Below are 50,339 nucleotides of genomic sequence, written 5' to 3'. Positions count from 1 at the left end.
CCGAGGACTTCGCCGAGGTCGCGGACGTCATCGCCGAGACGCTCAAGCCGACCTACGACGCGGACGCCCTCAAGGCCCGGGTCAAGGCCCTGGCCGACAGGCACCCGCTGTACCCCGGCCTCTAGAACCTGATCGACAACCGCCCCAGGGGTGTGCCGTGACCTGCTCGGCACGCCTCGTCAGCCCCACGGAGTATGGCGTGGCAATCAGCGTCTTCGACCTGTTCTCCATCGGCATCGGCCCGTCCAGCTCGCACACCGTCGGCCCGATGCGGGCGGCCGTGCTGTTCGCCACCCGGCTGAAGCGGGACGGCCTGCTCGCCCAGACCACGGCGGTGCGGGCGGAGTTGTTCGGTTCCCTCGGGGCCACCGGGCACGGCCACGGCACCCCGAAGGCCGTGCTGCTCGGCCTGGAGGGCAACGAGCCGCAGACGGTCGACGTCGCCCAGGCCGACCTGGACGTCGAGCGGATTCGCAGCACCGGGCGCATCCGCCTTCTCGGCGCCGAGATCGGCGCGGCCCACGAGATCGACTTCGACGTCTCGACCCAGCTGATCCTGCACCGGCGGCGCTCGCTGCCGTACCACGCCAACGGCATGACGCTCTTCGCGTACGACGCCGACGGTGTCCCGCTGCTGGAGAAGACGTACTACTCGGTCGGCGGCGGCTTCGTGGTCGACGAGGACGCCGTCGGGGCAGACCGGATCAAGCTCGACGACACCGTGCTGCCCCACCCGTTCCGCACGGGTGACGAGTTGCTGATGCTCGCCCGGGAGACAGGTCTGTCGATCTCCGCCCTGATGCTGGAGAACGAGAAGGCATGGCGCACCGAGGAGGAGATCCGCGCGGGTCTGCTGGAGATCTGGCGGGTCATGGAAGCCTGTGTCGCCCGTGGCCTGGGCCGCGAGGGCATTCTCCCCGGCGGCCTGAAGGTCCGTCGGCGGGCCGCCGCGGCGGCCCGGGCGCTGCGCAGCGAGGGCGACCCCGCGGGCCGTGCGATGGAGTGGGTGACCCTCTACGCGATGGCGGTGAACGAGGAGAACGCCGCGGGCGGCCGGATCGTCACCGCCCCGACGAACGGCGCGGCCGGCATCATCCCCGCCGTACTGCACTACTACCTGACCTTCGTGCCGGGCGCCGACGACGAAGGCATCGTCCGCTTCCTGCTCGCGGCCGGCGCCATCGGCATGCTCTTCAAGGAGAACGCGTCCATCTCCGGCGCCGAGGTCGGCTGCCAGGGCGAGGTCGGCTCGGCCTGCTCGATGGCCGCCGGTGGCCTCGCCGAGGTGCTCGGCGGCTCTCCCGAGCAGGTCGAGAACGCCGCCGAGATCGGCATGGAGCACAACCTCGGCCTGACCTGCGACCCGGTCGGCGGCCTGGTCCAGATCCCGTGCATCGAGCGCAACGGCATGGCCGCGGTCAAGGCCGTGACCGCCGCCCGCATGGCCCTTCGGGGCGACGGCCGCCACCACGTCTCGCTCGACAAGGTCATCAAGACCATGAAGGAGACCGGCGCCGACATGAAGGTCAAGTACAAGGAGACCGCACGCGGCGGCCTCGCGGTCAACGTCATCGAGTGCTGAGCGGGCGGGCGGTGAGTCCTCCACCGACAGAACCAGGAGTGAGCCCATGGGACGGGTGACCGAGCGACGGCGTGTGGTCCGGGTGCGGGACGGGGCGGTGAGCACGCGGCCGGACACGCTGGTCGCGGAGGAGCCCCTGGAGATCCGGCTGAACGGCAGGCCACTGGCGATCACCATGCGCACACCCGGAGACGACTTCGCACTCGCCGCGGGCTTCCTGGTGAGCGAGGGCGTCGTGGGCCGGGCCACGGACGTGGCGAACATCGTGTACTGCGCGGGCGCCACGGAGGACGGCTCGAACACGTACAACGTGGTCGACGTGCGGCTCGCCCCCGGCGTGCCCGTGCCCGACATCACGCTGGAACGGAACGTGTACACCACGTCGTCGTGCGGCCTGTGCGGGAAGGCGAGCCTGGACGCCGTACGGACCACCGCGTGGTGGCCGATCGCCGACACACCCCCGGTCCGGGTCGCCCCCGAACTGCTGGCGATCCTGCCCGACCGACTGCGGGCCGCGCAGCGGGTGTTCGACCGGACCGGTGGCCTGCATGCCGCCGCGCTGTTCTCACCCGAGGGCGAACTGCTGGACCTGCGGGAGGACGTGGGCCGGCACAACGCCGTCGACAAGCTGATCGGCCGCGCGCTGCGGTCCGGCGAACTGCCGCTGTCCCGCACCGTTCTGCTGGTGTCCGGGCGGGCGTCGTTCGAACTGGCGCAGAAGGCGGTCATGGCAGGCATCCCGGTGCTGGCCGCGGTCTCCGCACCGTCGTCCCTCGCGGTGGACCTGGCGGCGGAGACCGGGCTCACCCTCGTCGGCTTCCTGCGCGGCGGCTCCATGAACGTGTACGCGGGCGAGCGGCGCCTCGGCCTGGAGGCCGGGGCCACGGCCGGAGCGCCGGCGAGGTGAGCCGCCACGTGACCCGTCTCCAAGGGCCCCGCCGTGTCGCGATGCTCAGCGTGCACACCTCACCGCTGCACCAGCCCGGCACCGGCGACGCGGGCGGGATGAACGTCTACATCGTCGAGCTCGCCAGGCGACTCGCCGCCACCGGCATCGAAGTGGACATCTTCACGCGGGCGACCTCCGCCGCGCTCCCACCGGTCGTCGAACTCGCCCCCGGCGTCCTGGTACGGCACGTGGACGCCGGGCCCTACGAGGGCCTGGCCAAGGAGGAACTCCCCGCCCACCTGTGCGCCTTCACCCACGGCATGACCCAGGCCTGGGCCGGCCACCGCCCCGGCCACTACGACCTGGTCCACTCCCACTACTGGCTCTCCGGTCACGTCGGCCGCCTGGCCGCCCAGCGCTGGGGCGTCCCGCTCGTCCACACCATGCACACCATGGCCAAGGTCAAGAACGCCTCCCTCGCCGCGGGCGACACCCCCGAGCCCACCGCCCGCGTCATCGGCGAGACACAAGTCGTACGGGCCGCCGACCGGTTGATAGCGAACACCGAGAAGGAAAGCGAGGAACTGCTCCTGCACTACGACGCCGACGCCGGCCGGGTCGCCGTCGTCCACCCCGGCGTCAACCTGGACCGCTTCCGCCTCGACGTCTCCGGTGTCGAGGCCGGCCGGGCCGCGGCCCGGTCCCGCCTCGGACTGCCGCAGGACGCGCTCATACCGCTGTTCGTGGGCCGCATACAGCCGTTGAAGGCGCCGGACGTCCTGCTGCGCGCGGTGGCGCGGCTGTTGGAGCGGCGGCCGCGGCTGCGTGAGCGGATCGTGGTGCCGGTCGTGGGCGGGCCCAGCGGCAGCGGCCTGGCCAGGCCGGAAGGGCTCCAGAAGCTGGCGGCCTGCCTCGGCATCTCCGACGTGGTGCTGTTCCGGCCGCCGGTCGAACAGGACCAGCTCGCCGACTGGTACCGGGCGGCGACCGTCCTGGTCATGCCCTCCTACAGCGAGTCCTTCGGCCTGGTGGCCGTCGAGGCGCAGGCCTGCGGCACCCCGGTGATCGCCGCCGAAGTCGGCGGTCTGGCCGTGGCGGTGCGGGACGGGGTGAGCGGCGCTCTCGTACCAGGGCACGATCCGGTGGACTACGCGGACGCCCTGTCCGGCTTCGCCGACGACCCCGGACGCTCGACCCGGATGGGCGAGGCAGCCGCCCGGCACGCCCGCTCCTTCGGCTGGGAGACGGCCGCGGCGACGACCGCGCGCGTGTACGCCGACGCCCTGCACGAGCGCAGGCTCCGCAACCTGCCCGGGCGCCCTGACATTTGTCATGTCGAGGGCCGGACGATCGTTTCTACCGGCGACCCGGTGGCGGCCGCGAAGCTGGGTGCATGACGACGAACACGGGGACCACCACCAGGGGAAGTGCCACCGACAGAAGCCGGCTGCTGCGGAACTTCGCGCCGCTGCTCATCGATGTCGCGGTGCCCCTCGGGGCGTACTACCTCCTGAGGAACGCGTTCGGGACGAGCACGGTGATGGCGCTCGGCCTGAGCAGTGTCGTGCCGGCGGTGCGGACCGGGTGGGGTGTGGTGAGGTCACGCGAGGTCAACGGGCTCGCCACCCTCATCCTCTTCGTGAACGTCGTGTCACTGCTGCTCGGCTTCGTGGCCGGTGACCCGCGGTTGATGGTTGCCAAGGACAGCGCGGTCAGCAGCACGATCGGGATCGGGATCATCGTGTCCGTGGTGCTCGGCAAGCCGATGATGACCGCCGGTATGAAGCCCTGGGTGGTGAAGGGGGACCCGGGCCGGGAGGCCGCCTGGGCGCGACTGCACGCCGGTTCGGCACGGTTTCGGCGGGCCGAGCGGATGTTCTCGCTGGTGTGGGGTGTCGTCCTGCTCACGGAGTGCGTGGTGCGGGTCGTGGGGGCGTACACGCTGCCGGTCGACACCATGGTGTGGCTCGGCAACGTGATCATGGTCGTCGCCATGGGTCTGGGCTTCCTGGTCGGCGGCGCGCTGGGCGCCGGTCCGATGGCGGCGATGGTCATCGCGGAGGCCAAGTCGGAGGCGGAGGTGACGTCGGACGCGGCGGCTGCTCGGGGCGTCAGCGCCGGGGTGTGAGTGTGGGGCCTCGCTGCTGACGGGAGGTCAGGCGCCTGGTTCCCCCGGTTGCGCCGCCAGCGGTTGCTCGGCCCAGATGGTCTTGCGGTTGCGGCCGTAGCGGGTGCCCCAGCGCTCGGACAGCTGGGCCACCAGGAACAGGCCGCGCCCGCCCTCGTCGGTGCCGCGGGCCTGGCGCAGGTGGGGGGAGGTGCTGCTGGTGTCGGAGACCTCGCAGATGAGTCGGCCGTCCCGGATCAGTCGTAGCAGGACGGGGCCGCCCGCGTACCGGTAGGCGTTCGTGACCAGTTCGCTCACGATCAGTTCGGTGGTGAAGGCGAACTCGTCCAACCCCCACTCGGCCAGCCGTTCCCGTACGAGTGTCCGGGCCCGGCCGGCCGCTGTGGGCTCGGCCGACAGCTGCCAGGTGGCCACGTTCTCCGCCGCCAGCACCCGGGTCCGGCCCAGCAGCAGCGTGACGTCGTCGACGGCCCGGTCGGGCAGCATCGCGTCCTCCACCGCCTTGCAGGTCTGCTCCAGTGAGTGGGAGGGGCCGGTCAGCGTGGAGCGCAGGAGAGTCAGGCCCTGGTCGATGTCGCGGTGGTCGGCCAGCAGGAGGCCGTCGCTGTACAGGGCGATCAGACTGTCCTCGTCCAGTTCGAGCTCGGCCGTCTCGAACGGCAGCCCGCCCACGCCGAGCGGTGGTCCGGCGGGGACGTCGACCGGGCGGACCCGGCCGTCCGGGCGCAGCACGGTCGGCGGCGGGTGGCCCGCCCGAGCCATGGCACAGTGCCGCGAGACCGGATCGTAGATCGCGTACAGACAGGTCGCGCCCACGATCTGGGGGGTGTTGCCGCTGGCCTGACGCTGTTCGGTGGCCAACTCGTCCACCAGGTCGTCCAGCCGGGCGAGAACCTCGTCGGGGGCCAGGTCCAGGTGGGCCAGGGTCCGCACGGCGGCACGCAGCCTGCCCATGGTCGCCGAGGCGTGCATGCCGTGGCCGACGACGTCCCCGACGACCAGCGCGACGCGCAGCCCCGACAGCGGGATGACGTCGAACCAGTCGCCGCCGACCCCGGTGGAGGCATGCGCGGGCAGGTAGCGATACGCCGTCTCGACCGCCGGATGCTCGGGCACCTCACTCGGCAACAGGCTGCGCTGGAGTGCCTCGGCGGCGTTGTGCTGCTGGGTGTAGCGACGGGCGTTGTCGATACAGACCGCGGCCCGCGCCGCGAACTCCTCCGCCAGGGTGAGGTCGTCCTCCTCGAACGGCTCCGACCGCTGCGAGCGCCACAGGCAGACCAGGCCGAGGACGACACCGCGCGCGGCCAGCGGCACCGCCATCAGGGAGTGGACCCCGATCGCGAGGGCCTTCTCGGCCCGTTCCGGCTCGGTCGAGAACCAGCCGCGGGTGTCCTCCAGGAAGGGGTCGAGGATCGGACGCCGCTCGACCAGGCAGCGGGACGGCGCGGTCTCGTCGGGGAAGAAGAACAGATGGCCCTCGGGATGCATCACCGTCAGCGCCTCGGGCCGGATGCTGCGCACCGCCATCCTGCGCAAGGGGCCCCTGGCGCCGGGGGCCGGCTCCTCTCCGCGCGGCACGGGTTCCAGCAGGTCCACCGAGAGGGCGTCGGCGAGCGCGGGAACCGCCGCCTCGGCCAGCTCGCGGGCCGTCCTGGCCACGTCCAGGGTGCTCCCGATCCGGGCGCCGGCCTCGTTCAGCAGCGCGAGCCGCCGACGGGCCCGATGGCGGTCGGTGACGTCCTCGATGATCTCGGTGACGCCCAGCACCCTGCCGGACCGGTCCTGCATGCGGAAGGCGGACACGGAAACGATCAGTTCCTTGGCGGGGTCCCGCAGCAACCGGCAGGTCTGCTCGGCGAAGATCAGGGGCCGGCCCGTCTCCAGCACCCCGCGGAGCCGGTCCTCGATCAGCTCCGTGTCGGGGCCGAGCAGGAAATCGGCCGTGCGCAGCCCGCGGTACGCCTCCGTCGGCAGCCCGCCGAACCGTGCGATCGCCCGGTTCACGCGCAGGATCCGCAGGTCCGGACCGAGCACCGTGACGCCGACCGGGGACCGGAGGAAGAAGCCGTCCAGCACCGCCCGGTCGATGTCCCACTGGATGATGTCCTCGGCGAGCGAGCCCACGAGGAGCCACTCGACGGTCGAGTCCAGCCGCCGCACCCGCCGGGCCCTGAACCCCACGTACACGCGGTGGCCCGCCCGGTGCCGGACCGGCAGCAGCCCGAACCAGCCGCCGTCCCGCAGACACGCGGCGGTCGCCTCGTCGATCAGGCCCTGGTCCCGTGGCTCGACGAGGGTCTCGCGCACAGGCCGGCCCAGCACCTCGTCGGGTCCGTGCCCGAGGAGCGCGGTGGCCTGGTCGCTCCAGGCGACGATCCTTCCGCCCTCGTCCAGAACGGCGGACGCGGACTGGTGGACCGAGAACGGGTCCTCCGGGCTCTCGCTGAGCGTCTTCGGGGATGTGTTGCGCATCGCCCACCCATCTCGCGCTGTCGGCGGGGCCCGTGGTGCGGTGCCCCGGGGCGCTCGTACCCTTCCGATCGCCGGGCTGTGCAGCGGCTCACCCCCAGTATCGGCCGTGCGGGCACGGTGCGCTTCGTCGTCGCGCACGGGACGCTCCGCCGGAGGCGACCGACGGCCCGGCGTCCGGGCTCACCGGGGCAGTGTCCGGGCGAGGAGCACCGCCACGTCGTCGTCCGCGACGTCGGGCATGACATGGGCCAGCAGGTCGTCGCAGATCCGGTCCAGCGGACGACCGGGGTGCCGCAGCGCTTGGGCCAGACGGCGCATGCCCTGGTCGAGGTCCGTGCCCCGGGTCTCGATCAGACCGTCGGTGTAGGTCACGAACAGGCTGTGCGGCGGCAGGACCACCCGCTGGACCTCGCAGTCCTGCCGGCCCACGCCCAGGGGCGGGCCGGCGGGTCCGTCCAGAAAGGCGACCGTTCCGCGCTCGTCGGCGACCACCGGGGGCGGGTGGCCCGCCCTGGCGATCAGGCAGTGGCCGGTGGCCGGATCATGTACGGCGTACAGGCAGGTGGCCATCTCGTTGTCGCCCAGGTCCGCCACGGCGGCGTCCAGGGCGCGCAGCACCTCGTCGGGTGCGGTGCCCCGGCGCGCCAGGGTCCGTACCGCGGTGCGCAGCTGCCCCATGACCGCCGCCGCGTGGATGCCGTGCCCCATCACGTCCCCGATCACCAGGGCGGTCCGGTCGCCCGACAGGGCGATGGCATCGAACCAGTCGCCGCCGACCTCGTGATCGCCCGCCGGCAGATATCGCCCGGTGAGCTCCAGTCCGCTGACGGTGGGCAGGAGGGGGTTCATCAGGCTGCGCTGGAGGGTGAGCGCGGCGTCGCGTTCCCGGCTGTACATGCGCGCGTTGTCGATGTTGAGTGCCGCCCGCGCGACCAGCTCGTCGATCAGCAGCGTGTCCTGGTCGTCGAAGGGCTCCCGCTCGCGGGTCCGGGTGACCACCACCGCGCCGAGCACGGTGCCGCGGGCCACCAGCGGCACCAGACGCGCCGAGCCCACACGGTCGTACAGGAACTCGCGCAGCCGGTCGGTGCCGCGGGCGGGGATCAGCCGGCCGATGTCGCTCAGGTAGAGGTTCAAGGGCCGCCCCGCGGTGATGACCTGCTCGTACACCGAGCCGGGCGGCACCTGAAGGGTCATGCCGACCGCGAGATGGTCGGCGGGCGCGGCCGGATCGGTGAAGGTCACCGCGGCGCGGCGGACCACCCCGTGCGCGGACGCGGCGGTCTCGTCCGGGGCCATCGCCTCCTCCAGCAACTGCACGTCGGCGGAGTCGGCCAGCCGGGGCACCAGGACGCGGACCACCTCCCGCGCCGTCTGCGTCAGATCCAGGGTGGAACCCATCTGGGTGCCCGCCTCCGCCAGCAGCGCGAGACGCTCCCGCGCCCGCTCCGCCTCCAGATGGGCCCGCTGCCCCTCCGTGACGTCGATCAGCGAAGCGATCACGCCCACCCGCTGGCCGGCCCCGCCGAGCAAGGGGGCGTAGGAGCAGGACCACGTCCGGGTCCGTTGCGGGTCCGACGCGCCGGAGGTGTAGCGGAAGTCGACCACCGGCTCACCCCGGTCCAGGACCTGCCGCATCACCGACTCCAGCGCGCCGGCGCCGGGGGCGACCTCGGTCACGCGTCTGCCGACGTGTTCGGCCACGGGGACGCCGTCGATCCGGGACAGAGCGTCGTTGACCCGCAGGAAGCGCAGGTCGGGGCCGAGCATGGCCAGGCCGATCGGGGACTGGGTGAACAGGCCCTCCAGCGCGGCCAGCGCATCCCGCATCTGCTCCACCGCGGAGGTCTCCGCGGCGATGGCCAGCACACCCGTCCGCCCCCGCGCATCCGCGACCGGACAGATCCACATCTCCATCTCGACCAGGGTCCCGTCGCGGTGCCGGACCGGCAGCCGTGCCACCACCGCGGCACCCGACCGAACCGTCCGGGTGAGCCGGTCGGCCAGCTCCCGGTTCCCCTCGGGCACGAGGACGCGGTCGGCCTCCTGGCCCACCATCTCCTCCGACGTGTGACCGAGCAGGTCCTGCGCGGCGAGCGACCACTGCACCAGGCGCCCGTCCGCGTCGATCACCCACAGCGCGAGCGGGAGCAGTTCCTGGAAGACCCCCGCATGCCCGACCGCGGAAGCGCCCCGATCCGGCGTTTCGCCGGTCGCGTCGGGGGCACGTGCACCGCGGTGACTCGCGCTGGTCATAAGGGCACCTCGCTTCGCCACCCTTGACCACGGAAGGCTCAAGGACAGCCTAGGCCGCAAGTGGCCCGGCTCACATGGCGTGAAAGAGGCACCGCCGACACCATTGGGTGATCCGTCACCGGCAGGCTGAAGGGATCAAGGATGTTCCGCAAGGTGCTGGTAGCCAACCGCGGCGAGATCGCGATTCGTGCGTTCCGCGCAGGCTACGAGTTGGGGGCGCGCACCGTCGCCGTCTTCCCGCACGAGGACCGCAACTCCCTGCACCGGCTGAAAGCCGACGAGGCCTACGAGATCGGCCGGCCCGGCCACCCGGTGCGGGCCTACCTCTCCGTGGAGGAGATCGTCCGCGCGGCGCGCCGCGCGGGAGCCGACGCCGTCTACCCCGGTTACGGGTTCCTGTCCGAGAACCCCGATCTGGCCCGGGCGTGCGAAGAGGCGGGCATCACGTTCGTCGGACCGAGTGCGGACATCCTGGAGCTGACCGGGAACAAGGCGCGTGCGGTGGCCGCGGCCCGCGCGGCCGGCGTGCCGGTGCTGGGTTCCTCGCAGCCGTCCAACGACGTGGACGCACTCGTCGCCGCCGCCGAGGAGATCGGCTTCCCCGTCTTCGTCAAGGCGGTCGCGGGCGGCGGCGGGCGCGGTATGCGCCGCGTGGAGGAGCCCGCCCAGCTGCGGGAGTCCATCGAGGCGGCATCCCGTGAGGCGGCGTCCGCGTTCGGCGACCCCACGGTCTTCCTGGAGAAGGCCGTCGTCGAGCCCCGCCACATCGAGGTGCAGATCCTCGCCGACGGGCAGGGCAACGTCATCCACCTGTTCGAGCGGGACTGCTCGGTGCAGCGCCGCCACCAGAAGGTGATCGAACTCGCCCCCGCCCCGAATCTCGACCCCGCCCTGCGCGACCGCATCTGCGCCGACGCCGTGCGGTTCGCCCAGCAGATCGGCTACCGCAACGCCGGCACCGTGGAGTTCCTGCTCGACCGCGAGGGCAACCACGTCTTCATCGAGATGAACCCGCGCATCCAGGTCGAGCACACGGTGACCGAAGAGGTCACCGACGTCGACCTGGTGCAGTCGCAGCTGCGCATCGCCGCCGGCGAGACCCTCGCCGACCTGGGCCTCGCCCAGGAGACCGTCACGCTGCGCGGCGCCGCCCTCCAGTGCCGGATCACCACCGAGGACCCGGCCAACGGCTTCCGCCCGGACACCGGCCGGATCAGCGCCTACCGCTCGCCGGGCGGCTCCGGCATCCGTCTCGACGGCGGCACCACCCACGCCGGGACGGAGATCAGCGCCCACTTCGACTCGATGCTGGTGAAACTCACCTGCCGTGGCCGGGACTTCACCACCGCGGTGGGCCGCGCCCGGCGTGCCGTCGCCGAGTTCCGCATCCGCGGCGTGGCCACCAACATCCCCTTCCTCCAGGCCGTGTTGGACGACGTCGACTTCCAGGCCGGCCGGGTCACCACGTCGTTCATCGAGCAGCGCCCGCACCTGCTCACCGCCCGCCACTCGGCCGACCGCGGCACCAAGCTGCTCACCTACCTCGCCGACGTCACCGTCAACAAGCCGCACGGCGAACGGCCCGACCTCATCGACCCGTTGACCAAGCTGCCCGCGCTGCCGGCCGGTGAGCCGCCGGCCGGATCCCGGCAGCGGCTCGCCGAGCTCGGCCCGGAGGGCTTCGCGAGCTGGCTGCGCGCGTCGCCGACCATAGGCGTCACCGACACCACCTTCCGCGACGCCCACCAGTCCCTGCTCGCCACGCGCGTGCGTACCAAGGACATGCTCGCCGTCGCCCCGGTCGTGGCACGCACCCTGCCCCAGCTGCTGTCCCTGGAGTGCTGGGGCGGCGCCACCTACGACGTCGCCCTGCGCTTCCTCGCCGAGGACCCGTGGGAGCGCCTGGCCGCCCTGCGCGAGGCCGCCCCGAACCTCTGCCTCCAGATGCTGCTGCGCGGCCGCAACACCGTGGGCTACACGCCGTATCCCACCGAGGTGACCGACGCGTTCGTGCAGGAGGCGGCGGCCACCGGCATCGACATCTTCCGCATCTTCGACGCCCTCAACGACGTCGAGCAGATGCGCCCGGCCATCGAGGCCGTACGGGAGACCGGGACGGCCGTCGCGGAGGTCGCCCTGTGCTACACCTCCGACCTGTCCGACCCGGCGGAGAAGCTGTACACGCTGGACTACTATCTGCGGCTGGCCGAGCAGATCGTCGACGCGGGCGCCCACGTCCTGGCCGTCAAGGACATGGCCGGGCTGCTGCGGGCACCGGCCGCGGCGAAGCTGGTGTCGGCCCTGCGCCGGGAGTTCGACCTGCCGGTGCACATCCACACCCACGACACCGCGGGCGGCCAGCTCGCCACCTACCTCGCCGCGATCCAGGCCGGCGCGGACGCGGTGGACGGCGCGGTGGCGTCCATGGCCGGTACGACCTCGCAGCCGTCGCTGTCCGCGATCGTGGCCGCCACCGACCACTCCGAGCGGCCCACGGGCCTCGACCTCCAGGCCGTCGGCGACCTGGAGCCGTACTGGGAGAGCGTGCGCAAGGTCTACGCCCCCTTCGAGGCGGGTCTGGCCTCGCCGACCGGCCGCGTCTACCACCACGAGATCCCCGGCGGGCAGCTCTCCAACCTGCGCACCCAGGCGGTCGCGCTGGGCCTGGGCGACCGCTTCGAGGACATCGAGGCGATGTATGCCGCCGCGGACCGGATGCTCGGCCGTCTGGTGAAGGTCACCCCGTCCTCCAAGGTGGTCGGAGACCTGGCACTGCACCTGGTGGGGGCCGGCGTGTCCCCGCAGGACTTCGAGGCGGGGCCGGACCGGTTCGACATCCCCGACTCCGTCATCGGCTTCCTGCGCGGCGAGCTGGGCACCCCGCCCGGCGGCTGGCCCGAGCCGTTCCGCAGCAAGGCGTTGCGGGGCCGCGCCGAGGCCAAGCCGGTGCGGGAACTGACCGCCGACGACCGTGAGGGGCTGGCGAAGGACCGGCGCGAGACGCTCAACCGGCTGCTGTTCCCGGCGCCGACGCGTGAGTTCGAGACTCACCGTGACACCTACGGCGACACCAGCGTGCTGGACAGCAAGGACTTCTTCTACGGGCTGCGCCCGGGCAAGGAGTACGCCGTCGACCTCGAACGCGGTGTGCGGCTGCTGATCGAGCTCCAGGCCGTCGGCGAGGCGGACGAGCGCGGCATGCGCACCGTGATGTCGTCCCTGAACGGCCAGTTGCGGCCGATCCAGGTCCGCGACCGGGCGGCGGCCTCGGACGTCCCGGTGACGGAGAAGGCCGACCGGGCCAACCCCGGACATGTCGCGGCGCCGTTCGCCGGCGTGGTGACCCTCACGGTCGCCGAGGGCGACGAGGTGGAGGCCGGTGCCACGGTGGCCACCATCGAGGCGATGAAGATGGAGGCATCGATCACCGCCGCGAAGTCCGGCAGGGTGGCCCGGCTGGCCATCAACCCCATCCAGCAGGTCGAGGGCGGCGATCTTCTGGTCGAACTCGCCTGATCCGACTGCCTGTTACGGCGTCACCGCATGCCGACTCGCCCCGCGCTGGGAGCACCCGCGCGGGGCGAGACGGTTCCGGTCGGGAGGCTGGGCAGCAGGGGTCAGGCGCAGAGCACCCGGGTCTCCGGCGTGAAGACCGGGCCGCCGCTGGTGTTCGTCGCGTCGCTGAACTCGGCGTAGAAGTACGAGTAGAAGCCGATGTTGCCGTTGCAGCCCGAGTCGGCGGCGACCTGGAGGGTCAGTGTGACGGTCCGGCTCTGTCCGGGCGGGACGGTGGCTCCGTAGTTCGCGCCGAGGTTGCTCGGGCCGGTCCCGGCGCAGGGGGTGCTGCCGCTGGCCGTGGCGAGGGTGCAGCCCGTGAAGCTGTACTTCAGGTCGGGGCGCTGGGTGGTGAGCCAGGTGGGCTCGATCGTCTGGTGGGTGAACAGGACGTCGTACGTCTTGTTGTTGGTCAGCGTCATGGAGAGCTGCACCGTGCCGCCGGGTTTCGTGGTGGCGGTGTCGGTGGCGAACGTGAGGCCGGCCGGCGCGGGGTCCGCGGCGCTCGCGCTGGGGGCCAGCCCGAAGACAGCGAGGAGCAGACCGAGGACGGTGGCGAGACCCATGCGTCTCGTACGTGGTGATCGCATGGCCCGGGAGGTTAGGCAGGCGACGCGCACGCCGTCTGCCTCACGAAGGGGGTCCGGGCCGACGCTCGGCCGAATGTGTGCCGGATGTGATGGCACTGTGGCGACCGTGTGAAGTGGTCGGCGGCGCGGCATCCGCGCAGGCACGGGGAGGGCAGGGGCAGCCGGTGGGAGCCGCGCGGTACTCGTCGCCCGCGAGGTGCCGTGTGCCGATATTGGCGTGATCTCGGATGTGCTGGGAGTGAGGGTGCGTCAACGGGTGCGGATGTTCTCGGGCATTCGTCGGTTTCCGGCCTCGGCGGAGGTCAGCCGGGCTTCTCGTCGAGGTTCTTCTCGCTCCAGATGCCTCGTACGTGCCCGATGTGGCGGCGCATGAGGGCCTCCGCGCCGTCCGCGTCGCCGGCCTCGATGAGGTCCAGCAGTTCGGCGTGCTCGTGGGAGGAGTCGAACAGCGCGTCACCGTCGGGGAGTTTGCGCAGCCCGTAGATGCGGGAGCTGGTGCGCAGGGACCTCACCGTCTCCAGCAGGCGGGGATTGCCGGCCAGTTCCAGCAGAGCGAGATGGAACTGCATGTCGATGGTGACGTGCGCGATGAAGTCCCGGCGCGCCGCCGCCTTTTCGATGCCCGCCGCGAGGGGCCGCAACTGCTTGATGGCCTTCGCGGGCACACCCTGCTCGGTGATCCGGCGGATGGTGGGCGGCTCGATCAGTGCCCGGAGTTCGGTGATGTCGTCGAGCTCCTCCGGCGAGAGCGCGGTGACCCGGAAGCCCTTGTTGCGGACGACTTCGACGAGGCCCTCCTTGGCGAGGTCGAGCAGTGCCTCGCGCACGGGGGTGGGGGAGACGCCGAACTGCTCGGCGAGGCTCGGGGCGGAGTAGACGACGCCCGGTCTCATCTCACCTGCGATGACAGCTCCGCGGAGGGTCTCGGTGATCTCCTGGCGGAGGTTGCGGCGCCCACGGAACGAAGGCAGCTTCACGGTCGTGCCGTCGTCCGCGCGCATGGCTGGGGTCCTCACTGTCGGCGGCGAGATCGTTCCACGCTCGGCTTCGACATGAGCGGTGGCTCGTCCCATGCTAACCGGCCAGCGTTATGTGATGTATCGCATGTTTCCGCGCACACCGACGGCACACCTGATGGCGGCACTTGTACGGGACGTGTACGGGACGCCTGGGACGGTCACAGCTCGAACCCTTCCGGGAAGGGGTCATCCGGGTCGTACATGTACTGGGCGGTGCCGGTGATCCAGGCACGCCCGGTGACGGTGGGGATGACCGCCCGGTGGCCGGCGACCTCGGTTTCCTCGGTGAGTTCGCCGATGAAGTGGGTGCCGATGAACGACTCGTTGTGGAACTCGGTGTTCAGCGGCAGCAGTCCGCGGGCGTGCAGCTGGGCCATGCGGGCGCTGGTGCCCGTGCCGCAGGGGGAGCGGTCGAACCAGCCCGGGTGGATGACCATGGCATGCCGGGAGTGGGCCGCGGTGGATCCGGGGGCGGCGAGGTAGACGTGGTGCACACCGTTGATCTCGGGATTGCCGGGATGCACGGGCCGGTCCTGTTCGTTGATGGCCGCCATGACGGCCAGCCCCGCGTCCATGATCCGGTTCTTGTCGGCCCGCTCGAAGGGGATCCCGAGGTCGTCCAGTTCGACGATGGCGTAGAAGTTGCCGCCGAAGGCCATGTCGTAGGCGACCTCGCCCCAGGGGGCGACCTTGACGGTCCGGTCCAGCGCGAGCGCGAACGAGGGGACGTTGCGCAGGGTGACCGCCTTCGCCGAGCCGTCCTCGACGCGGACGTCGACGACGACGAGTCCGGCGGGGGTGTCCAGGCGGATCGTCGTGACCGGCTCCCGGACCTCGACCATGCCGGTCTCCACCAGGACGGTGGCGACGCCGATGGTGCCGTGCCCGCACATGGGCAGGCAACCGGAGACCTCGATGTACAGGACGCCGAAATCCGCGTCCGGGCGGGTGGGCGGCTGGAGGATCGCTCCGCTCATCGCCGAGTGGCCGCGCGGCTCGTTCATCAGCAGCCGGCGGATGTGGTCGAGGTGGTCGATGAAGTACCGGCGCCGGTCGAACATGGTGGCTCCGGGGACGACCCCGACGCCCCCGGTGACGACCCGGGTCGGCATCCCCTCGGTGTGGGAGTCGACGGCGTGGAAGACCCGGTTGCTGCGCATGGTCAGGCGAGCCCTTCCGCGATGGCCTTCTCGGTCGCGGTGCGTACGAGCGCCTCGTGCTCCGGGGTGAGCGGCAAACGGGGCTGGCGGCAGGGGCCGCCGTAGCGGCCGACGAGGTCCATGCTGACCTTGATGGCCTGCACGAACTCGGTCCGTGAGTCCCAGCGCAGCAGCGGGTGCAGGATGCGGTAGAGGGGGAGTGCGGTGGCGAGGTCGCCCTTGGTGGCGGCTTCCCACAGCTCGGCGCAGGCGCGCGGCAGGGCGTTCGGGTAGCCGGAGATCCAGCCCGGTGACCCGGCGATCGCCATCTCCAGGGCCAGGTCGTCGGTGCCGGCCAGGACGTCCAGGCCCGGGGCGAGTTCGGAGATCCGGTAGTAGCGGCGGATGTCGCCGGAGAACTCCTTGACCGCGACGATCAGGCCCTCCTCGAACAGCTCGGCGAGCAGCTCGGGGACGAGGTCGACCTTCGTGTCGTGCGGGTTGTTGTAGGCGACGACCGGAACGCCGGCCTTCGCGACCTCCCGGTAGTGCGCGATGACCGCGCGGTGGTCGGCGCGGTAGGAGTTCGGCGGGAGCAGCATCACGGCGGGGGCGCCTGCCTCGCCGGCCTGTTCGGCCCAGCGGCGGGCCTCGTCCGCGCCGTAGGCGGCCACCCCCGGCATCACGGTGAACCCTTCGGGGGCGGCGGCCACGGCGGTGGTGACCACCTTGGCTCGCTCCTCGGCGGTGAGGTTCTGGTACTCGCCGAGGGAGCCGTTCGGCGTCACACCGTCACAGCCGTTGGCGGCGAGCCAGGAGACGTGGTCGGCGTAGATGTCGAAGTCGATGGCCAGGCCGCCGTTCGATGCCTCGCGCAGGGGGAGTGCGGTGGCGACGAGCATGCCGTGCCAGGGCTTCGCCTGGGTCATGGGTCCTCCACGTGTCGGTGATCCCACCATCAGGGCCAGTGCAATATTACATTACATAGATGCTGTGGTCCCTGTCACCGGTGACGTGGGCGGGCGTGGGCAAACCCCGTGCGCTCAGCTGCCGTTGTCGTCGGCTCCGGCGGCGAGGGCGCCCAGGGTGACGGGCTGTGCGACGGGGCGTGCGGCCATGCCGCGCAGATCGTCGGCCGTGGGCTGCCGGTGGTTGGCGCGGGCGACGAGGCAGGTGGTGGCGTAGCCGCAGACCCGGCCCTGGCACAGGCCCATGCCGGGACGGGCGTAGAGCTTGACCGCGCGCGGGTCGGTCGCCCCGAGATCGTCGACCGCCTCACGGATGGCGCCCGCGCTGACCTCCTCGCAGCGGCAGACCGTGGTGTCCTTCTCCAGCCAGGTCTGCCAGCCGTCCGGCACCGGATACGCCTGGTGCATCGCCGCGGCGAAGGCCCGCTGGGCGGCACGCTGCCGCACCAGCCGGGCCAGGCGCCCGCGGTCGACGGACGGGCCGTTGCTCGCGTACGCGGCGTGCAGCCCTGCCAACTCGCCTTCGATCAGGGAGAGTTGGGCGCCGCCGACACCGCAGGCCTCACCGGCGACGTAGACGCCGTCGACCGTGCTTCGCTGCCGGGAGTCGACGCGGGCGATGAGGCTGCCGTCGGCGTCCAGCATCATCTCGCAGCCGAGTTGCAGGGGGATCTCCGTCTGCGGGGTGAAGCCGTAGCCGACCGCGACGGTGTCGCAGTCGATCTCGCGGGTGCCGCCGGCCACGATCCGCCATTGGTCGTCCAGCCGGGCGACGGTGACCCCGGTGACGGTGTCGGTGCCGTGGGCGGCGATGACGGCGGTGCGGGTGCGGTAGGGGACGCGGTGCTTGAGGAGGGTGCGCAAGTACCCGGCACCCTCCGCCAGTTTGGGCAGATTGCGCAGGGCGGCCACCGGGTGTCTGCCGAAGGCGGTGGGCAGTCCGGCTTCGAAGACGCCTACGACCGTGGCGCCGGCCCCGACCAGGCCGGCGGCCACCGGTAGCAGGAAGGGCCCGGTGCCCGCGACGGCGATCCGCTTCCCGGCCAGTACGCCCTGCCCCTTGAGGAGGGCCTGGACGGCTCCGGCGGTGAACACACCCGGGATCGTCCAGCCGGGGAAGGGCAGTTGGCGGTCGTATGCGCCCGTGGCGACGATCACCGTACGGCTGCGGAGGGCGCGGGGGATGCCGTCGCGGGAGGTGTGACCGGTGTGGGTGGTGTGGGTGGTGAAGCCTTCGTCGGTGCGTTCGACATGCCAGATCGAGTGGCCCGCACGGTGGTCGAGCAGAGGGTGGGCCGCCAACTCCTGCCGCAGGCGCCGGAATTGGCTCCAGCCGTGGTGGAGGGCGCCGTCGTCGCCGTCGCGGTGACGCCAGTACTGTCCGCCCGGTCGTGGTCCGGCGTCGATCAACACGGTACGGCTGCCCTGCGCCGCTGCGGCGACGGCCGCTGACAGGCCGGCCGGTCCGCCGCCGAGGACGGCGATGTCGTACAGCGCGGCCGGCCGCTCAGCACGCGAGGTCGTCATGGCCCGCTCCTTCCTGGGTGGAGACCGTGTCGCCGGGCCGGGCCTCGACGAGGCAGGCGCGATGGTTGGGGCGTCCGTTGACGGTCACCAGGCAGTCGAAGCACACGCCGATGCCGCAGAACACACCACGCGGGCGGCCTTCGGTGCGGGTGTGCCGCCAGGAGCGCCGCCCGGAGGCGATGAGGGCGGCGGCGACGCTCTGCCCGGACCGCGCGGGCACAGGCTCGCCGTCGAAGGTGAAGGTGAAGCCGGGCGGAGGAGTGGTCAAGGGGTCGCCTCCTCGAAGCGGTCCGGTCGGAACGGCGTCAGGTCCAGATCGGGTTTCTCGCCGGACAGATGCTGGGCCAGCAGATGGCCGGTGGCGCCGGCGAGCCCGATCCCGGCTCCTTCGTGGCCGCAGGCGTGCAGCAGGCCGGGTGCGCGCGGGTCCGGGCCGATGACCGGCAGATGGTCCGGACAGTAGGGGCGGAATCCCAGGTAAGTGCGCAGCAGGGAGACATCGGCGAGGAACGGGAACACGCCGATGGCCTGGGCCGCCAGCTTGCGCAGCACCGGCAGGGAGATGCTGCGGTCGAAGCCGACCCTCTCGCGGCTGGCGCCGATCAGGACGGTGCCGGCCCGGGTCCCCTCGACCACGACCGAGGTCTCCAGTCCCGCGTCGCTGCTGGCGACGTTGGCCACGTACTCCGCGGTGTAGACCTTGTGCCGCACCACGCGCGGGAGCGGTTCGGTCACCAGGATGAAGCCCTTGCGCGGCAGGACCGGCACCGGGGCACCGGCGAGTTCGGACAGCTGTCCGGCCCAGGTGCCCGCGGCGTTGATCACCCACTGCGCGTACAGGACCGGGGTGTCGGCGGAGTCGGTCCGCACGCCCGTGACCGCGCCCTGTCCGTCGCGCACGAAGCCGGTGACACCGGTGCCGGGATGGACCGTCGCCCCCAGCATCCGGGCCCGGCGCAGCAGTTGGGCGGTGGCCAGCACCGGCTGGACCTGCGCGTCCTGGGCGTAGAACGCTCCGCCGACGGCCTGCCGGGTCACGTTGGGTTCCAGCTCGAAGAGTTCGTCCGGGCCGATGTCGACCGCGTCGACGCCTGTCGTCCGCTGGCCCGCGGTCAGGTGCCGCAGACCGTCGGCCGAGTCCGGCGAGCCGGCGACGACGACGCCGCCCTTCGCCTCGTACTCGATCGTGCTCCTGACCAGCTCCTCGCCGATCCGCCGCCACAGCCGGGAGGACAGCAGGGCCAGGTCGAGCTCGGGGCCGGGTTCCTTGTCGGAGACCAGGATGTTGCCTTCGCAGGCGCTGGTGGTGCCACTGCCGATGGCGCCCCGTTCGACCACGGAGACCCGTAGTCCGGCGGTCGCGCAGTAGTACGCGCACGCCGCACCCACGATGCCTGCGCCGATGACCAGGACATCGGGGCGGGGGGATGGATGAGTCACATCGGCATCATGTCATATAGCACTGGTGCCGCCTCTGCTCCCGCATCGAAGCGCGGCTCACGTCGTGTTTCGGCGTCGTGAGAGGACTACGCGGGGCAGCCGAGGATCACAGGGGCCCAGGTCCTGGACGCGCGGCGAGGTAACGGTCGAATGCCTCGCGGGCATCGGGGACGAACGCCTCATGCCGAACCAGCTCGACGAGTTCGGACCCCGTCAACCAGTCATGCCAGGCGATCTCTTCGGGGTCGGGCTTGACGGGCTCGGCGACGACAACCTCGTGCAGGCCGAGCCAGTACGGGCTGATCGCGCCCGCGCACCTGAACTTGAGCACAAGCCTCGGAAGACCTCGGACGCCCAGCTCCTCCGCCAACTCCCGTGCGGCGGCCTCTTCGTAGGACTCGCCGACCGCTACGGCGCCTCCGAGCATCCAGTTGAACCGGCCGGGGAAACGTGAGGCGTGGTCGGGGCGGCGATGCACGAGGGTCCGTCCGGCGGTGTCGCGGCACACGATCGTCGCGACCCGATGCAGCCACCCGTGGCGAATCGCCTCGCTCCTGCTGACGACGGCCATGACCTCGTCGTGCTCGTCGACCCGTTCGACAAGTTCCCCCGCCCCAGGCGCACTCATCCCGTGAAGTACAACTCCTCCATCGTGGACGTGGCGAACTCGGTGTGACGCACGCGGAAGGCCGTGGTCTGGATCCGCTCGATGCCCCAGGGGTCGGCCTCGCCCAGGGCCAGTGCGGCGAAGTCGGCCCATTCGATGTCGGCCGGGTCCTCCTCGTCCAGGCCGAGGTCTTCCAGAGCCTCGGCGGGGATACCGAGGGCGGAGGCGATGGCGCCCGGGTCGCCGGTCACCTCGAAGGGCTCGTCCCCGGGCCAGCCGGCGGCGTGGAACATGGCACCGTCGGGCAGCCAGACGATGTCCTCGGTGTGGGCCGCCCCGCAGTGGAAACCGACGCGGCCGACGATGCGGGCGTCCGGGTAGCGCTCGCGCAGCCCGCGGGCCTCGGACAGGAGGGGGAGGTCGTTGCCGCTGTCGGCCAGTGCGGGGTCGCTGATGCCGAGCACATGCCCCCACACGGCGGTCTGGACGATCTCCAGGTCGGTTCGCGCGTACAGGTAGGGAACGGAGTCGTGGACCGACCGGGGTCCGATCTCCTCCAGGACCTCCTCCACCGTGTTGAGTGTCGCGGCGAGCTCCGCGGCCCGTGCGGGGTCGTTGGCCGGCAGCGTGCGCGCGTCCACATCGAACGGCGGGAGGAGGACAGTGATGTTGCAGTGACCCATGGAGCCGCGCACCAACCGGTCGGGCGGGAGGGTCCAGTAGCTGTTGTCGGACATGTGGATCAACGTAGCGGCGCCGAAACCTCGGATGTGGCCGGGTGCGGGTGCACTCCACAGGACGCCCGCATCACCTCCCCGGGAAGCCCGGGAGCGCGAACGGCCCCCGGGCACCAGCCCCTCGGATCACAGACCGTCGCGCACCATGGCGGCGACGATCCGGACGTGGCGGTCGGCCGCCGTGTTCGAGAACTCGTTGTCGTAGTTCAGGCCGTACGGCCAGAAGTGGCCGCCGCCGGTGGAGATTTTGGCGCTCGTCCCGTCGAACTGCCTGACCAGCGACGTGGCCTGCGCACCGGTCCAGGTGCCGCTGCCGCCGAGGCGCGACCAGCCCGAGCTCGTCCCCACGCCGATGGTGTGGGCGATCTCGTGCAGAGCGGTCCTCTCGTTCATGTAGCCGCGGTTGCCGAAGCGGATGGTCCCGTTGATGTTGCCGTCGGCGGTGGGCACGCCCGGGTCGTACCGGACGGTGATGGTCTTGCCCAGGTCGCTGAGGTTGTTGTAGCGGGCCACCGCGGCGTTCATGGCCCTGGTGATGAGGTCGTAGGCCGTGCGCTGGTCCTCGGTGGGGTTGCTCGCACGTTCGAGGGTCCAGGTGATGGTGGCCGCCGCGGACACCTCGCTCTGGGCGGCCGACGCCGCCTGCGGGGTGGCCTGCGCGATGCCCGGGCCCGCCAGCAGCGCGGCTGCCAGCGCGGCCACGATCGCCTTGTTGCGCCAGGGTATGGGCGTGCGTGGAGCAGACATCAGGGTTCGTCGTGAACTCATGGAGAGGTCCTCCTGTGTGGGGGGAGAGAGAACCGTCGCGTGTTCCTTTTTTGGGGGGCGACGGAAAGTTCAGGTGCCGTTCTTCCCGACTGCGACTGCGACTGCGACTGCGACTCCGGCTGCGGCTCGGATCTTGTTCGAACGTGCGAAAAGAGGCGACTGGCACGGGTGTTGGGCAGGTATGGGGAAAGCGCTTTCCCGAGCTTCCCGGAGATTAATGACCCGCCTTGGGCATGTCAATGAAGTCGCCGAAACGTCATGTGAGGGCCCACCCCGGGGCCCGGCTGAGGGCCCAAGTCGCCCACTATCTTGACGAGTTCATTACCGTCCCTCAGCATTCCCTGAGCGCGATCCATTCTGTTCGGTTCTGTTCAGCCGTGTTGTGGAAGGGAGTGCCGTGCCCCATCGGCATCGCATGGTCCGGGCTCTGGCGTCAGCGGTTCCCCTGGCGCTCGGCGCGAGCCTCATGGCCGCGCCCATGGCGGGCGCCGCCGACACGGCCGACGCGGCGGACCCGGTACCGCGGAGCGCGGTCACCGTCCGGATCGACCCCTCCTACCAGCAGCAGGAGTTCGAGGGATGGGGCACGAGCCTCGTCTGGTTCGCCAACGCCACCGGCGGCTATCCCGAGCCCATCCGAAGACAGCTGGTGGACATGCTCTTCGGGGCCGACGGCCTCGGTCTCAACATCGCCCGGTACAACATCGGCGGCGGCAACGCCCCCGACGTCCGCAAGGACTACATGAAGGCGGGCGCCACCATGGAGGGCTTCTGGAAGGCCCCCGCGGGGACCACCCGGCAGGACATGGACTGGTGGGATCCGAACAACCCGGACCACTGGAACTGGGGCGCGGACGCCGGTCAACGCTGGTGGGTGGACCAGATCAAGGACAAGGTCGACCGCTGGGAGGCGTTCAGCAACTCGCCGCCCTGGTTCCAGACCGTCAGCGGTTATGTCTCCGGCGGCTTCGACGCGAGCGCCGACCAGATCCGCGCGGACCGCGTCGACGACTTCGCCACCTACCTGGCGCGGGTGACCGAGCGCATGGAGCAGGAGCACGGCATCGAGTTCGACACGATCGACCCGCTGAACGAGCCCAACACGCCCTACTGGGGCACCCAGCTCGGCGCGGACGGACAGCCCACGGGCGGGCGCCAGGAAGGCGCGCACGCGGGCCCCGAACTCCAGCAGAAGGTGATCCTCGCGCTGGACAAGGCGCTCGACGGGGCACGCACCGACGCCAGGATCTCCGCGATGGACGAGACCAACCCCGGCATCTTCACCCAGAACTGGAACGCCTACGGCACCCCCGCGCGCGCCGCCGTCGACCAGCTCAACGTGCACACCTACGGCACCGGCCAGCGCACCAGCGCCCGGGACATCGCCAAGGGTGCGGACAAGAAGCTGTGGATGAGCGAGGTCGAGGGCACCTGGGGCACCGGCACCGACTTCACCGGCATGGAACCGGGACTCGGCATCGCCACCCGGATGGTCGACGACATGCGTGAACTGGAGCCCTCCGCCTGGGTGTTCTGGCAGCCGGTCGAGGACGCCATCCCGCAGGCCGCGGCCGGCAAGAACTGGGGCAGCATCCATGTGCCGTTCAACTGCACGGCCGAGGACACCCTGGAGACCTGCCCGATCCGGACCAACACCAAGTTCCACACCATCCGGAACTTCACCCACTACATCCGCCCAGGCGACCACTTCGTGAAGGTCGACGACCCGTCCAGCGTCGCCGCCGTGAAGCGGAGCGGCCGTACGGCGACCGTGGTGCACGTGAACAGCGGGACCTCCGCGCGCTCGGTGAACCTCGATCTCTCCCGCTTCGGCAAGGTCACGTCGCGGGCCACCGTCACTCCCGTGGTCACGAGCGGCGACGGCGCCCTGGTGCGCGGCGCGCCGGTCCGGGTGACCGACCGGTCCGCCACGCTCTCCGTCCCGGCCAAGTCGGTCACGACCTTCCTGGTCGAGGGGGTCGGTGGCGTGGCACGGGACGCGGCCCTCGTCCAGCCCGGGCATGTCTACCGGCTCCAGGGGACGCAGAGCGGCAAATCGTTGGAGCCGTCGGACGACGGCAGCGGCGTCGTCATCCGAACGACCGGCACCGGCACCGACAGCGCTCAACAGCTCTGGAACATACGGAAGTTGACGCGCGGTACCGACAGCCGCGAGCGCTACGCCCTCACTCACGCCAAGACCGGCAAGCGGCTCGCCGTACGTGACGACCAAGCCGTCCTGGAGGAGCCGGAGGGCGATCGCGGGCAGGTCCCCGAAGCCGCGCAATGGGTCATGTCGACGATCGGCGACGGCACATGGACGTTCGTCAACGCCGCCACCGGCCGCCTCGTCGACGTCACCGGCCAGTCGACCGCGGACGGCGCCAAGGTGTCCACGTACACCCCGACCTCGGCCGCGAACCAGCGCTGGACCGTGACCGACGAGACCGTGCTGCGCACCGAACCGGCCGAGACGTTCACCGTCCCCGGCCTGCGGCCCGAGCTGCCCGCCACGGTGGCACCGGTGTTCCGGGACGGCACGCGGGGTGCTCTGCCCGTGGTGTGGAACCTGCCACCGGACCGGAAGTGGCGCGAACCGGGCACGGTACGGGTCAGGGGCGAGGCGACCGACCCCCTCGGGCGGAGGATCCCCGCGCGGGCGGTCGTCACCGTGGACACGACCTGAAGGTGCAGGTGCGCGTGTCCGACAGCGCCCCGTGGGTCGACGCGAGCGACCCGGTGGCGGTCGGGACCGAGGGCACCCCGGTGGTCGACGTCCCGTTGGAGGCGGGACCGGCGTCCGGGGTGCGCGTCGTCATGACCGCGCGTCAGGGCGGCTACCTCACCATGAGCGAGATCGAGGTCCACGCCGAGGCGCCGGGCGCCTCCGCGGACGCGGCCGCCCAGTCCATCGAGGTGTCCGGAAAGCCGATCCCGTCCTTCGATCCGGACACCACCACCTACCGGGTCGTCACCGACAGCCCGAGCCGGGGCCGGATCACGGCGACGGCACGCGATCCCTACGCCACCGTCGCCGTCGACCGTCTCGACGAGGACGGCGGGAAGGTGGTGGCCGTCGTCTCGGTGACCAGTGAGGACGGGTCCAGGACGCGGACGTACCGGATCCATCTCGTACGACGCTGAGGTCGCCGTGACGGGTCACGCGCCCTCGTCCGTGCGCGTGTCATCCGTGCGCGTGTCATGCAGCGCGTACAGCCCGCTGACTCGCGCACCGCGCAGGCGCTTTGCCTCGATCGCCTTCATCCCGCAGTGCAGGGCGGCCGTGCTGTGGCGGTACGCGTCTTCGATGGGGGCGTAGTAGGTGAGTGCGAAGTACGCGAAGGGGGCCGGGCGTTCGGGGGCGATACCGACGGCGCGCAGCCAAGTGGTGCTGCCCTGGTGGTAGTAGAGACAGAAGCCGGTCATGAGCGGACCGTCGTAGGCGGCGACCACGCGCGCCTGTTCGCCCATGGCCTCGGCCTGACGTTTCAGCAGGCTCGTCATCGCGTCGGTGTCGTCTCCGTGGCCGTGGGACTCCTGAAGGGCCGCGAGGAGGCGTCCGGCGTCCTCGTAGACGTCGCCGAGGCGTTGGTGGCGCAGGTCGAGTCCGGCTGCTTCGAAGGCGGCGCGCTCGTGACGTATCGCCACGCGGCGCTTGGACGGCAGGGAGGCCAGATAGTCGTCGAAACCGGCTCCCGGCAGCGGGATCGTCGCGTCGTCCTCCATGCGGTGCGGGGGCGCGCCGTACAGCGGCGCCAGCCGTCGCGTCGCGGACTCGGTCAGATACGGCCACCAGTGCGTGGTCCTGTGCCGCCCGGCGTGCTCACGAGCAGCCTCACGGAGCAGGGCCAGGCAGTGGGCGTCGACGTCGGCGGTGAGGTCCGGGTCGGTCAAGGGTGTGTTGTGGTAGCCGCGTCGGGCACCCGCGATCACACGAGGCCTCTCGGTGCCGGGCGGCAGGTGCACGGGGTCGTAGTAGGCGTTGGGTTCGTGGTGCACGAAGTACAGGGGTGCGGCCGCGACGAGGGTGCCCTCGCTGTCCCGGACCAGCGCGTACGAGGCCCTGGCCGTGGGGTCGCTCTCCTCGCCGGCGAGCCAGCGGTGCGACAGGTACACACCGGCGTGCCGGGCGATCCGGTCCCAGTCCGCCACGGGCACGGCGTGCACGCTGCTGACGATCTCGGTCTTCATGTGTCCTTCCTTCCGCCCCGCGGGGCAGGGGACTTGAGGGCCGGGAGCGCGGTGAGGGCCAGGAGACACGCCGCGCCCTGCACGGTCCAGGGCAGCAGCACACCGGCTTCGAGGAGGCCGGTGAACAGGGCGGGGGCGGCGATGTTGCCCGCGGACCAGGAGAGTTGGTACAGACTCTGCCTGCTGCCGCGCGTGGCACCGGGCGTGAGCGTGACGGACAGCTCGCTGACGGCCGGCGAGTAGAAGATCTCGGCCAGACTGAAGAGAACGATCGCGGTGACCAGGGCGGGCCATGCGGCGATGCCGGCCCCGGGCACGGCGGGCGCGGCGAACGCGAGCATGGCACACACCAGCAGGACATGGCCCAGGGCCATCGTGCGCCGAGGCTGCCCGGGGGCGGCGTGTGCCGTCAAGGGGCTGGTGAGGGTGGCGACCATCGCGGTGTTCACGACCAGCAGGATGCTCGCGGACCAGGCGGGCAGCCCGAGCGTCTCGGTGGCGTACACGGCGATGAGCACCGACAGCATGGCCTGGGACAGGACGAAGGGGATGTTGCACGTCACCAGGAGCAGGTAGCGGCGCGTGTCCCCGGCGTCGGACCTCTCGCGGACCGCTTGATCATCGCTTGCCGTCCTCGGGGGTGTGGGAGCGGCGCCGGCGCCGGCCGCGTCAGACGGAGGGCTCGTCGGCACACGGGCGAAGCAGAACGCCGCCAGCAGATACAGCGGTGCCGCCGTGGCGACGAGCCACGTCAGGGCGTGCGTGCCGAACAGGGCGAGCACGCCGGCCGCCAGCAGTGCCCCGACGCCGATGCCGATGTTGCGCAGGCTGCCGGTGAACGCGAACCAGCCGCGGGTCTCCGCGGCCGGAGCGGCGTGCAGGATCAGCGTGCGCTGCGCCGTGTAGTAGGCGTTGACGCCGGACTGCACCAGAAGGTGGGCGCCGGCGATCTGCCAGGGCCGGTCGGCGAGGAGGAAGGAGAGGAAGCCGACGGCGCTGACGATGTTGGCGACGACGGTGAGGCGTCCGGGCCCGTGCCGGTCCATGAGCCGACCGGCGACGAAGACGACGGGCAGGGCGGCCAGTTGGCCCGCGGTGACGGCTGCTCCGACCGCGGCGAGGGGCAGATCGCGCGAGGTCGTGAAGTACAGCAGGCCGAGCGGCAGGAGCATGCCGTTGCCGAGGGAGTCGATGAGGTTGCCGGCGATGAACCGGCCGTGTCCGCGGGTGGCCGGAATTCCGAGCACGCGACGCAACCGGGGCGCGTGGGGCCTGCGGGGCGTGGCGGTGTCGGTCATGTGGTGAGCAGGGCTCGGATCTTGTCCAGGATCTCCTGACGCGGCCAGGCCGCTGTCCGGTGCAGCTCCTCCAGTTGCTTGACGGTCTGCTGCTCGTCGCCCTCGGCGAGGGTGAAAACGACGATGTCGCCGTGGCTCGTGTCGTCGATGACCAACTCGTGTGCGGTGACCAGGTTCAGACGGTCCGTCAGCTCATTTCGTAGCGCCGCCGACAGGCGTTCGGCGGAGAGGAACTCGATGGCCCATCCCGTACGCCGCACGGGCGCCGGTGCGTAGTCGCCGCGCGCCATGGCGGCCAGGGCGTCGAAGGTGTTGGTGCCGGAGGCGGCGCAGGACAGCGTGGTGGCGCCGCCGATCCGCGGGTTGATCTCCAGGATGACGTACCGCGAACCGGTGTAGATCATGTCGACGTTGACGGAGCCCTGGACGCCGAGTTCCTCGCAGAGGGCGATCAGCTTGGCCGCGACGGGTGCGAAGTCGGTGTCGGCCTGCGCTCCGGGGCCGCACCAGCGCAGGTCGGCGAAGGTGAAGACGGGCTCGGTGCCCGCCGTACCCGTCCAGCACACGGGCAGTACGCGGTACTTGCCGGGCTCGCCCACGATGTCGACCGAGCACAGGGCGCCGGAGACGCACTCCTCGATCACCGCCGACACCTCGGGCGGATCGGCGAGGTAGGCGTCCAGGGCCCCGGCGTCGGGCAGCGCCCTGATCCCCATGCTGGTGGAGTCCCACAAGGGCTTGGACAGGAGCGGATAGCCGATGCCGGCGGCGGATGCGCGCAGGGCGTCCGCGTACGCGGGAAACGCCACGCCCCGGCCGGCGAGCAGATCGGAGTCGGCCTTCACGCCGCGTGGGGTGTCCAGGCCCGCGCGGACGAGGAGTCGCTTGGTCTCCCACTTGTCGCACAGGGCCAGGGCCGACGGCAGCGGGGTCATGACCGTGGGGATGCCCCGGGCGTCGAGGAGTTCCTTGACGGTGGCGTCCCGTAGCGCGTTCTCGCAGGGCAGGGAGATGGAGACGGCGGCGTCGGCGCCCCACTGAGCGACCTCCCGGGCGAGTTCGGCGGGGGTGACGGCGGCATCGAGCCGGCGGCGCTCGCCGGGGAAGTCGCCGTCGTCCGCGGTGCCGTGCGTGTGGAACAGACAGCTGTCGATGCCGAGCCGGGCCAGGTCGCGGACGCAACGCTGGATGTACGGATCGGCGCGCCGGATCTCCACGGACCGCAGAAAGGCGATCTTCTGCACGGGATTCCGCGTGGCGCCCGTCTGCGTGGGGTGCTGTGCGAGGCTGGGCATGGGGATCAACTCACTTTCACTCGGGAGTCGGCGATCACCTGGCCGGCGAGTCGGCGGGCCTCGTCGACGGACGCGGCGTGTGCCATGACATGCCCGACCCGGCCGGAACTGTCGGCTGGTTCGGGCACCCGCTCTCCGGGACGGATGTCGATCCGGCTGTGCGTTCCGGGCACCTCGGGGATGACGACCTCCTCCACCACCCCGGCCCGGTCGGGCAGCAGGAAGCGGAGCGCGGCCGCCGCGTCGCGGGTCGGGGCGATGTGCGGTGGCTGCCCGGTCACGACCCGCAGATAGGCGGCCGCTTCGCTCACGCCGGTCGCGGCTTCGACGATCTCGCAGATGTTGTCCCCGGGCAGGCGGGCCCCGGTCTCGATGACGATCGGCGCCCCGCCCGGAGGGATCTTCACCTCGGTGTGGGCGATGCCGTTGCGCACCCCGACGGCCAGCGCGGCACGCGCCGCGGTGTCCTGGACGGCCCGCACCGTGCCCGGATCGAGCCCGGCCGGGCAGGAGTGCCCGGTCTCCACCCGGTATCTGCCCGCCGTGGTGTCCTTGCGGACGACGGGCAGCGGGTAGGGCACGCCGTCGTGCACGACCGTGTCGGCGGAGAACTCCTCGCCGGCCACATAGCTCTGCAGGAGCACCCGGGAGTCCAGCGGCAGACCGTGCGGCTCGGCGCGGGTGAACCGCCCGGCGGCGGCCACCGCGGCGTCGAGTCCGTCCGGGCCCGCCACCACGCTCACCCCCCAGGAGCCGCCCTGCTCGGCGGGCTTGACGACCAGCGGCCACCCCAGCCGCCCGGACGCGGCGACGTCATGGGCCTCTTCAGCGGTGGCGACCACCAGCTCGGCGGGGGTCGGTACGCCCGCCGCACGGAACGCCTCCGCCATGGCGATCTTGTTGCGGGCGGCCTTGGCGCGCAGCGGGTCGTTGCCCGGCAGCCCGAGGCGTGCGGCGAGCAGAGCCGCCAGCGGGGTCAGCAACTCCCAGCAGACCGCCACACCCGCGATGCGATGCGCCAGACAGTACGCCTCCATGTCGTCCAACGCGCGTGCGGTGTCGGCCAGTTCGGTCAGACAGACCCCGGCGAGATGGCGGGTCAGCCAGGGCTCGTAGCCGGCGTGCACCCGCTCGTCGGTGGCCGCGTGCAGGCGTACGCCCAGCCGGGCCGCGGCCTTCACGAGGAAGGGGCCCGCGTTGCCCATGGGCTCGATCACCATCACGCCGGTCAGGTCCGGCTCGTCGCTGCTGTCCACGTGCCCCAGTGGATCGGTCGCGACGGTGCACCGTCCATCGGGCTGTTCTCTGAAAACAACTCGCTGATGACAGCGCCGAGTTGTCCGAAGCCACAACGATGACACCCCGTTGGCGTGGGGGAGTTGGTGCACAACACCGATAGCTTCAACAAAATGTTGCGTGTTCGGATCGGGGGGCACGGTCAACCGAACGGCATGGTGCGAAGGAGTCATCCATCGTGAACAGCCCGCACGACCAGCTCGCCGAGTACATCCGACAGGGCGTCATCCCGCCGTACCAGTACTCGTATCCGCCCCGCTCCACCTACCGCCCGCTGGAGGAGGGCGCCTGGGACGTCCACGACGTATGGGCGAAGGACCTGGCCAACTACCAGGTGCCCGAACTCAACCTGTATCTGCACGTCCCGTTCTGCCGCTACAAATGCGGGTTCTGCAATCTCTACACCGTCATATCCACCGACGAGGACCTGTACGACGCCTACACCGACGCGCTCTGTACGCAGCTCCGCGACCACGCGGAGATCATCCAGGCGCGCCGGCTGCGCACCGTCTACATCGGCGGAGGCACCCCCGCGCTGCTGTCGACCCGTCACTTCGAGCAGATCTTCGGCACTCTCGGCGAGATCTACCCCAACTGGCGTTCCACCGTGGAGGAAGTGGCCCTGGAGGCCACCCCGGACTCCATCGTCGCCGACCCGGACGGCTTCGGGCGGCTGCTCGACCTGGGCCTGACCCGCGCCAACATCGGCATCCAGTCACTGGTCCCGCGGGAGATCCGCGAAGCGGGCCGGGGCCAGGCGGGCGAGGACGTCATCCGCCGGGCCGTCGAGATCGTCCACGACCGCGGACTGCCGGACCTGTCCACGGACCTGATCATGGGGTTCGCCGGGCAGACGCCCGAGACCTGGCAGCACTCGGTGGACGAGCTGGCCAAGCTCGCGCCGACGACGATCTCCACCTACTTCCTCACCGTACGGCCGGACGCGTGGTTCTCCAGGACGGGCGCGTACCAGTACATGTGGAAGCCGGAACTGTACGAGCGCTACGACTACGCCCGTGAGGTGTTCACCGCCCACGGCTACGTACAGGAGGGCTCCGTCCGCTACAAGAAGCCCGGCCGCGGCGGCTACGTCCAGAAGGTCCTCACCTTCCACGGCGTACCCCTGCTCGGCCTCGGTGTCGGCGCCCGCTCCTACACCTCCGTCCTCGACTACATGACCGGCAGCGTCAAGCCGTCCCTGACCGAGGTCGCCGCATACATCGACAACGCCAGGGCCCACCGCCTGCAGCCCACGACGGGGTTCGCCCTCACCCCGGAGGAGATCGTCCGCAAGAGGCTCGTACTCGACAGCTTCGACCTCGACCTGTCCGAACTCGACCGCTTCGGCCTGGACGCGATCGCCCCGGAGGTGGCCGAGATCCTCGACGCCGCCCAGGCCAACGGCCTGGTCCACCGCGTCGGCCCGCGCCGCGTCCAGCTCACGCCCAAGGGCTTCAAGTACCGCGACATCCTCTCCTGGATGTTCTACTCCGACCACGTCAAGGGACTCGACCGCGCGTACTACGAGGGTCTCCACGAAGCCAACGCGCGGGCGCGCAGGAACATGGGCACGCCGGTGCGCATCACGGGGATCGGCACCGGCCGGGAGACCGCGTGAGCGACCTGTTCATCGCCGCGGGCGGCGGCGGGGACCCCGTGGGCACCGCGATCACCGCGGCGACCGTGGGCCGCGTCCTCACCGGCACACCTCTCGGCGAGACCACGATCGCCACGTACGCCTGGGAACGCCTCGAAGTCGACCCCACCCCCGGCCCTCTGGGATGCGTCCATTTCACCGGTCTCGCACTCCAGGCAGGCATACCGGTCATCACACCCATCACGCAGCCGATCGCGCCCGCCGGCTCCACGCTGCCCGACCTGGCCGCGGACCTCACGGCACGCCTGGTCCTGCTCGACCCATGGCAGGGGCTCGCCGCGATGGCCGACCAGCTCCGACGCCTCGTGGACGCCGGACACGACCACGTCCGCATCGTCGACGTCGGCGGAGACATCCTCACGCACGGCGACGAGGACACCCTGTGCAGCCCGCTGGTGGACGCGCTGGTCCTGGCCGCATGCCGGCTCGCCGGAGTGCCTGCCACCGTGTACGTCGCCGGTCCGGGAACCGACGGGGAGATCCCCCAGGCCGACGTCCTGGACCGCCTCGACGGCGAGGCTCTCACCCCCCTCGGGCAGGACGTGGCCGCGATCCGAACGGCCCTGTCCTGGCACCCCTCGGAGGCGTCCGCCCTGTTCGCGGCGGCCGTCGACGGCGTACGCGGACCGGTCCGCACGGTGAACCACCGCATCCTGCTCACGGACGCGTCCGCCCGCATCCACTCCACCGGCCTGGACGAGGCCGTCGCCCACAACACGGTCGCGGCGCACCTGCTCGCCGCGCCGCCGCCGACACTGGAAGCCGCCGCCGACCTGTCGGCCAAACTCACCGGGCTCCACGAGCTCGACCGGGAACGCGTCGGAGCAAGGGAGCCGTCACCGTCGGCCAGGGCCGCCCTGCCCTGGACCGAACAGGCCGCGCGAGAGGTCATCCGAGCGGCGGCACAGGGCGCACCGTACGTCACACTCCGGTTCGCCGCCCGTGCTCTCGGGCTGACATGGCGTCAAATACCGTCTCTGCGCGGGCTGTTGGGTGCCGAGGGGGCGGTGCTTGCCCTGGTCTGACCATGCGCCTAGGGGACGGTTGCCGCGAACCCATACCAAAGCAGTCGAAGCATCCGTACTGCGGCAATCTCCCTTTGAAGTATGACGAGAGGGGACGTGCGGGTACGAGCGTTCAGCCCAACCGACGCTCGGAAGCCGTCCGTCCCCCTCGATGTGACTTTCCCCATTGCGCCGTCCGACCGGCCCCGTGAGTCTCTCGTGGAACACGTGTCCGAAGAACTGTTATCCCGGGCCCGCCGATCGATCTCCCAGGTATCGGACAGCACCGTTCGGCGTCGAGGACAGGGAAGTTTTTGATGAGTACAGAGCGCACGAGGGAGTCGGCGGCACTGGTGATCGCTGCCAGAGGCGGCGATCCGGAGGCTCAGGACGCCCTGGTCAGCGCGTACCTCCCGCTGGTCTACAACGTCGTGGGGCGGGCCCTGAACGGCTCGGTCGACGTCGACGACGTCGTGCAGGACACGATGCTCCGTGCCCTGGACGCGCTGGGCGCTCTGCGCACTCCCGAGAGCTTTCGCTCGTGGCTCGTGGCGATCGCGATGAACCAGGTCCGGGCGCACTGGCACGACCGGCAGTCCGCCCCGGGTGCCGTCGAGGAGGCCGAGGAGCTCGCGGATCCGGGCGCCGACTTCGTGGACCTGACCATGGTGCAGCTCCAGCTGTCCGGCCAGCGCAGGGAGACCGCACGCGCCACGCGCTGGCTGGAGCCGGACGACCGGGGCCTGTTGTCGCTCTGGTGGCTGGAGTGCGCCGGTGAGCTGACCCGGACCGAGGTGGCCGAGGCCCTGGAGTTGTCGCCGCAGCACACGGCGGTCCGGGTGCAGCGGATGAAGGCACAGCTGGAGGCGGCCCGGGTCGTGGTGCGGGCGCTCGACGCACGGCCGCGATGCGGTGAACTGCAGGGCGCGCTGGCCTCCTGGGACGGCCGGCCCTCGGCACTGTGGCGCAAGCGAATAGCCCGACATGCCCGTGGTTGCGGTCATTGCTCCGGGTTGTGGAGCGGGTTGATGCCCGCCGAGGGGCTGCTGGCCGGTCTGGCGCTGGTCGCCGCGACGCCCGCCCTGCTGGACAGCGTCCTCTCCGCCTCCGGCGGGATGGCCCTGGCCGGCTCGGCGTCCCGGCCGGCGCCGTCCGCAGGCCGCGGCACATCGGGCCCCGGATCCGGTCACCATGGCGGGCGCGGCCGCGCGGCCTCCCGCAGCGAGGCCCGCCGACGCCGACGCAACCGGCGCCGAGCCGTCGGCGGTGCCGTCGTGGCGGCCTGTGTGGCGGGCGGCGGCCTCTGGTACCTCGACACGGAGCCCGGGACCGGCACCGAGGAGGCGGCTGCCTCGCGGACCGCCGGCGCTCCCGCCGTGGACCTCGCGGAACCCAGCCCCGTCAAGACATCCCCGTCGCCTTCGAAGTCACCGTCGCCGTCCGCGTCGCCCTCGAAGAAGGCGACGCCCTCCAAGTCCCCACGCCCGACCAAGAAGAGCGTGCCGGCTCCCCGGCCGCCCACGCGGCCCACGCGGACCGCGTCCAGCACCCCGCAGACCCAGGCGGCCCCGACGGGCGACGTCGCGCAGGTGGTCGCGCTGGTGAACAAGGAACGGTCGGCCGCCGGATGCGGCCCGGTCTCGGAGGACCCGCTGCTCAACAAGGCCGCCCTGGGCCACTCCGAGGACATGGACGCCCGCGACTTCTTCGACCACACCAACCCCGACGGCGCCGACCCCGGGCAACGCATCACCGCCGCGGGCTACACCTGGTCCACGTACGGGGAGAACATCGCCATGGGCCAGCAGACGCCGGAGGCGGTGATGGAGTCCTGGATGAACAGCCCGGGCCATCGCGCCAACATCCTCAACTGCTCGTTCAAGGACATCGGCGTGGGCGTCCACAAGGCTTCCGGCGGCCCTTGGTGGACCCAGAACTTCGGCACGAAGCAGTGAGACGGACCGCCCGGCGCCGGCGGCCGCGGGACTCGTCGACGAAGGACTGGACGGCGCCGCCCTCTACCTCAGCTGTGTCGTCTCCAGCAGGGCCCGGGCCATCAACCGTGCGGGCCGCTCGGTGTGTTCGGCGACGCGGCGGAAGGTCTCCTGGGCGGGGCGGGCCGGCCAGTCGGGGGGAAGGTGCCGGGCGGGGAGCCGGGGGTCCGTGCGGATGGTCCAGAGCCATTCGCTGACCAGCCGCAGCCGGGTTCCGATCGGGTCGTCGCCCGGTCCGGCGTCCAGGAGGGCGGTCCACCGCTTGTCGAAGGTGACGTACCGAGCGGCGATGCTCTCCAGGTCCCAGGCGCCGTGGATCATCTGCGCGATGTCGGTGGCGTCGTCCGCCTGGGCGTGGAAGATCTTGACGTGGTCGGCCAGACCGAGCTCCGCGACCACGGCGGCGACGTCGACCTTCCCCGGGGCGATCCACAGCCCGCTGTAGAGCGCGCCGAACCCGGACCAGGTGAGCCGGGAACGCAGGTCGTGGCGCTGGCGCTTCCAGGAGTCGGGCAGCGAGAACCCGAGCAGGGTCCAGGAGCCGTCCCAGTCGTCGTTGACCGCGCCCTGATGCCAGATGCGGGTGCGGCCGTCCTCCAGGACACGGCTCGCCTGCGGGGTCAGGCCGAAGAACATCTTGCGGCCCTCGCGCTGGCGCCGCAGCAGGCCGCGGTTGACCATCCGGGTGAGGGTCGAGCGCACGGCCTGCTCACCGACCCCCACGCGTCCGAGCACGTCGATGATGCTGCCCGAGTAGACGCACAGGTCGCCTTCCGCCAGGACGTGGTTGCCGAAGAAGGTGAGCATGAGCGACTGGGGGCGCTGCTGCGGCCCCTCTGAGCTGCCCTGGGCGTCCAGGATGTCGTCGTCCTCCACGGTGCACAGCGTACGACCGCCCACCGGCGGCGCGGTGGGCGGTCGTACCCCGTCACCGCCGGTCGGCGGGGTGGGCAAGGTCGTACGGCCGCGGATACGCGGTGGGGCGGTACGGCACATAGCGTGTGGGTGTCGTCGGATCGGCCTTCGTGGCACGGGAGTTGAGGGACTCCGGGTCGGTGCCGGTCCACCTGCCGGTGGTAAGGCGGTCCTCCAGCGTGTGCAGGGCCGAGAGCTGTTCGGCGGGGCTGAAGGTGCAGTGCCCGGCGTTGTCCGTGTACGCCTGCCGCAGCAGCGGCGCCGACCCGGCGGCGGTGACGGCCCGCTTCAGGGCGCTCTCCGTCTGGACGGGGACGAGGGCGTCACCGATGGTGTGGACGGAGAGCTGCGGCTTGGTCAGCCTGCCCGTGAAAGAGCTCGTGCGGCTCATCCAGTCCACGGCGGCCGGGTCGGCGCTGATCCGCGGGGCGCGGTTCAGGGTGGCGAGGTCGGCGCGCAGGGACAGCCCGGCCTTCCGGTACAGCTCGGTGACCTCCTTGCGGACGGACGACCCGCCGAGCAGCCGTGCGTAGTCGACGCCGGTGTTCCAGGACATGTTGCCGCCCGCCCGGACCTCGGACTCCTGCCGCCGGTTGAACGCGGCGACCTTCAGCAGCCCCTTGACGGCCTCGTACTGGTTGGCCTGCTGGGCGTCCCAGTCGGCCGCGGCGGGCCTGGTCTGCGTGGGCTGGTTCCAGACGGGGATGTTGTGCAGGGCGGCGGCGAGGGCGATACGCGCCCGCCCCTCGGCGGTCGTCTGCGCCGAGTCGACCACAGCGGTCAGAGCGTCGGCCGCGTCGGCGGCGGCCGCCTGGTCGGCGATGTTCACCAGGGGGACGTCGGAGCCGGGCGCGAGGAGCGTCTTGAGGGCGAAGACGGGATCGAGGGTGTTGTTCCAGTTGGCGATGCCGCCGTGGACCAGGCCGCACAGCGAGATCGAACCGTCGATCCGGTCCGGGCTGCGCTCGGCGATGGCGGTGGTGACGAGCCCGCCGTACGACCGCCCCCACGCGATGGTGCGGGAGGCCGTCCCGAAGCGCTCGGTGAAGGCGTTCAGGGTGGCGAGCTGGTCGGGAACCGCGTCCGTCACCGCCCAGCCGGTGGTGGCGTACGAGGAGCCGATCAGGGCGTAGCCGTTCCGCAGGAGCAGGGCCTTCGTGGCGTCGTCCGGGGCGACCTGGGCGGGGTTGGCCGGGCCGGTCGCGTAACCGTGGCTGAAGAGCAGGACGGTGCCGTTCCAGTGGGCGGGCACGTCCATCATGTACGTGGCGCCCGAGGGGAGCCGGCCGTCCACGTGGGTCGTGTCCGCCGCGGCGGCGGCCGAGGTGGGCAGCGCGGTGGCGGCGAGCAGAAGGGCTGCCGCACAGGCGGTGCGCGTTCGGGTCCGGGTCCGGCGGCGGGTCCGGGTCCGGTGTACTTCCGCCTCGGGGGTCGCGGTGTCGGCCGTCATGCGGAGATCTCCTGGGCGTGGGGGGCGTCGGTGCCTTCGGTCGTCGGTCCGGAGAGGGACGTACGGCTGGTTTCGCGGACGAACCAGACGGTCAGGGCGGTGATGAGGGAGCCTCCGCAGATCAGCAGGGCGACGGGGGTGCCGTTGCCGCTGCCGGCCACCAGGCTTCCGGCGATCATGGGGGAGAAGCCGGCGCCGATGAGGGTGGCGCCCTGGTAGCCGAGGGAGGCGCCGGTGTAGCGGACCCGGGTGCCGAACATCTCGGTGAGCAGGGCGCCCAGCGGGCCGTACATCATGGACTGGGCGATGCCGTGGCCGAGGACGACGGCGAGGATCAGCAGCCCGGGCGACCTGGAGTCGACCAGGGCGAGGACGGGGAAGGCGAGCGCGGCCGAGGCGACGGCTCCGGCGAGGACGACCGGGCGGCGGCCGACGCGGTCGGAGAGCGCGGAGGCGCAGGGCAGGACGACCAGCGCGACGCAGGCGGAGACGGTGAGCGCGGTGAGGACCTGTGGGCGGGCGTATCCGATGCCGGTGGCGTAGGCGATCAGGTAACTGGTCAGCAGGGACTGGGCGGTGAAGGCGCCGATGCCGACACAGCAGGCCAGCAGCAGGGGGCGGGGGCGCCGCAGTACGTCGACGATGGGCAGCCGGGCCTCGGCGCGGTCCTTCTTCACCTCGGCGAAGAGCGGGCTCTCGACGACCTTGAGCCGGACGAAGAGGCCGACGCCGAGCAGCACCACGCTCAGCAGGAACGGCACGCGCCAGCCCCAGGCCGTGAACTGGTCCCTGGGCATGGCGACCACGAACGTCACGACGAGCGAGGAGAGCAGGGAGCCGAGCGGGGCCCCCATCTGCGTGAAGCTCGACCACAGGCCGCGGCGCCGCTCACCGGCGTGCTCGACGACCATCAGGGTGGCGCCGCCCCATTCACCGCCGATGGCGATGCCCTGGACGACGCGCAGCGTGATCAGCAGGACCGGCGCCCAGACGCCGATCGTGTCGTACGTGGGCAGCAGGCCGATGAGGAAGCTGGCGCCGCCCATCAGGCCCATGGTGAGCAGCAGCATCGACTTGCGGCCGAGCCGGTCGCCGAAGTGCCCGAAGACGATGCCGCCGAGCGGGCGGGCGACATAGCCGGCGGCGAAGGTGCCGAACGCGGCGATGGTGCCGACGGCGGGGTCGGCGCCGGGGAAGAACAGCTCGCCGAAGACCAGGGCGGCGACGGTGCCGTAGACGAGGAAGTCGTAGAACTCCACGGCGGTACCGAGCAGCCCGGAGAGGGCGACCCGGCGCAGTTGCCGGGCGCTTTCGGGACTGGACGGTGACGGTGATGCGACGGGGGACGAGGGCATCGCGGTCTCCCTTGACCGGGGGAAGGACACCGCGAAGGTAGGCTCTCTGGTGACCGTCGTCAAGAAAGTGCACAACATTGGGCCGAAGTCCGGCCACGGCCAAGAGCGGGCAGATCAGGGCAGATCAGAAAACCGCAGGGGGCACGCACCCCGGCAGGGCGTCAGACCGGTGTCACTTCCAGCCGAAACGGCGGTCCACCACCGCCGCGAACTCCTCCAGGGTCAGCACCGCGTCCCCGTTCTGGTCGGCGGCGTCGAAGAGCGCGGAGGAGGCGTCCTCGTCTCCCACGGCCCAGAGCGGCAGATCTCCCGACGCGGCCAGCGACGGGCCCTTCGACCGCAGCGCGCTGATCACCTCCACGCGGGTCAGCGTCCCGTTCTCGTCGAGGTCGAGCGCCTCGAACAGCTTTCTGGCCTTGTCACTCATCGTGTTCATCCCCGTTCCTGTCGTCGGCAGGTGAGCCGACGTACCCCGTCACCAGAAGAGAACGCTCCCACGCCCCTCCGGGTTCCCTCCATCGACGGACTCATGACCGCACCCGCGTCACCGGCGGAGCCGGGTGCGAGCGATCAGCCACATCAGATAGGGCGCGCCGACCGCCGCCGTGAGCACGCCCACCGGCAGCTCGACCGGCGAGAACAGCCGGCGGGCGAGCAGGTCCGCGACGACGACGATCGCGGCGCCGGTCAGCGCGGAGGAGAGCAGCGGAATCTGGGCGGTGCGGGTCAGTCGGTGGGCGATCTGCGGGGCGAGCAGCGCGACGAAGTCGACCGGTCCCGCGGCGCCGGTCGCCACCGACGCCAGCACCACGCCGAGTGCGGTCAGACCCAGCCGGACCGGACCGAGCCGTACGCCCAGTGCGGTCGCCGTGCTGTCGTCCAGGGACACCATGCGCTGGGCGTGCGCCGCCCACAGCAGCGCCGGGACCAGGACGGCGAGGACCAGGGCGAGGGGCGCGGCCTGGTCGTAGCCCCGGCCGTTGAGCGAACCGGTCAGCCACACCTTGGCCTGCTGGGCCACCAGGTAGTCGCCCTTGGTGAGGAACAACCGGGTCAGCGAGCCGAGCGCGATCGAGACACCGATCCCGACGAGGACGAAGCGCGTGGCGTGCAGCCCGCCCCGCCAGGCGAAGACGTAGACGAGCGCGGCGGCCGACAGTCCGCCCGCCACCGACACGTACGGCAGCAGGGCGTACGACGTGATCCCGAACGTCATCGCGGTCACCGTCGCCGCGCCCGCGCCATGCGTGACGCCGATGACGTCCGGGCTGGCGAGGGAGTTGCGGGCCACGGTCTGGATCAGCGCGCCGGAGACGCCGAACGCGGCGCCGACCAGCAGACCCGTCACCAGCCGGGGGAGGCGCAGGGTGCCGACGACCAGTTCGTCGGGGCTCGGCCGGCCGAGCAGTACCCGCACGACCTCCGTGGGGGAGACGTACGACTCGCCGACGGACAGGGACACCACGACCGTCACCGCGAGTACGGCGGCCAGCAGCACCGCGACGGCACACGCCCGGCGGTGCAGCAGGAAACTGCCGCCCCGCACGCGGACCACGGTGTACCCGGCGGGGCGAAGACGCCGTGGGGCGGGGCTGGTTCGTTCAAGAGGCAGGGTCACGCCGCCACCGTCGCCTTCCTCCGTACCAGCGCGACCAGGAAGGGCACGCCGAGCAACGCGGTCATCACGGCCACCGGCACTTCCGAGGGCGCGAAGACGACCCGGCCGAGCACGTCCGACACCAGGATCACCACGGGACCCAGCAGGGCCGACAAGGCCAGCACCCATCGGTGGTCGGCCCCGACCAGAGCCCGCGCGATGTGCGGGACGGCGAGTCCGATGAACGCGATCGGACCGGCGGCCGCGACGGCGACCCCGGTCAGCAAGGTCGCGGCGAGCGCGCCGACGGCCCGCAGCAGCGCGACCCGGTGGCCCAGCCCCCTGGCCACGTCGTCGCCGAGAGCCAGGGCGTCCAGCCCCCGCGCCGTCACAGCGACCAGCAGCAGCCCGACGAGGACGAACGGCCAGGTCCGCGCGACGACTTCGCCGTCCCGGCCGGCGATCGAGCCGACGTCCCAGAACCGGAACTCGTCCAGGGCGCGGGCGTCGGTCGTGACGATGGCGGAGACCACCGAGGCGATGAAGGCGTTCATCGCGGCCCCGGCCAGCGCCAGTTTGACGGGCGAGGCGCCGCCGCGTCCGCTGCCCGCCACGGCGTACGCGGCCACCGCGGCGATCCCCGCTCCGGCGAACGCGAACCAGATGTACCCGGCGGGCGAGTGCACCCCGAGGAACGCGATCGCGCAGACGACCCCCAGCGAGGCGCCCTGGCTGACGCCGAGGACGCCGGGCTCGGCGATCGGGTTGCGGGTGATGCCCTGCATGACCACCCCGGCCACCGCGAGGGCGAGTCCGACCAGCACGCCGATGACCGTGCGGGGGACGCGCAGCGCGCGCACGATCTGCGCGTCGTCGCCGTCGCCGCCGTGCAGCAGGGCGTCGAACACCTGGGCCGGGGGAATCTGCCGGCTGCCGAGGGCGAGGCTCAGCAGGACGGCGAGGAGCAGCAGGAGCACGCCCGCGAGCGTCCAGGCGACACGACGCCGGGTGGCACGGGACATGCGGTTCCTTCTGCTGTTTCTCTTGTGCTTCGCTTGCTTGCTGACGCGCGCGCCTACTTGGTGAGGTACTTCTCCAGGTCCCCGAGGACCTCGTCGGCCGCCGTGACGCCCAGACCCAGGTACCAGGTCTCGTCCGGAACGTCGTACGCGTGCCCGGCCTTGACCGCCTTGAGGTTCTTCCACAGCGGGTTGCCCTGCGCACGGGACTTGTCGGTGGCCTTCGCGTCGCCGTACACGCCGGTGAAGATGTAGTCCGCGTCGGCCTGGTCGATGTTCTCGGCGCTCACCTCGGCGGCCAGGTCCTCGATGTCCTGGTTCTTGGGGCGCGGGATGCCGGCGTCCTTGAGGATGGTGCCGATGAAAGAGGCGTTGGCGTAGAGCCGGATCACCCCGTCGGGCAGGTAACGCACCATCGACACGGTCGGCTTGTCGGCGCCGAGCTTCGCGTCGAGTGCGTCGACCTTCTTGTCGTACGCGGCGAGCTTCGCCTTGGCCTCGGCGGTCTTGTCCAGGGCCGCGGCGTTGAGGAGGTAGTTCTCCTTCCACGTGAAGCCCGGACGGATGGAGAAGACGGTGGGCGCGATCTGCGACAGCTCGTCGTACTTGTCCGCGGCACGCAGCTGGCTGCCGAGGATCAGGTCCGGCTTGAGGCCGGCGATCGCCTCCAGGTTGAGGTTGTTGATGGTGCCGACGTTCTTCGGGGTGCCGGCGTCCTTCTTCAGATAGGAAGGCAGTTCGGGGGAGCCCTCGGTGGGGGCGAGGCCGACCGGCTTGACGCCGAGGGAGACGACGTTGTCCAGCTCGCCGACGTCCAGGACGACGACCCGCTTGGGCTGGGACTTGAGGACGGTCTCGCCCATGGCGTGCTCGATGGTGCGCGGCCACTGGCCAGGCTGGGCGTCCGTGCCCATCTCGGCGGTCTTCTTCGCGGCGGAGGCGAAGTCCTTGCCGCCCTTGGCCACGTCCTTCTTGTCGCCGGCTCCGGCCGGCGAACCCGCGTTGTCCGCGCCGTCGTTGGAGCCGCCGCAGGCCGCGAGCGACAGCGCGGCGGCGACGGCGAGAGCGACGGCGGCTGTGCCGCGGCGCCGGTGAAGCATGACAGGCTCCCTCATGGTGCACAGTGGTCAGCCGTTAGGCCAGCCTCACCTTATCCAGATGTTCTCCATGCCTCGCACACGGGGTCTGTGTGGTTCCTGTCACGGTCCTGTGATGCGGGCGTGTGCCGTCCTCGGCGCCCTGACCTGCCAGGACGCCGAGGAAGGGCAGGCTGGTCGTCAGGCCGGCGAGCAGGCCGAGTCGTTGAGCGTGAAGGCCGAGGGGTTCGGGTTCGTGCCGCCCTTCGTGGCCGTGAAGCCCAGGGTGACCGAACCGGCCGGGGCGATCGTCGCCGTGTACGACGCGGAGGCGACGCTCACCTGGGCCCCGCTCTGCGTCGCGGTGCCGCCCCACAGGTTGCTGACGCGCTGGCTGTCCGGGAAGGTCCAGCGCAGTGTCCAGCCGTTGATCGCCGAACTGCCGGTGTTGCGGATGACGACCTCGCCCTGGAAGCCGCCCGGCCATTCGTTGGTCACCCGGTAGGCGACCCCGCATGTCGCCGACGAACCGCCGGACGACGTGGTGACGGCCACCGTGCCCGAGCGCGGCGAGCGGTTGCCGGCGGCGTCGCGCGCGTACACGGCGAAGGTGTAGGAGGTCTCCGGGGCGAGACCGGTGACGGTGGCGGAGGTGCCGGTCGTCGTGGTGGCGGCGGTCTCGGTCCCGCTGCCGACGCGGACCACGTCGTAGCCGGTGACACCGTTGGCGTCGGTGGCGGCGGCCCACTTCAGGGTGACGGACGAGGACGTCACGGCGGACGCGGTCGGTGTCCCGGGGGCGGTCGGGGGAGTGGTGTCACCGCCGGAGGAGGCGTAGATGTCGGCCTCCTCGGACGTGGCGGCGATGCCGTTCACGCCGTGGAAGACGCGCTCGCCCCAGGAGCTGAGCCGCGCGGGGTCGAAGCCGATCGCCAGGTCGAGGATCGGGTCGGTGTTGCCGCTCCAGGACCAGGCCAGGTAGCCCAGCCGGAGCTGCTGGGCGACGGCCATCATGGTGTCCTCGTCCGGGTCGCCGTACTGGTCGGGCGGGCCTCCGAACTCCCCTATGAGGAGAGGGAGTCCGGCATTGACGAAGGCGTTCAGATAGTCCGTGATCTCCTGCGCGGTGTCGTAGACGCTGTACATGTGGATCGAGAAGATCAGGTTGCCGGTGGGGTCGGCGTCGTACACGGTCTGGGCGTTGGCGCGCATGACGCCCTGCCAGTCCTGGCCCCAGTTGGGCGCGTCGACCATGATCGTGTGCGCGAATCCGGCGTTGCGCAGCTTCTTGACGGCCGCTGTGGTGGGCTCGGTCCAGCCGGCGGGGTTGGTGTTGCCCCAGGGCTCGTTGCCGATGTTGATGATGACGTAGTTCTCCTGGCCGGTGAGCACGTCCTTGAGGCCGATCCAGTAGTCGGCCGCGTGGTCGAGGGTCCCGGCCGCGGCCTCCTCGCCGTAGCCGGTGGTGTCGTGCACCTCCAGCACGCAGATGAGCCGGTTGGCCTTGCACTGCGTGATGACGGCGGCCACGTCCGCGGCGCTGTTCCTGGTCCACCGGTGACCGTCGGAGAGGACGACACGGACGGTGTTGGCACCCAGCGCCTTGACGTCGGCCAGCGACTGCGTCTCGCCCGGGTACCAGGTGTGGGCGTGGTTGACGCCACGCATGACGAAGTCGTTCCCGGACGCCTCCAGCAGCCGTCCGTTCTGGATGTGCAGGCCGGTGGCGGCTGCCTGGGCAGGTGTGGCGAAGGACAGCAAGGGGACGAGCAGACCCAGGAGGGCGGCCACGACGGCGGCCACTCGTGGGGTGGTGCGGGTGCGGGATCTCATGGCGGCTCCGTAGGGTGGGATGGGGTGACGGTGCGTCAGGAGGACGCGGCGCGCGCCGTGCACGTGACAGTCGCCGACGGAGCGCCGGCCGTTGCCGGGGCACTGGCGATGAATCCGAAGCGCGCGCTCGCGCCGGGCGCCAACGTGCCGTTCCACGACACGTCGGTGACGGTCGCGGTGCCGTCGGCGCCGGTGCTGAGGGTGCCGTTCCAGAGCTGGGTGAGGCGGGCCCCGTCCGCCGGTACGACCGTCGCGGTCCAGCCCGAGACGGTGGCGGCGGACGCGTTGGTCACCGTCACCTCCCCCTGGTAGCCGCCCTGCCAGGAGGAGACGGCACGGAACGACGCGGTGCAGGCGGGAGGGTCGCCGGGGTCGCCGGGATCACCAGGGTCTCCGGGATCCCCCGGGTCCGCGTCGAGGAGCGCGGCCAGGGCCGGATACCAGCGGGCGGCGATCTTCTCGTCGCCCGAGGCGCTGGGGTGCACGCCGTCGTAGGTGTCGGTGGCCGTGTCGAAGCCCGTCCACTGGTCGACCACGGTGACCGGGGAGCGGGCGGTGCTCGTCGCCCCGGCCCAGTCGGGGATCCGCGCGTTGAAGTCGACGACGCGCCGGGCGCAGGCGGCGCACTGGCTCGGGTTCATGGGGATGAGCTGCGCGACCAGGACCTTCATGTCCGGGTTGCTGGCCCGCATCTGCTCAACGAGCTTGGTGTAGGCGGCGAGTATGCGGTCGGGGGCGATGCTGCTCCACACATCGTTCGTACCGAAGTGCATGACAACGATGTCCGGAAGCGTGGAGGCCAGCCGACCCGGAAGCAGGTTCTGGTCGGCCGCGTTGGTCACCAACTCGCCGCCGTGGCCTTCGTTGTCACCGTCGTGCGCCTGGGCGCAGCCCTGGTGGCTGAGGGTGCCGACGAAGTCGATGTCCGTATGGCCGCTGCTCCGGAGCCTGTTCCAGAGCAGTGCGCGCCAGCAGCCGGGCGAGCCGGTGATGGAGTCGCCGAGCGGCATGATGCGTACGGGCGCGGCGGGAGTCGCCGCGGCCGGAGCGGCGGTGTGGGCGGCTGCGGCGCGCGGTGCGAGTGTCACGCCGACGGGCAGGAGCAAGGTGCCCAGCAGGGCGAGCAGCGGAATGATCCGCAAGGGTAAGTGGCGGGTGCCGCGCATGGTGTTCCCTTCCCTGGCTGCGTCCGTCAGCGGCTGCAATTGTCAGTCGCGCTCCGCGCACGGGGTGGGAGCGCTCCCACAAAACATCAAGCCATTGTTGTCATTGACGCGTCAAGAGGTGGGGGGCAGGACTGAGATGCTGTCAGTCCGAGCACGGTCCCCTCAAGGAGGCGCCCATGTCCGAGCCGTCCGTCCTTGCCGCGCTGGTGTCGGCGTTGCGAGGTGGATCGATCGAAGTCGTCGACCTCACCTCGCCCTTGTCGTCGTCGACACCGGTGATCCAGCTGCCGCCCCGGTTCGGGCAGAGCGCCGCCTTCGAACTGGAGGAGATCAGCCGGTACGACGACCGGGGCCCCGCCTGGTACTGGAACAACTTCCGCAGCGGCGAGCACACCGGCACCCACTTCGACGCTCCGAACCACTGGGTCACCGGCAAGGACCTCACCGACGTGGCCTCGGTGCCGGCCCGCAGGCTGATCGCGCCGGCGGCGGTGCTGGACTTCAGCGCCGAGGTCGCCAAGGACCCCGACTTCCTGGTCGAGGTCGGCCATGTGAAGGCATGGGAAGCGGAGAACGGCCCCTTGCCCGAGGGCGGTTGGCTGTTGCTGCGCACCGGCTGGGACGCCCGCTCGCACGATCAGGAGGCATTCCTCAACGCCGACGAGAACGGCCCGCACACCCCCGGCCTGTCGGCGGAGTGCGCCCGCTGGGTGGCCGAGGAGTCGCCGGTGATCGGCCTCGGCGTCGAGACGGTGGGCACGGACGCCGGGCGCGCGCACTCCTTCGAGCCCGCCTATCCCTGCCACTCCTACCTCATGGGCAGTGACAAGTACGGCCTGACGCAGCTCCAGAACCTCGCCGCGCTGCCGCCGACCGGCTCCGTCGTCATCGCGGGACCGCTGCCCATCGTCAGCGGCTCCGGGGCCCCCGCCCGCGTGCTGGCACTGGTGGAGAGGGAGCGCTCATGAAGGTCGCGGAAGCGGTGGGCCGGGCGCTGTGCGCGGCCGGGGTCGACCAGGTCTTCGGGGTGGTCGGGTCGGGCAACTTCCACGTCACGAACGCGATGGTCGCGGCGGGGGCGCGATTCGTCGCCGCCCGCCATGAGGGCGGCGCGGCGACGATGGCCGACGCGTACGCCCGGACCAGCGGCACGGTCGCGGTGGTGAGCGTGCACCAGGGGCCCGGCCTGACGAACGCGATGACCGGGATCGCGGAGGCGACGAAGAGCCGTACGCCGCTCGTCGTGCTCGCGGCGGAGGTGACCGAGCCCAGGTCCAACTTCTACGTCGACCAGGAGACGTTGGCCCGTGCGGTGGGCGCGGTTGCGGTTCGGGTCACGTCGGCGGAGGAAGCGGTCGGGCAGGCGTGTGCGGCGGTCGGGCTGGCGGTGCGGGAGCGGCGTACCGTCCTGCTCAACCTCCCCCTGCCGGTGCAGGCGCTGGAGGTGCCCGACGGCGCTCTGGCCCAGGCGGCGCCACCGCCGCGACGGGCCGCGGTCGAACCGGACGCGGACGAGGTGGCCGCGTTGTCCCGGTTGCTCGGGCAGGCCCGGCGGCCCGTCTTCGTGGCCGGCCGCGGAGCACGCGGGGAGGGGTGCCGCGAAGCCCTGGAGGCGCTGGCCGAGTGCCACGGCGCGCTGCTGGCGACCTCGGCCGTCGCCCGCGGGCTCTTCCACGGCAACCCCTGGTCCCTGGACATCTCCGGCGGCTTCGCCTCGCCCCTGGTCTCCGAACTGATCCAGGGCGCGGACCTGATCGTCGGCTGGGGCTGCGCCCTCAACATGTGGACCATGCGGCACGGCCATCTGATCGGCGCCGACGCCACCGTCGTACAGGTCGACGACGACTCGTCGGCGCTCGGCGTGCACCGTCCGGTGCACCTCGGTGTCACGGGCGACGTCCGCCGCACCGCGCGCCGGGTGTCCGAGGCGGATGACGAACCGCGGCAGGGCTACCGGACCCCGGAGGTCGCCGCGGGCCTCGCCGCCCGTGTGCGCCTGCGTGACGTGCCGTACGAGGACACGAGCACCCGGGAGCGGATCGACCCGCGGACGCTGAGCATCGCGCTCGACGACATCCTGCCCGCGGCGCGGGTGGTCGGCGTGGACTCCGGGAACTTCATGGGCTACCCGAGCGCCTACCTGTCGGTGCCGGACGAGAAGGGCTTCTGCTTCACGCAGGCGTTCCAGTCGATCGGGCTGGGCCTGGCGACCACGATCGGGGCGGCGCTGGCCCAGCCGGACCGTCTGCCCGTGGCGGCGCTCGGGGACGGCGGTGCGCTGATGAGCGCCGTGGAGCTGGACACCGTACGGCGGCTCGGGCTGCCCATGGTGGTCGTCGTGTACGACGACGAGGCCTACGGCGCCGAGGTGCACCACTTCGGCCCCGACGGGCACCCGCTCGACACGGTGCGCTTCCCGCCGACGGACATCGCGGCCGTGGGACGGGGCTATGGCTTCGAGGCGGTGACCGTGCGGACGCGGGCCGACCTGAAGGCCGTGGCGGACTGGGTCGCCGGGCCGCGATCCGCGCCCCTGCTCATCGACGCCAAGGTGGTCGCCGATCACGGGTCCTGGTGGCTGGAGGAGGCGTTCCGCGGCCACTGAGCAGGGGAGGAAGGGGTGCAGGCCGAACGCCGACCCGCCTGTCGGCACCGCATTGCCGGCAGACGGGTCAGCGACGGCTGGGCGGGATCAGACCGCCGGTGCCGGGAAGGTCGGGTACTCCACCCCGGAGACGTGCTGGACGACGCGGATGACCTGGCAGGAGTAGCCGAACTCGTTGTCGTACCAGAGGTACAGGATCGCGTTGTCGCCCTCCACCTTCAGCGCGCCGGCGTCGACGATCGAGGCATGGCGCGAGCCGATGAAGTCGCTGGAGACCGCGTCGGGGGCCGTGATGAAGTCGATCTGGCGGCGCAGCGGCGAGGTCAGCGACACGTCGCGCAGGTGGTCGAGGACCTCCTCGCGGCTGGTCTCGCGGGCGAGCTGGAGGTTGAGGATCGCGATGGAGACGTCCGGCACCGGGACCCGGATCGAGCTGCCGGTGATCCGCGCCTTGAGGTCGGGCAGCGCCTTGGCGACGGCCGAGGCGGCGCCGGTCTCGGTGATGACCATGTTGAGCGGCGCACTGCGGCCGCGGCGCTCGGACTTGTGGTAGTTGTCCAGCAGGTTCTGGTCGTTGGTGAACGAGTGGACGGTCTCCACGTGGCCGCGCAGGACGCCGTACTCGTCGTCCATGGCCTTCAGCGGCGGGACTATGGCGTTCGTGGTGCAGGACGCGCAGGACAGGATCTGCTCGTCCGGCTTGAGGGTGTCGTGGTTGACGCCGTGCACGATGTTCGGGACGTCGCCCTTGCCCGGCGCGGTCAGGACGACCTTGTCGATACCGGGGCGCAGGTGCGTGGACAGGCCCTCGCGGTCGCGCCACTTGCCGGTGTTGTCGATGAGGATGGCGTTCTTGATGCCGTACGCCGTGTAGTCGACCTCGCTCGGGTCGTTGGCGTAGATCACCTTGATCGCGTTGCCGTTGGCATTGATCGTGCTGTTGGCCTCGTCGACGGTGATCGTGCCCTGGAACTGGCCGTGGATGGAGTCACGGCGCAGCAGCGAGGCGCGCTTCACGATGTCCTGGTCACCGCCGCCGCGTACGACGATGGCCCGCAGCCGCAGGCCGTTGCCCGAGCCGGACTTCTCGATCAGCAGGCGGGCGACGAGTCGGCCGATGCGTCCGAAGCCGTAGAGGACGACGTCGCGTCCCTCGCCGCCCTCGATCTTGTTGGCGCCGGTGGCCCCGGCGACGGCCTCGGCGGTGAACGCCTCCACGGACAGACCGCGGTCGTCGCTCTTGTACGTCGCGGCCAGCATGCCGATGTCGATCTGCGACGGGCCGAGGTCGAGCGCGGTGAGCGCCTGGAGGAACGGCAGCGTCTCGGTGACCGAGAGCTCCTCACCGGCGATCTGCCGGGCGAACCGGTGCGTCTTCAGGATGCTGACCACCGACTTGTTCACCAGGGAGCGGCTGTGGAGGAGGACGGTGACGTCCCGCTCCCGGTGCAGCTTCCCGATGAGCGGGATCATCGACTCCGCGATCTCCTCGCGGTTCTTCCAGTTGGTGAACGAGTCGTCGTTGACAGTCACGGGCCTATCTTTCGAGCTAGGAGGCGCTCATATGCTAACCATGCGGCACGACGGACCTTCACAGGGGGGTCACGGGTGGGGCGAGATGACCTATATCGTGGTTGTTTGTAGGGAATGCTGAGCGGGGGAGTGATCGGTGGAGCTGGAGCTGCGCCATCTGCGCGTGCTGTGTGCGGTCGCCGACGCGGGGAGCGTGGGCCGCGCCGCGGCGGACCTCGGGTACTCGCAGCCCGCCGTGAGCACCCAACTCCGGCGCATCGAAGGGCACTTCGGTGAGCCGCTGTTCGAACGCGGGCCGACCGGGGTGCGGCCGACTCCGTACGGCGTCGAGGTGGTCGCCCAGGCCCGTGACGTCCTGGGCCGTGCCGCCGCGATCGGACGCCGCCGGTCCCCCGGGTCGAGGCCGGCGCGGCGGACCCTGCGCGTGGCGGCGACGAACTCGCCGATGCTCGTGGGCATGACGGCGGGGCTCCGTGCCCGGCTGCCGGACGTCTCCCTCGCGGTGAGCAGCGTGTACGCCTCCTCACGGATCGTGGAACTGCTGGAGGAGGGGTCGGTGGACGCGGCCATCGCCGCGGACTACCCCGGCAGGGAGCTGGAGCACTCGGACGCGGTGGCCCACCGGGGCATCGTCACCGAGCCGAACTTCGTGGCCCTGCCGTCCCGCCATCCGCTCGCGCACCGGGCGCAGATCGCCCTCGCGGACCTGGCCGAGGAGGCATGGTTCCTGACGCCGGACGACGGGGCCGGATGGCCCGGCGTCTTCCACACGGCCTGCGCGGCGGCCGGCTTCACGCCGTCGGCGGTGCACGAATTCCTGGGCGACCGACTGGAGTTGCAGGGGATGATCGCCGACGGGCTCGGCGTGGCGGTCGTACAGGCGACGACGCGGCCGATCCCGCAGGTCGTCGTCAAGCCGCTGACCGGGACGCCGTTGTGGTGCCGTTATGTGCTGGCCTGGCGGCGTGACGCCGTCGCCGAGGCGACGGCCGACGCACTGCTCCAGTCCGCAACCGCCGCATACCGTGAACTCGTCGCCCAGTCCCCTCACTTGAGGACGTGGGCGGCCCGCACCTGGAGCGTGAGCGGGGCGTAGCCGGTCCGGGGCGAGGGGGCCACTCGGGCATTATGACCGGTCGGCGCAATGTGCTATGTCACACGCCATTGTTGGCGCAGTCGAGCGCTGAGACAGTCCACACACGCCTCAGCACCCGTATCGAGGCGCATCCATCCATGGAGGACTCCAGATGCGCTACCGCTTCGTGCTGCCCAGACACCTGGCCGGCGCGCTCGTCGCATGCGTCACCCTGGCCGGCCTGCTGTCGACGCCCGCGCTCGCGGCACCCGCGGCCGGCACCGCCCCGCCCCCCACCAC

37 protein-coding genes and 1 pseudogene are annotated in these 50,339 nt (G+C 71.4%); 12 read left to right on the top strand and 26 right to left on the bottom strand.

Annotated elements, in window-relative coordinates; translation table 11 throughout:
- Positions 1–199: 199 nt before the first annotated feature.
- Genes ADK36_RS37120 through ADK36_RS37105 form a run of 4 tightly spaced genes read left to right on the top strand, consistent with a single transcriptional unit; the run spans position 200 to position 4,599 of the window.
- Complete coding sequence (locus ADK36_RS37120) at positions 200–1,582, top strand: L-serine ammonia-lyase (protein ID WP_048585899.1); 1,383 nt, start codon at positions 200–202, stop codon at positions 1,580–1,582.
- 46 nt (positions 1,583–1,628) lie between these two features.
- The gene (gene fdhD / locus ADK36_RS37115) at positions 1,629–2,489 is read left to right on the top strand and encodes a formate dehydrogenase accessory sulfurtransferase FdhD (RefSeq protein ID WP_048585898.1); all 861 of its coding nucleotides are present in this window, start codon (positions 1,629–1,631) and stop codon (positions 2,487–2,489) included.
- A gap of 41 nt (positions 2,490–2,530) precedes the next feature.
- Positions 2,531–3,868 carry a D-inositol-3-phosphate glycosyltransferase gene (mshA, locus tag ADK36_RS37110; RefSeq protein ID WP_078916635.1) on the top strand — a complete coding sequence of 446 codons (1,338 nt, stop codon included), beginning with the start codon at positions 2,531–2,533 and terminating at the stop codon, positions 3,866–3,868.
- Entirely contained in the window at positions 3,865–4,599 is a 735-nt protein-coding gene (locus ADK36_RS37105) for a VC0807 family protein (protein ID WP_048585897.1), read from the top strand. Before mshA ends, ADK36_RS37105 begins: the two co-directional genes overlap by 4 nt.
- A 27-nt stretch (positions 4,600–4,626) precedes the next feature.
- Here ADK36_RS37105 and ADK36_RS37100 read toward each other — a convergent pair whose 3' ends face one another.
- Entirely contained in the window at positions 4,627–7,074 is a 2,448-nt protein-coding gene (locus ADK36_RS37100; RefSeq protein WP_048585896.1) for a SpoIIE family protein phosphatase, read from the bottom strand.
- Positions 7,075–7,254: 180 nt separating this feature from the next.
- Positions 7,255–9,330: a SpoIIE family protein phosphatase gene (locus ADK36_RS37095; RefSeq protein WP_048585895.1), complete on the bottom strand. Its 2,076-nt coding sequence runs from the start codon at positions 9,328–9,330 to the stop codon at positions 7,255–7,257.
- Positions 9,331–9,471: 141 nt separating this feature from the next.
- Between ADK36_RS37095 and ADK36_RS37090 the strand changes: the two genes are divergently transcribed.
- Positions 9,472–12,846 carry a pyruvate carboxylase gene (locus ADK36_RS37090; RefSeq protein WP_053200736.1) on the top strand — a complete coding sequence of 1,125 codons (3,375 nt, stop codon included), beginning with the start codon at positions 9,472–9,474 and terminating at the stop codon, positions 12,844–12,846.
- Between the two features lie 101 nt (positions 12,847–12,947).
- Here the strand turns inward: ADK36_RS37090 and ADK36_RS37085 are convergent, their stop codons facing one another.
- The 10 genes from ADK36_RS37085 to ADK36_RS37040 all read right to left on the bottom strand — a co-directional run bounded on the left by ADK36_RS37085 (position 12,948) and on the right by ADK36_RS37040 (position 21,659).
- Complete coding sequence (locus ADK36_RS37085; protein ID WP_053200734.1) at positions 12,948–13,475, bottom strand: hypothetical protein; 528 nt, start codon at positions 13,473–13,475, stop codon at positions 12,948–12,950.
- 302 nt (positions 13,476–13,777) lie between these two features.
- Positions 13,778–14,476, bottom strand: a complete 699-nt coding sequence (locus ADK36_RS37080; protein ID WP_048585892.1) for a GntR family transcriptional regulator — start codon at positions 14,474–14,476, stop codon at positions 13,778–13,780.
- Positions 14,477–14,652: 176 nt separating this feature from the next.
- Positions 14,653–15,654, bottom strand: coding sequence for a proline racemase family protein (locus ADK36_RS37075; RefSeq protein ID WP_048585891.1), 1,002 nt, complete (start codon positions 15,652–15,654; stop codon positions 14,653–14,655).
- 2 nt (positions 15,655–15,656) lie between these two features.
- Complete coding sequence (locus tag ADK36_RS37070; RefSeq protein ID WP_048585890.1) at positions 15,657–16,562, bottom strand: dihydrodipicolinate synthase family protein; 906 nt, start codon at positions 16,560–16,562, stop codon at positions 15,657–15,659.
- A gap of 114 nt (positions 16,563–16,676) precedes the next feature.
- Entirely contained in the window at positions 16,677–18,128 is a 1,452-nt protein-coding gene (locus ADK36_RS37065; protein ID WP_053200732.1) for an NAD(P)/FAD-dependent oxidoreductase, read from the bottom strand.
- Complete coding sequence (locus ADK36_RS37060) at positions 18,109–18,396, bottom strand: (2Fe-2S)-binding protein (RefSeq protein ID WP_048585888.1); 288 nt, start codon at positions 18,394–18,396, stop codon at positions 18,109–18,111. Before ADK36_RS37060 ends, ADK36_RS37065 begins: the two co-directional genes overlap by 20 nt.
- Positions 18,393–19,568 (bottom strand): NAD(P)/FAD-dependent oxidoreductase, encoded by a 1,176-nt coding sequence (locus ADK36_RS37055; RefSeq protein ID WP_053200730.1) that lies wholly within the window; start codon positions 19,566–19,568, stop codon positions 18,393–18,395. The genes ADK36_RS37060 and ADK36_RS37055 overlap by 4 nt, the downstream gene beginning before the upstream one ends.
- 106 nt (positions 19,569–19,674) lie before the next feature.
- Positions 19,675–20,196 carry an NUDIX hydrolase gene (locus ADK36_RS37050; RefSeq protein WP_053200728.1) on the bottom strand — a complete coding sequence of 174 codons (522 nt, stop codon included), beginning with the start codon at positions 20,194–20,196 and terminating at the stop codon, positions 19,675–19,677.
- Positions 20,193–20,912: a DUF6333 family protein gene (locus tag ADK36_RS37045; RefSeq protein WP_078916634.1), complete on the bottom strand. Its 720-nt coding sequence runs from the start codon at positions 20,910–20,912 to the stop codon at positions 20,193–20,195. Before ADK36_RS37045 ends, ADK36_RS37050 begins: the two co-directional genes overlap by 4 nt.
- Positions 20,913–21,038: 126 nt before the next feature.
- The gene (locus tag ADK36_RS37040) at positions 21,039–21,659 is read right to left on the bottom strand and encodes a hypothetical protein (RefSeq protein WP_048585885.1); all 621 of its coding nucleotides are present in this window, start codon (positions 21,657–21,659) and stop codon (positions 21,039–21,041) included.
- Between the two features lie 436 nt (positions 21,660–22,095).
- On the opposite strand from ADK36_RS37040, the pseudogene ADK36_RS37035 reads away from it, so the two are divergent.
- Positions 22,096–24,824: pseudogene (locus tag ADK36_RS37035) on the top strand (glycoside hydrolase).
- A gap of 15 nt (positions 24,825–24,839) precedes the next feature.
- Here the strand turns inward: ADK36_RS37035 and ADK36_RS37030 are convergent.
- From ADK36_RS37030 to ADK36_RS37015, 4 genes are read right to left on the bottom strand one after another with little or no spacing between them, the layout of a single operon-like run.
- A complete protein-coding gene (locus tag ADK36_RS37030; protein WP_053200726.1) occupies positions 24,840–25,871 on the bottom strand; it encodes a peptidogalycan biosysnthesis protein in 1,032 nt (343 codons plus the stop codon).
- Positions 25,868–27,169 (bottom strand): MFS transporter, encoded by a 1,302-nt coding sequence (locus tag ADK36_RS37025; protein ID WP_053200725.1) that lies wholly within the window; start codon positions 27,167–27,169, stop codon positions 25,868–25,870. Before ADK36_RS37025 ends, ADK36_RS37030 begins: the two co-directional genes overlap by 4 nt.
- Entirely contained in the window at positions 27,166–28,464 is a 1,299-nt protein-coding gene (locus ADK36_RS37020) for an ATP-grasp domain-containing protein (RefSeq protein ID WP_053200723.1), read from the bottom strand. The genes ADK36_RS37025 and ADK36_RS37020 overlap by 4 nt, the downstream gene beginning before the upstream one ends.
- Positions 28,465–28,469: 5 nt before the next feature.
- Positions 28,470–29,720 (bottom strand): ATP-grasp domain-containing protein, encoded by a 1,251-nt coding sequence (locus ADK36_RS37015; RefSeq protein ID WP_048585880.1) that lies wholly within the window; start codon positions 29,718–29,720, stop codon positions 28,470–28,472.
- A gap of 218 nt (positions 29,721–29,938) precedes the next feature.
- Here ADK36_RS37015 and ADK36_RS37010 point away from each other — a divergent pair, with 218 nt between their 5' ends.
- The 3 genes from ADK36_RS37010 to ADK36_RS37000 all read left to right on the top strand — a co-directional run bounded on the left by ADK36_RS37010 (position 29,939) and on the right by ADK36_RS37000 (position 34,376).
- Positions 29,939–31,378 carry a coproporphyrinogen-III oxidase family protein gene (locus ADK36_RS37010; protein WP_053200721.1) on the top strand — a complete coding sequence of 480 codons (1,440 nt, stop codon included), beginning with the start codon at positions 29,939–29,941 and terminating at the stop codon, positions 31,376–31,378.
- Positions 31,375–32,442 carry a DUF1152 domain-containing protein gene (locus ADK36_RS37005; RefSeq protein ID WP_053200719.1) on the top strand — a complete coding sequence of 356 codons (1,068 nt, stop codon included), beginning with the start codon at positions 31,375–31,377 and terminating at the stop codon, positions 32,440–32,442. The genes ADK36_RS37010 and ADK36_RS37005 overlap by 4 nt, the downstream gene beginning before the upstream one ends.
- 296 nt (positions 32,443–32,738) lie before the next feature.
- Complete coding sequence (locus ADK36_RS37000; RefSeq protein ID WP_048585877.1) at positions 32,739–34,376, top strand: sigma-70 family RNA polymerase sigma factor; 1,638 nt, start codon at positions 32,739–32,741, stop codon at positions 34,374–34,376.
- A gap of 63 nt (positions 34,377–34,439) precedes the next feature.
- On the opposite strand, the gene ADK36_RS36995 is transcribed toward ADK36_RS37000, so the two are convergent.
- From ADK36_RS36995 to ADK36_RS36955, 9 genes are all read right to left on the bottom strand, one after another.
- Positions 34,440–35,291: a PaaX family transcriptional regulator gene (locus tag ADK36_RS36995; RefSeq protein ID WP_048585903.1), complete on the bottom strand. Its 852-nt coding sequence runs from the start codon at positions 35,289–35,291 to the stop codon at positions 34,440–34,442.
- A gap of 52 nt (positions 35,292–35,343) precedes the next feature.
- Complete coding sequence (locus ADK36_RS36990) at positions 35,344–36,780, bottom strand: alpha/beta hydrolase family protein (RefSeq protein WP_234330024.1); 1,437 nt, start codon at positions 36,778–36,780, stop codon at positions 35,344–35,346.
- Positions 36,777–38,135: an MFS transporter gene (locus ADK36_RS36985; RefSeq protein WP_048585876.1), complete on the bottom strand. Its 1,359-nt coding sequence runs from the start codon at positions 38,133–38,135 to the stop codon at positions 36,777–36,779. Before ADK36_RS36985 ends, ADK36_RS36990 begins: the two co-directional genes overlap by 4 nt.
- Before the next feature lie 172 nt (positions 38,136–38,307).
- On the bottom strand, positions 38,308–38,562 hold the full coding sequence (locus ADK36_RS36980; RefSeq protein ID WP_048585901.1) for an EF-hand domain-containing protein: 255 nt from the start codon (positions 38,560–38,562) through the stop codon (positions 38,308–38,310).
- 117 nt (positions 38,563–38,679) lie between these two features.
- A complete protein-coding gene (locus tag ADK36_RS36975; protein WP_048585900.1) occupies positions 38,680–39,747 on the bottom strand; it encodes a FecCD family ABC transporter permease in 1,068 nt (355 codons plus the stop codon).
- A 2-nt stretch (positions 39,748–39,749) separates the two neighbouring features.
- Complete coding sequence (locus tag ADK36_RS36970; protein WP_053200717.1) at positions 39,750–40,754, bottom strand: FecCD family ABC transporter permease; 1,005 nt, start codon at positions 40,752–40,754, stop codon at positions 39,750–39,752.
- Positions 40,755–40,807: 53 nt separating this feature from the next.
- Positions 40,808–41,851 carry an ABC transporter substrate-binding protein gene (locus ADK36_RS36965; RefSeq protein WP_048585874.1) on the bottom strand — a complete coding sequence of 348 codons (1,044 nt, stop codon included), beginning with the start codon at positions 41,849–41,851 and terminating at the stop codon, positions 40,808–40,810.
- A gap of 177 nt (positions 41,852–42,028) precedes the next feature.
- Entirely contained in the window at positions 42,029–43,660 is a 1,632-nt protein-coding gene (locus tag ADK36_RS36960; protein WP_053200715.1) for a cellulase family glycosylhydrolase, read from the bottom strand.
- A gap of 35 nt (positions 43,661–43,695) precedes the next feature.
- Positions 43,696–44,826 (bottom strand): cellulose binding domain-containing protein, encoded by a 1,131-nt coding sequence (locus ADK36_RS36955; protein ID WP_053200714.1) that lies wholly within the window; start codon positions 44,824–44,826, stop codon positions 43,696–43,698.
- Between the two features lie 176 nt (positions 44,827–45,002).
- Here ADK36_RS36955 and ADK36_RS36950 point away from each other — a divergent pair, with 176 nt between their 5' ends.
- Together ADK36_RS36950 and ADK36_RS36945 are read left to right on the top strand one after the other, a co-directional pair.
- A complete protein-coding gene (locus ADK36_RS36950; protein WP_048585871.1) occupies positions 45,003–45,794 on the top strand; it encodes a cyclase family protein in 792 nt (263 codons plus the stop codon).
- Positions 45,791–47,431, top strand: coding sequence for a thiamine pyrophosphate-binding protein (locus ADK36_RS36945; protein ID WP_053200712.1), 1,641 nt, complete (start codon positions 45,791–45,793; stop codon positions 47,429–47,431). The genes ADK36_RS36950 and ADK36_RS36945 overlap by 4 nt, the downstream gene beginning before the upstream one ends.
- Positions 47,432–47,518: 87 nt before the next feature.
- On the opposite strand, the gene ADK36_RS36940 is transcribed toward ADK36_RS36945, so the two are convergent.
- Positions 47,519–48,964 carry a glyceraldehyde-3-phosphate dehydrogenase gene (locus tag ADK36_RS36940; RefSeq protein ID WP_048585869.1) on the bottom strand — a complete coding sequence of 482 codons (1,446 nt, stop codon included), beginning with the start codon at positions 48,962–48,964 and terminating at the stop codon, positions 47,519–47,521.
- Positions 48,965–49,100: 136 nt separating this feature from the next.
- On the opposite strand from ADK36_RS36940, the gene ADK36_RS36935 reads away from it, so the two are divergent.
- On the top strand, positions 49,101–50,060 hold the full coding sequence (locus ADK36_RS36935; RefSeq protein ID WP_053200709.1) for a LysR family transcriptional regulator: 960 nt from the start codon (positions 49,101–49,103) through the stop codon (positions 50,058–50,060).
- Positions 50,061–50,339: the final 279 nt, after the last annotated feature.

Source organism: Streptomyces viridochromogenes (assembly GCF_001270495.1).
Lineage (GTDB): Bacteria > Actinomycetota > Actinomycetes > Streptomycetales > Streptomycetaceae > Streptomyces > Streptomyces viridochromogenes_A.
The sequence above is the reverse complement of the archived record's forward strand: the minus strand, read 5'-3'. Positions and strand labels throughout refer to the sequence as shown.

Bases quoted from the DNA above. Each gene is read 5' to 3' on its own strand.
- ADK36_RS36955 (WP_053200714.1), bottom strand. From the start codon at position 44,826: ATGCGCGGCACCCGCCACTTACCCTTGCGGATCATTCCGCTGCTCGCC.
- ADK36_RS37020 (WP_053200723.1), bottom strand. From the start codon at position 28,464: ATGCCCAGCCTCGCACAGCACCCCACGCAGACGGGCGCCACGCGGAAT.
- ADK36_RS37070 (WP_048585890.1), bottom strand. From the start codon at position 16,562: ATGACCCAGGCGAAGCCCTGGCACGGCATGCTCGTCGCCACCGCACTC.
- fdhD (WP_048585898.1), top strand. From the start codon at position 1,629: ATGGGACGGGTGACCGAGCGACGGCGTGTGGTCCGGGTGCGGGACGGG.
- ADK36_RS36960 (WP_053200715.1), bottom strand. From the start codon at position 43,660: ATGAGATCCCGCACCCGCACCACCCCACGAGTGGCCGCCGTCGTGGCC.
- mshA (WP_078916635.1), top strand. From the start codon at position 2,531: ATGCTCAGCGTGCACACCTCACCGCTGCACCAGCCCGGCACCGGCGAC.
- ADK36_RS37100 (WP_048585896.1), bottom strand. From the start codon at position 7,074: ATGCGCAACACATCCCCGAAGACGCTCAGCGAGAGCCCGGAGGACCCG.
- ADK36_RS37045 (WP_078916634.1), bottom strand. From the start codon at position 20,912: ATGTCCGACAACAGCTACTGGACCCTCCCGCCCGACCGGTTGGTGCGC.
- ADK36_RS36980 (WP_048585901.1), bottom strand. From the start codon at position 38,562: ATGAGTGACAAGGCCAGAAAGCTGTTCGAGGCGCTCGACCTCGACGAG.
- ADK36_RS37025 (WP_053200725.1), bottom strand. From the start codon at position 27,169: ATGACCGACACCGCCACGCCCCGCAGGCCCCACGCGCCCCGGTTGCGT.
- ADK36_RS37075 (WP_048585891.1), bottom strand. From the start codon at position 15,654: ATGCGCAGCAACCGGGTCTTCCACGCCGTCGACTCCCACACCGAGGGG.
- ADK36_RS36985 (WP_048585876.1), bottom strand. From the start codon at position 38,135: ATGCCCTCGTCCCCCGTCGCATCACCGTCACCGTCCAGTCCCGAAAGC.
- ADK36_RS37065 (WP_053200732.1), bottom strand. From the start codon at position 18,128: ATGACGACCTCGCGTGCTGAGCGGCCGGCCGCGCTGTACGACATCGCC.
- ADK36_RS37095 (WP_048585895.1), bottom strand. From the start codon at position 9,330: ATGACCAGCGCGAGTCACCGCGGTGCACGTGCCCCCGACGCGACCGGC.
- ADK36_RS37030 (WP_053200726.1), bottom strand. From the start codon at position 25,871: ATGAAGACCGAGATCGTCAGCAGCGTGCACGCCGTGCCCGTGGCGGAC.
- ADK36_RS36970 (WP_053200717.1), bottom strand. From the start codon at position 40,754: ATGTCCCGTGCCACCCGGCGTCGTGTCGCCTGGACGCTCGCGGGCGTG.
- ADK36_RS37085 (WP_053200734.1), bottom strand. From the start codon at position 13,475: ATGCGATCACCACGTACGAGACGCATGGGTCTCGCCACCGTCCTCGGT.
- ADK36_RS37050 (WP_053200728.1), bottom strand. From the start codon at position 20,196: ATGAGTGCGCCTGGGGCGGGGGAACTTGTCGAACGGGTCGACGAGCAC.
- ADK36_RS36965 (WP_048585874.1), bottom strand. From the start codon at position 41,851: ATGCTTCACCGGCGCCGCGGCACAGCCGCCGTCGCTCTCGCCGTCGCC.
- ADK36_RS37080 (WP_048585892.1), bottom strand. From the start codon at position 14,476: ATGCGCGCGGACGACGGCACGACCGTGAAGCTGCCTTCGTTCCGTGGG.
- ADK36_RS36950 (WP_048585871.1), top strand. From the start codon at position 45,003: ATGTCCGAGCCGTCCGTCCTTGCCGCGCTGGTGTCGGCGTTGCGAGGT.
- ADK36_RS37105 (WP_048585897.1), top strand. From the start codon at position 3,865: ATGACGACGAACACGGGGACCACCACCAGGGGAAGTGCCACCGACAGA.
- ADK36_RS36945 (WP_053200712.1), top strand. From the start codon at position 45,791: ATGAAGGTCGCGGAAGCGGTGGGCCGGGCGCTGTGCGCGGCCGGGGTC.
- ADK36_RS36990 (WP_234330024.1), bottom strand. From the start codon at position 36,780: ATGACGGCCGACACCGCGACCCCCGAGGCGGAAGTACACCGGACCCGG.
- ADK36_RS37090 (WP_053200736.1), top strand. From the start codon at position 9,472: ATGTTCCGCAAGGTGCTGGTAGCCAACCGCGGCGAGATCGCGATTCGT.
- ADK36_RS37000 (WP_048585877.1), top strand. From the start codon at position 32,739: ATGAGTACAGAGCGCACGAGGGAGTCGGCGGCACTGGTGATCGCTGCC.
- ADK36_RS37040 (WP_048585885.1), bottom strand. From the start codon at position 21,659: ATGTCTGCTCCACGCACGCCCATACCCTGGCGCAACAAGGCGATCGTG.